The organism is Mycobacterium sp. NPDC048908, assembly GCF_043197955.1.
In the GTDB taxonomy this organism is placed as follows: Bacteria; Actinomycetota; Actinomycetes; order Mycobacteriales; family Mycobacteriaceae; genus Mycobacterium.
Genome location: NZ_JBICUE010000005.1, coordinates 398,771 through 440,343, shown reverse-complemented (window position 1 = coordinate 440,343; position 41,573 = coordinate 398,771). Strand labels below are relative to the sequence as shown.

The window sequence follows — 41,573 nt, the reverse complement described above, 5'->3', positions numbered from 1 at the left end:
CGATCATCATCCGTACCACGCTGCAGGACCTGGAAAGCCGCGCCGGTGTCGGGGTCAGCGGTGGGGGCACCGTGGTGCCGATCAGCACCCTGATCAGGCTGGCCGCGCGCGCCAACCACTACCTGGCGGTCTTCGATGGGGCCAGCGGATCGGCGTTGGACTTGTTCCGGGCCCGCCGGGTGGCGTCGGCGGCGCAGCGGATCATGCTCATCGCCCGCGACGGTGGCTGCACCAAGCCGGGCTGCCCGGTGCCCGCCTACGGCAGCCAGGTCCACCACGCCGCCCGCGATTGGGCCGATAACGGTCGCACCAACGTCGATGAGCTCGGGTTGGCCTGTGGGCCCGACAACCGCATGGTCGGCCCCGATGGCTGGGTCACCCGCATGAACGACCGTCACGAAGTCGAATGGATCCCACCGCCACACCTCGACACCGGCCAAGCCCGGGTCAACACCTACCACCACCCCGAACGACTACTGCGCCCACCCGACAACCCAACTCACGACGATCGCGAGCCCGGCGGTCCGGAACCCAACGCCGCCTGACGAGGCGATGCCGACTTAGATCTGGCCGTGCCGGGGCGGCCGCGCACCCGAGAGGCTGTAGTTCAGACAGTTGGACTCCCGGCACACTGAAATGTGTTGAAGCGGATCACGGGCCATCGTGAAATGATGCCTACTGCAACCTCGGGGCACCGGTTGGTATCAGCAGGATCGAAATGCGTCGCCTAAAGCGACTCTGCCGTCATCGCGGATTCTTTTCGCCGGCCTCGATGGCGATGGTCAACTTGTTCTCGGCCGGCGCCACCGGGCACGTCGCGAATTCGGTGAACGCGCACGGTAGGTTCGAGGCCCGGTTGAAGTCCAACGTGACCGTCCCCCCGGCGTCTGGTCCCTCGATCGACAGTGATCGGCACGCCGGGTAGGTGGTGACGCCGCTGGTGGCATCCGTGAACAGCACGTGCAATACACCGTCCGGACGGCCGAACGCGACCAACTGCGCAGCAGCACCGGCCAATTCGAAGTCGATGATGCCAACAGCGTTGTGGTGGTGCTCGAGCCCTTCTATTACCGCACCCGTCGTGACCGTCTGCGGGTGCTCATAAGCAGCGAAGGTGCCGGTGACGTGCCAGCGCTGACTCGGCGGATAGGCGGGTATGCCTCGGTAGTCCTTCAGATGGGGAGACTCGGGATCGTGTACCCGCATAGCGACCGACCCGGTTCGCCGGATGACCTCGATGCGGCGGGCGCCGTCGTCGACTAGCAACCCTGGCGCGCCCTCGACCGGTTCGAGCCGTTCCGTGCCCTCGATGCCCTCGACATACACCGCATCGGAATCGGCGCGCCATCGTCCGGGAAGGTCGCTGACCATCTCGAACTCGTCGGTGAGCCAATACAATCCGGTCAGGCTCAGCCAGCCCAGCGGGTCCCCGTAATAACGTTCACGCTCGCTGTGCCACGCATTCCAGGCGGCCTCGAACGTCGGGGCTGGAACTTCAGGAGCGGTGGTCACGTCTCGACCTAGACGGTCGAAGGCGCAAGCCGGCCACGCCGCACCAACTCACCCCACACCGCGAACGCCTCGGCGTGCTCGGCGGTCGCCGTGCCGCTGGCGAGTGCTACCAGGCCCGAGGCCAACCGGCCGATCCCGACGCCGGTTTCGTGGACCACGCGCACCAGTTCGTCGAAAGCTTCGTGATCCGAACAACCGCGCAACCCGACGAGGATTCCCGTTGCCACGTCGATGATTCGACGCGAAGTGTCGTCACCAGCGCGATACATGCTCATGGCTGCCATCGTGCGCGACCATGCCGGAGTCGGCAAGGCATCGACCCACGATGATCCTGAAGCGCTACCGACCCGTCATCGGCTCGCTACCGCCGCTACATCGGCGCGTTGGCGGGCTGGAACACTCCGGAGCTGTCGGCCTCTTCCTCGGCACGGATGACGTGCACCACGGCGTTGATCAACGCCAGGTGGGTGAACGCCTGAGGGAAGTTGCCGAGGTGCCGTCCGGTGCGCGGCTCGATCTCTTCTGCGTAGAGATGAAGCGGGCTGGCGAACGACAGCAGTCGCTCGCACAGGTGCTTGGCCCGATGGATCTCGCCGATCTCGACAAGCGCCGACACCAGCCAGAACGAGCAGATCGTGAACGTGCCTTCCTCGCCTGCCAAGCCGTCGTCGGTCTCCTCGACGCGGTAGCGCAGCACCAGGCCGTCCTCGGTCAACTCGTCGGCGATCGCCAACACCGTCGCCCGCACCCGAGGGTCGTCGGCGGGCAGGAACCGGGTCAACACGGCCAGCAGCAGCGAGGCGTCCAGCGCGTCGTCGCCGTAGCGCTGCGTCAGCACGCCACGCGAGTCCACGCCGTTGGCGAGTATGTCAGCCTTGATCTCCTCGGCGATCGCACGCCATTGCTGCGCGTAGGACTTCTCGCCCTCCAGTTCGGCCAGTTTTGATCCGCGGTCCAGCGCGACCCAGCACATGATCTTGCTCGAGGTGAAGTGCTGCGGCTCACCGCGCACCTCCCAGATGCCTCGATCCGGTTCACGCCAGTGCTTGATCGCCTCCTCGACCTGTTGCTTGAGCACCGGCCACAGGCTGTCCGAGATCTGTTCGCGCGATTTGGCATGCAGGTACACCGAATCCAGGCAGGTGCCCCAGATGTCGTGCTGCATCTGGTTGTAGGCGCCGTTGCCGACCCGCACCGGTCGGGCGTTGTCGTACCCGGACAGATGATGCAGCTCTTCCTCGACCAGGGTCCGCTCACCGCCGACGGCGTACATCACCTGAAGTGGGTGGCGTTCGCCGTTGTTGGCACCCGACACGTCGGCGATGAATGCGAAGAAGTCGTCGGCCTCGCGGTCGAGACCCAACGTGTACAGGCCCCACAACGCGAAGGTCGAATCGCGCACCCACGCGTAGCGGTAATCCCAATTTCGTTCGCCCTGAGGGGTTTCCGGCAGCGACGTGGTCGGCGCCGCCAGCAGCGCGCCGGTCGGCGAGTAGGTCAGGCCCTTCAGCGTCAGCGCGCTGCGCTGAAGATACGACCGCCACGGGTGATCGGGGAAGTCGCCGACGTTGATCCACTGTCGCCAGCACTCGCTGGTCTGCCACATCCGGTCGGTGGCCTCGTCATAAGTCTGGGGCACCGGGTGTTTGGACCAGCTCAGGGCGACGAAGATGTTGTCGCCCTCCTTCATTCGGGTGCGGGCCCGTGCCTCGCGGCCCTCGAGGCCGATCCGGAGGTTGGTGGTCAACCGCAGCGTCGGATGCGCGTCGGCGTCACGACTGGCCCGCGCGATCGCCTCGCCGTAGGCCTGGGCCGAGTACTCCCAGGTGGCGTTGATCCGGTGATAGTCGAACGACGGCTCACAGCTCATCACCAACTCGACGGTGCCGCTGACACAGCGCACCGTACGCAACAGAATGTGCTCGGCGTCCCAGTCCATCGGTGTGCGGCGGTGCGTGCGCGACCGCGTCTCGATGTCGTGCCACGGCCCCATCACCAGTGTGTCCCGCACGATCATCCAGCCGGTGTGGGTCTGCCAGGTGGTCTCCAGGATCAGGCTGCCCGGCAGGTAACGACGGGCCGCGGGCACCGAGACGCCGTACGGGCTCAGCCGGAAATGGCCTGCACCGCGGTCGAGGATGGCACCGAACACGCTGGGGGAGTCCGGTCGCGGCACACACAGCCACTCCACCGAGCCTGCCGACGAGATCAGGCAGGTGTTCTCGCAGTCGGAAAGGAACGCGTAGTCGGCGATCGGTGGGAACGGGTTCCGAAGCGACCCGATGCTGCTATACGGCACCGGCGCCGTCACGGTGAACGGGGCTTCGGCCTGGCCGCCCTGGAGGGGCTTCGACCCGTTGGCCTCAGCGTCCGGCGCGCCGTCGGCAGGCTCGGTGTGTTGCAGCGTCATTCCGACATCATCGACTGCCGGGCGCCTCGTCGTCTACTCGGTGAGGGGCGTGTCCGCGCCCGACGGGTTCAGCGGCGGGCAAACTCCGGCACGTGTTCTGGCAGCGGGCCGATCGCGATCGCGTATCCGGCCGCGGCGCGCAGCCCAGGCACGCGGGCGGCGATTCGCGCCAGCAACGGTGGCTCAGCGGTCTGACCTGGAGCAACGGCGACAGCGATGACACGGGCGTGGATGGCTCGCTGTGCCGACTGAATCAGCGCCGCTGGCAGCCACCGCCGCACCTGGATTCGAGCCAAGTGCCTGTTGTTAACCGTGCCACGCCGCAGCGGGCCGGCCAGTGCGGTGGCGGTGGCCACCGCATCGGCGACGGCCAGGTTGATCCCGACTCCACCGACCGGCGACATGGCGTGCGCCGCGTCCCCGATCAGCAGCAGGCCGTCGCAGTACCAGCGGTGCAACCGGTTGAGTTGGACGTCGAGCAGTTTCACGTCGTCGAACGACGTCAGCGACGTGATGTGGTCTGACAGCCACGGCACCAGGGCCACCACGGCGCGGTGCAGCGTCTCGATGCCCTGCGCACGCAATTGCGCGTCTCGGCCCTTGGGGATGACGTAGGCACATTGGAAGTAGTCACCGCGGTCGATCACAACCAGTGCGTGCCCCGCGCCGAGCACTCCGGCCAGGCCGTGTGGGTCGTCGGGGTTGCGCGGTAGACGGAACCACCATACGTCCATCGGGGCACCGAAACTCTTGGGCGTCAACCCCATTGCCGTGCGCAGCGTCGACGAGCGGCCATCACAGGCCACCGTCAAATCGGCGTGCAGGTCGCGGTCATCGCCTTGGCTGTCGCGGTAGCGGACCCCGATTACTCTGCCGCCATCTCGAATCGGGCCGAGCACCTCGGTGCTGCGCAGAAGCGTGAACGTCGGCTCCTTTTCCGCGGCAGCGGCAAGCAGTTCGAGGAAGTCCCACTGCGGCACCAGTGCAATGTGCTTGTGCGGGCCGGGAATTCGCGTCAGGTCGACGCCCACCTCGGTGCCCTGGATTTTCATGTTCAGTGTCTCGATGACACGGTGCGGCATCCGGGCGAACTCGTCGCCGAGGCCCAGTTCGTCGAGCAGGCGAAGGGTGCTGGCGTGGACGGTGTCGCCGCGGAAGTCGCGCAAGAAGTCGGCGTGCTTCTCCATCACGGTGACGTCGACGCCGCCGCGTGCCAGCAGCAGTCCGAGCATGATTCCGGCTGGACCACCGCCGGCGATCACGCAGGTGGTCTTGTCGGCAGGCATTGGAGCATTTTCGCATCGCATACGCTGGCCAGGTGGGCGGCTTCCTGAACTGGTGGGACGGCGTCGAGTTGTGGTTGTCCGGGCTGCCGTTCGTCGCGCAGACCGCCGTGGTGATGCCTGTTGTCCTGGCGCTCGCATACGGGATCGCCATCCTGCTCGACGGTGCGCTTGGCAACGGGATCCGGCTCATGCGGCGGGTCCGCCATCAAGACGAGGACGAGGAGTGAGAAATGCCGCGATCCCGGGTCACCTTGGTGCTGATCATTCTCGTGGTCCTGGTGATCGCAACGTGGCTGCTAACTCGTTAACCGGGCTAAGCCGAGCCTGAGCGCGCTGCCAGACTCTGTTATTCTTCGCGCCATGCGCACAGCGACCGGCAACAAGAGTGGCCACATCCTGGCCCTCATTGCCGTGGGTTTCACTGCTGTCGCAGACGTTTGTTGTTGTCGCTGACTCCATATCCGTCCGCGGTTTGGTGTCGGTAGCGGCTGTCTGGATGCCCAGGTACTGATTCTCCGCCTCGCCGTCGTGACGGAACCCCCCATTCGTCCCCGGTAAGGAAAGGTCATCAATGGTCAACATCGGCAAATCCTGGCGCTACGGTGCTGCCTTCGCCACCATCGCAACGCTGCTGGCGGGCTGTGGCGGCGGATCCAGCGATGTGGCGGGAGGCAGCCCGACGGCGCCCGCACAGACCACACTGACGCTGGTCGCGTACGCGGTGCCCGAGCCCGGCTGGAGCAAGATCATCCCCGCGTTCGCGGCCACGCCCGAAGGCAAGGGCGTAGCGGTCACCACCTCCTACGGCGCGTCGGGCGACCAGTCGCGGTCGGTGGTCGACGGCAAGCCCGCCGACATCGTGAACTTCTCGGTCGAGCCCGACGTCACACGCCTGGTCAAGGCCGACAAGGTGGGCAAGGACTGGAACGCCGACGCCACGAAGGGCATCCCGTTCGGATCTGTCGTTTCGCTGGTGGTACGCAAGGGCAACCCGAAGAACATCAAAGACTGGGACGATCTGCTGCAACCCGGGCTCGAGGTGGTCACGCCCAGCCCATTGAGCTCCGGATCCGCGAAGTGGAACCTGCTGGCGCCCTACGCCGCCAAGAGCGACGGCGGCAAGAACCCGCAGGCCGGTCTCGACTTCGTCAACAAGCTGGTCACCGAACACGTCAAGACCCGGCCCGGTTCCGGCAGGGAGGCCACCGACGTGTTCCTGCAGGGCACCGGCGACGTGCTGATCAGCTACGAGAACGAGGCGATCAACACCGAGCGGCAGGGTAAGCCGGTCGAACACCTCAACCCCCCGCAGACGTTCAAGATCGAGAACCCGGTCGCCGTGGTGACCTCCAGCACGCACCTGGACAAGGCCACCGCGCTCAAGAACTACCTGTTCACCAAGGAAGGGCAGAAGATCTGGGCGCAGGCTGGTTTCCGCCCGGTCGATCCGTCGGTCGCCGCGGACTTCGCCACCGACTTCCCCACGCCGCAGAAGTTGTGGACCATCGACGACCTGGGAGGATGGAGCGCGGTTGATCCCGCGTTGTTCGACAAGGACAACGGCAGCATCACGAAGATCTACAAGCAGGCGACTGGATGACAGCTGCGCTCAACCCCGAGACGGCCCGGCCCCAGGTCACCGAGGACGGTGGCGCGGGCCCGCCTCGGGGATTCTTCAAGAGCCGCTACGGCACCACCTCGTTGCGGGTGGGTGTCGCGACGACGTGGCTGTCGGTGATCGTCCTGCTGCCGCTCGCCGCCATCGTGTGGCAGTCGGCGGGCGGCGGTTGGGACGCGTTCTGGTCCGCGGTCACGTCGAATGCGGCCCTGGCGTCGCTGCGGGTGACGCTGACCATCTCGTTCTCCGTCGCGGTGATCAATCTGTTCTTCGGCCTGCTGGTGGCCTGGGTGCTCACCCGCGACGAGTTCATCGGCAAGAGGCTGGTCGACGCGATCATCGACCTGCCGTTCGCACTACCGACGATCGTCGCCAGCCTGGTCATGCTCGCGCTGTACGGGCCGGGCAGCCCCGTCGGCCTCCATCTGCAGCACACCAAATGGGGCGTGGGTATCGCGCTGCTGTTCGTGACGTTGCCGTTCGTGGTGCGCTCGGTGCAACCCGTGCTGCTGGAACTCGACCGCGAGGTTGAAGAGGCCGCGGCATCGTTGGGCGCGAACAACCGGACCATTTTCACCCTCGTGATCCTTCCCGCGCTGTTGCCGTCTCTGCTGTCCGGCGCGGGGCTGGCCTTCTCGAGGGCGATCGGCGAATACGGGTCGGTGGTGTTGATCGGTGGCGCGGTGCCTGGCGAGACCGAAGTGTCGTCGCAGTGGATCCGGACGCTGATCGAGAACGACGACCCCAGCGGTGCTGCGGCGATTTCCATTGTCCTGCTGGTCATTTCCTTCGTCGTGCTGTTCGTCCTGCGGAGCATCGGAGCCAGGGCCGCCAAGCGTGAGGAGCTCGCGGAGTGACGCTCTCAACGCCCATGCGCTACCTGATGCGTTACCTCGCGCTCGGGTATCTGCTTCTACTGTTGATCGTCCCGGTGGGCTTGATCCTGTGGCGCACGTTCTCGCCGGGCGTGGGTGCCTTCATCAGCAACATCACCACGCCGGCCGCCATCTCGGCATTGCAGCTGTCGCTGATCGTCGTCGCGATCGTGGTGCCACTCAACGTACTTTTCGGAGTGCCCACCGCTCTTGTGCTCGCGCGCAACAAGTTTCGAGGCAAGAGCTTGTTGCAGGCCGTGATCGATCTTCCCTTCGCGGTGTCGCCGGTGGTGGTGGGCGTGGCGTTGATCCTGTTGTGGGGCTCGGCCGGCTTGTTCGGCTTCGTGGAGAACGACCTCGGCTTCAAGATCATCTTCGGCTTTCCCGGCATTGTGCTTGCCAGCATCTTCGTCACGGTGCCGTTCGTGATCCGTGAGGTCGAACCGGTGCTGCACGAGTTGGGCACCGATCAGGAAGAGGCCGCGGCGACGCTCGGCTCGAATTGGTGGCAGACGTTCTGGCGGGTCACATTGCCGTCGGTCCGCTGGGGCTTGATGTACGGCATCGTGCTGACGATCGCCCGCACGCTCGGGGAGTACGGCGCGGTGATCATGGTCTCGTCGAACCTGCCCGGCACATCTCAGACGCTGACGCTGCTGGTGTCGGATCGGTACAACCGCGGCGCCGAGTACGGCGCCTATGCGGTGTCGACGCTGCTGATGGGCGTCGCGGTGATCGTTCTGGTGGTCCAGGTCATTCTCGACGCGCGCCGCGCAAAGACGAATAATTAACCGACGAGGAGACGGATAGCCGTGACGAATGCGATCACCGTGCGAGGTGCCAACAAGCACTACGGCGATTTCGCGGCGTTGGACAACGTCGACTTCGAGGTGCCGTCGGGCTCGTTGACCGCGCTGCTGGGACCGAGCGGCTCGGGCAAGTCGACGCTGTTGCGCGCGATCGCCGGCCTTGACCTGCCCGACACCGGCACGGTCACCATCAACGGCCGCGACGTGACGCATATCCCGCCGCAACGGCGCGGTATCGGCTTCGTCTTCCAGCACTACGCGGCGTTCAAGCACTTGACCGTGCGCGACAACGTGGCATTCGGCTTGAAGATCCGCAAGCGGCCGAAGGCCGAAATCAAGGAGAAGGTCGACAACCTGCTTGACGTGGTGGGCCTGGCCGGTTTTCAGACCCGCTATCCCAATCAGCTCTCGGGCGGGCAGCGACAGCGGATGGCGTTGGCGCGCGCGCTCGCCGTCGATCCCGAAGTGCTGCTACTGGACGAGCCGTTCGGCGCGCTGGACGCGAAGGTGCGCGAGGATCTGCGTGCGTGGCTTCGGCGACTGCATGACGAAGTGCACGTCACCACGGTGTTGGTCACGCACGACCAGTCGGAGGCGCTCGATGTCGCCGACCGGATCGCGGTGCTCAACAAGGGCCGCATCGAGCAGGTTGGTTCGCCGACAGAGGTGTACGACGCGCCTGCCAATGCGTTCGTGATGTCGTTTCTCGGTGCGGTGTCGTCGCTGAACGGATCGCTGGTCCGCCCGCACGACATCCGCGTCGGCCGCAACCCCGAGATGGCGATCGCGACCTCCGACGATTCCGTTCAGGCCACCGGTGTACTACGCGCGACCATCGACCGAATTGTCATGCTGGGCTTCGAAGTTCGCGTCGAGTTGACCAGCGCCGCCGACCACACGCCGTTCACGGCGCAGATCACCCGCGGCGATGCCGAGGCGCTCGGGCTCAAGGAAGGCGACACGGTGTACGTACGTGCAACCCGAATTCCTCCGCTGCCGGGCGGCACCGAGATTCCGCGGTCGGACCACGCCGACGAGGACGAGGCGCTGACGAAAGCCTAGCCTCGCGCATCCGATATCAAGCAGCGGCCCGCCTCTCGAGCGCCTGGTCGAACCGGTCCAGCACGGTGTCGGCCACCAGTCGGTGCGGGCCGAGCGGAGCCGACATCGAAATCCCTTGCGCCAGTGCGAATTCTGCGACCCGATCGGTGATGCGGCCGTGCGCTAGGAACCATGGCGCGATGACCAGGCGAGTCGCGCCGCGTTCACGCAGCACGTCGGCGGCTTGCGCGAGCGTTGGTTGTGGGCCCGTCGCGAACGCCGTCGTCGTGGTCCACCGAGTGTGCTGCGCCAGGTAGTCCGCGACCAGTGCGGTGCGCGCATTGGCTTGCGGCCGTGATGAACCCACCGCGGTGACAAGGACGCCGACGCCCGAGTCGAGTTGAGACACCCCGGCGTGGGTCAGTCGCTGCCGGAGCACTGCCACCAGGCGGTCATCCTCCCCGAGCACGCCGGCCTGTATGGCGTCCGTGCCTGACTCCGCGATGAGCGCCGGAATGTCGACACGCGCGTGATACGCATCGGCCAGCAGCAATGGCACGACCGCCGTGTTGCGTCCGGTCCCTGCCAACACATCCCGCAGATTGGGAAAAGTCTGCTCGCAGAACGCTACTCGCACGTCGACATCGCGTCGCATCCTGCAGATGGTGGCTGCCACCTCGTGCGCCGACTCCGCTGATCGGGGATCAGCGGAGCCGTGCGCGGTGAGGACTAGAGTGTTCACGACGCGTGCAGACCGCATTCCGTCTTCGACGTACCGGCCCACCGGCCGCTACGCGGATCGGCTCCCTCGACCGGCTTGGCCGTGCACGGAGCGCAACCGATCGACGGATAGCCCTCGAACACAAGCGGATTGACCAGCACATCGTTGGTGTCGATGTAGGCCTGCATCTCCTCGTCGGTCCACGCCGCGATCGGATTGATCTTCACCAACCCAAAAGCCTTGTCCCAGCTGATCAACGGTGCGTTGGCGCGCGTCGGTGCCTCGACACGTCGGATGCCGGTCACCCACGCGGAGTACCCGCGCAGGGCCTTGGAAAGCGGCTCTACCTTGCGCATCCGGCAGCATTCATTGGGCTCGCGGGCGAACAGGTCCTTGCCGAACAGTTCGTCCTGCTTCTCGACGCTGTTCTCCGGCGTGACGTTGACGATGTTGATGTCGTAGACCGCCTCGACGGCGTCCCGCGTGCCGACCGTCTCGACGAAGTGATAACCGGTGTCCAGGAACAGCACGTCGACCCCGGGGCGCACCTTGGCGGCCAGGTCGACCAGCACCGCGTCCTGCATGTTGGACGCCACCACGTACCCTTTTGTCGCCGAATCCCCGGCTCCGGCGACGACGCCGAAGTTCTCGTCGGTCCAACGCAACAGGTCCAGCGCGTTGGCGCCGTCCAACTCCGCTGCGCCACGCTCGGCCAGTGCCTGCAGATCAGTCTGATTCATGAGGTCGGTCATCTGTGTCCTCCGCTCTTCGCGCAAGTGCTCATCGCAAATCCGCCTCGTCTGCTCGTACAGCCCACGTAGCGAAACGCTCGCCCTGCTCGCGTTGTTTCACGAAATTGCGAACGACCCTGTCGATGTAGTCGCCCAGCTCGCTGGACAACACCTTGTGCTGACGCAGCTTGCGGCCGAATCCGCTGTCCAGTCCCAGGCTGCCGCCCAGGTGCACCTGGAACCCCTCGACGGAATTGCCGTCGCCGTCGTCGACCATCTGGCCCTTGAACCCGATGTCGGCGACCTGGATGCGGGCGCACGAGTTCGGGCAGCCGTTGATGTTGACAGTGATCGGCACGTCGAGTTGGGCGTTGATGTCCTCGAGGCGCTTCTCCAACTCCGGCACCAGCACTTGCGCACGCCCGCGGGTCTCGGCGAACGACAACTTGCAGTACTCGATGCCGGTGCAGGCCATCAGGTTCTTGCGCCAGCCCGACGGCTGCGACGGCAGGCCCAGCGCGTCAAGGCCGGCCACCAGCGCGTCGAGTTTGTCGTCAGGCACATCGAGGATGACCAGTTTCTGGTACGGCGTCAGCCGCACCCGGTCGGAGCCCGCCGCGTCGACGAGGTCGGCGACCTTCTGCAGGATCGTGCCCGACACCCGGCCCGCGATCGGCGCGACGCCGACGGCGTTCTTGCCGTTCTTCAGCTTCTGCACACCGACGTGGTCGATCGGGTGTTTGACCGGCTCGGGCGCGGGCCCGTCGATCAGCTTGCGGCCCAGGTACTCGTCCTCGACGACCTGGCGGAATTTTTCAATGCCCCAGTCCTTGATCAGGAACTTCAGCCGCGCCTTCGACCGCAGGCGGCGGTAGCCGTAGTCGCGGAACACCGAGGTGACCGCCTCCCAGACGTCAGGCACCTCGTCCAGCGGAACCCACGCGCCGAGGCGCTGCGCCAGCATCGGGTTGGTCGACAGCCCGCCGCCGACCCAGATATCCAGGCCCGGGCCGTGCTCGGGATGGTTGACGCCGATGAACGCGATGTCGTTGACCTCGTGCGCCACATCCTGCAATCCGGAGATGGCGGTCTTGTACTTGCGCGGCAGGTTCGAGAACGAGGGATTGCCGATGTATCGGCGGACGATCTCATCGACCGCCCACGACGGGTCGAGCACCTCGTCCAGCGACTCGCCGGACAACGGCCCGCCCAGCACGACACGAGGGCAGTCCCCGCACGCCTCGGTGGTCTGCAGGCCGACCGCGGCCAGCCGCTCCCAGATCTGCGGGACGTCCTCGATCCGGATCCAGTGGTACTGCACGTTCTCGCGGTCGCTGATGTCCGCGGTGTCGCGGGCGAACTCGGTGGAGATCTCGCCGATGGTCCGCAGCGCGGCCGCCGACAGTGCGCCGCCGTCACAGCGCACCCGCATCATGAAGTACTTGGCTTCCAGCAGATCGGCGTTCTCGTCGCCGGTCCAGGTGCCGTCGTAGCCTTGCTCGCGCTGGGTGTACAGGCCCATCCAGCGCATCCGGCCGCGCAGGTCCTGCTTATCGATGCTGTCGAAACCCTGCTTGGAGTAGACGTCGATGATGCGGTCGCGCACGTTCAGCGCGTCGTCATCCTTCTTGAACTGTTCGTTGGCGTTGAGCGGCTCGCGGTAGCCGAGCTTCCATTGGCCCTCGCCACGGGGGCGCTTGAGGGGCTTGGCCGTTGTCATAGGTGTGTGGCTCCTTCGTGGAGCCGGACCGCGCGTCAATCACCGGTGGCTGTCCGGTGGCGCAGATCCGGCAGCCAGCTGAAATACAGGTGGACGGGTCTACGGCATCAAGGCAGACAACAACAGGTACAAACGCGCTTGAAGTCGACATGCCGCCGCGCCACCAGCGATACGCGCTGGGGAAAGCTGCGAGCGGCGGTCACGCGCCCAATTCTGCCACGGACACCGACATATGCCCTAACCGTGGCTTGCGGGTCGGGGTGTGACCTATCACCGGTTGAGGCGGTGGCAGGCGGCGGTGTTTGACGGTGATCTGGACCGGGGGCTGATTGCGCGCGATGGTAGTGGTGTGACGGTTCCCCCGGAAAATCGCACCGCGTTGGCCGCGTCGCGGGCTGCTGAGCAGGCACAGGCCGAACTGGCTCGGCTGCGGGCGCGGGTAGACGAGCTTGAACAGAGCAACGAAGGCCTGGAGAAAGCCAACGAGGCGTTGGGAAAAGCTATCGGGCTCTTGCATGCGATGCGCGAGCACGAGCCCGACGCAGCCCCGACGACCAGCGATCCCAGCAGTTCATCGACACCGAAAACGGACTCGTCACCGAGCTGACTGCGGTGATCGGCTCGAAACGTCAGGCGTTGGCGATGATCGGTTTGTCCCGTTCGACGTGGCATTATCGCTGCAAGCCGCGCCTTGGGGTCGCTGACCCGGTGCCACAGAAGGATCGGGCTTACCCCGCACGCATCGGTGCAGCTGATCGTGCGGTGATCACGGGCAAGATCATCGCCGGCTGGCAGGCGGGCACCTCGGTGGATTATTCGTTCGCCGCCTCCTGGGATGAGGGCGTGATGCTGGCCTCACGGCGTTCCTGGTGGCGCATCGCGGCAACGATCGCCGATCAAAGCGCCCGCCCGCTCAGCCCGACTCGCTCGTCGATCAAGACACCGCGACAGGCGCCGGTATGCAAAGCTACTGGGCCCGGCCAGATTTGGAGCTGGGATATCACCGACTTGCGTAGCCCGTGGCGGGGTGTGGCGTTTAAGGCGTACTCGATCATCGACATCTACTCGCGCATGATCGTTGGCTGGCGTGTCGAGGAGCGCGAGTGCGACGACCTGGCCGTGGAGATGTTTGAGACCGCGTTCGCTAACCATGGACTGCCTGCGGTCGTTCACGCCGACTCCGGGCCGGCGATGCGTTCCACGGTTCTTAAAGACCTCCTGGCCGATCTCGACGTCGCCCAGACGCACAACCGGCCCCGTGTCAGTAATGACAATCCTTTTTCTGAATCTGAGTTCCGCACAATGAAATACCGGCCAAACTATCCGCGCACCTTCGCCGATATCAACGCCGCCCGAGCCTGGGTGGCCTCGTATGTGTCCTGGTACAACCAGCACCACCGACACAGCGGTATCGCGCTGTTCACCCCCGCCGAGGTCCATGACGGGGGCTGGAGGCAGCGATGGCAGCAACGTGACCAAGCCCAACAGGCCTACTACAACAGCCACCCCGAACGGTTCCGCAAACGACCCACCACCAAAGCCCCCAGCCCCATCGTCGGGATCAACCTACCCACCCAACCCCAACCCCAACGACTCCAAGCAGCTTGACAACGACCGCCGGGGGAATTTTGCGCTCACGGTGAGTAAAAGTCCGCCCAAGTCCTGGCGAACGTGAGCTTGCACACGACTCGGTGCGAGGTCCTCTGGGAGACTGGCCAAATGGCCGTCCGAACCGCCCCCGAACAGCTGCCGCGAGTGGCCGCTACGCCGGGTCGGCCGTTCGGCATCTACATCCATGTACCGTTCTGCGCGACGCGGTGCGGCTATTGCGACTTCAACACGTATACCCCCACTGAGCTGGGCGGTGCCAACCCGGAGGGATGGCTCGAAGCCCTCCGCATCGAGCTGGGCCTCGCCGCCTCGCGACTGGGCAGCCAACGAGTCGAGACGGTGTTCGTCGGCGGCGGGACGCCCTCGATGCTCGGCGGCGACGGGCTGTCCGCCGTGCTGGATGCGATCCGCGCGCACTTCACGGTGGCTCCTGCTGCGGAGGTGACGACGGAGGCGAATCCCGAATCCACCTCACCGCGGTTCTTCGACCAGCTGCGGACGGCGGGGTTCACCCGGCTGTCGCTGGGCATGCAGTCGGTCGCCCCGCACGTGCTGAAGGTCCTCGACCGGGTGCACTCGCCGGGACGTGCCCTCGACGCGGCACGCGAAGCGCGGGCCGCCGGCTTCGACCACGTCAACCTCGACCTCATATATGGCACACCGGGGGAGTCCGACGACGATCTGCGCCGCTCCGTCGATGCGGCGATCGATGCGGGCGTTGACCACGTGTCCGGCTACGCGTTGGTGGTCGAGGACGGTACCGCGCTCGCGCGCCGGGTGCGTCGCGGGGAGATCGCTGCGCCCGACAACGACGTGCTGGCGCAGCGCTACGAACTGCTCGACGCGCGGCTGTCGGCGGCGGGCCTGCACTGGTACGAGGTGTCCAACTGGAGCAGACCCGGCGGGGAGTGCAGGCACAACATCGGCTATTGGAACGGCGGCGAATGGTGGGGCGCGGGTCCCGGCGCGCACGGATACGTCGACGCCGTCCGATGGTGGAATGTCAAGCACCCCAATACATATGCGGACTCTCTGGCCGACGGCCAGCTGCCGGTGGCCGACTTCGAGCAGCTCGATGCAGGCACCAGGCATGTCGAGGACGTGATGCTGCGGCTGCGGCTGCGCGACGGGCTGCCGATGGCGGTGTTGGACGACGACGAACGCGCGCGCGCCGATACGGTGGTGGCCGACGGACTGGTCGAATTGCGACGCGATCGATTGGTTCTCACCGACCACGGCCGGTTGCTCGCCGACGCCGTGGTGCGCACCCTGCTTGCCTAGCTACCTCGACGACGAACCGGGAAATCCCGCGAAAATTGGTTTGAACGATTCCCCCGCGTTGGATCGTTGTGCTCAACGAAAGGCCGACCGAGAGCAAGGGATGCGCGGGGCATGAAGCATGACTGAGGATTCCGAGCAGGCGGCGCTGCTGCGGGCCGTGCACGACGAGCACGGCCCACCGCTGCTGCGCTACGTGCTGCGACTGACAAGAGGTGACATGCCGTTCGCGGAGGACGTGGTGCAGGAGTCGCTGCTGCGGCTTTGGCGCAAGCCGGAGGTGCTCCAGCAGCCGCCCGAGAACGTCCGAAAATGGTTGTACACCGTGGCCCGCAATCTGGTCATCGACGACCGGCGCAGCGCGCGCTACACCCGCGAACTACAGAGTGAATTCCTGCCGGAACAACCGTCGCCCGACGCGATCGGCCCGGCGTTCGACAAGTGGATCCTGTCCGACGCGCTGCTGTCGTTGTCGCCGGAGCATCGCAGCGCGATCGTGCGCGCCTACTATCTCGGCCAGACGGTGGCAGATATTGCGCAGCACGAGGGTATTCCGGAGGGAACGGTCAAGTCCCGGCTTCATTACGCGCTTCGTTCACTGCGAATCGCGTTGCAGGAAAGGGGGGTTGTGCGGTGAGCAACTTCGCACCCGACGACGACCTTGCCGAATGGGACGCCGCCTACGTGCTGGGCGCGCTGAGCCTCGAGGACCGACGAACGTACGAGAGCTATCTCGCCGCCAACCCGGCGCGGGCTGCTGAACTGACCGAATTCGCAGGCATGCCTGGCATTCTCAACGCGCTCAGCCGCGACGAAGCGGTCGCGCTGACCGACCTGGCCGGTGCACCGCCCGCGGAGCAGCGTTCCGACAACATCGCCTCGCTCGCGGATGCCGCCGCCAAGCGGCAGCGGCGGCAGCGGCGGACCTGGCTGACGGCGGCGGTCGCCTCGGCGGCCGCGTTGCTGATCGCAGGCGGGATCGTGGGCGCGACGGTGTTTCCGGACTCCGCGCCGACCCAGACAGTTGCGATGCAGGCGATGCAACCGACGCCGCGCGGTGGGCTCACCGCCGAACTCGCCGTCACCGAGAAGAAGTGGGGCACCCAGCTGAACTGGGCGTGCCAGTACACGAAGGATTGGTCGCGCAATGTCGGCAGCTACGACATCGTCGTGACCACCCAGGACGGCGCCCAGCAGTCAGTGGGCTCATGGAAGCCCGCGGGCGATGAGGCGACCGGCTTGTCGGCCGCGACGAGCATCCCGACTTCGAAGATCAAGACGGTCGACATTCGGGTGACGGGAACCGACGAGCCGTTGGCGGTCACGACGCTGCGGTAGGCCGGCGCCGGAGCCGCTCGACCACCGAGTCGGCCTCCGGCGTCAGCAGCCACGACCGCACGGCGATGGACTGTTCGGAGGTCAGGTACAACGTCGCACGTCTGCCGCTGTTGATCGCATCCTTGACGATTTCGACGATGGTGTCGTCGTCGGCCGGGATCGCAGATGCGTTGACCATCGTCGGGTTCCTCCCCATCACGCAGAACGGACCGCCCTGATCGAACGGTAACGGCGGCGGTGATCGGCCAGCACGCGTAGTGGACTACCTGACTTCGGGAATGCCGAGACGCGGGAGCGCCCAAATCGGGACGGCCATGCACTAGGGTAGGCAAACCTAACCTATGCCGTTGGAGGGTGATGTGACTGACCTGAGCGTCGAGACCAGCCCGGACAACCTGTCGTTCGACGTTCCGCCGGGCATCGCGCCCGCCGATCTGGTGGCCGAACTCGCCAGTGCATTGCCCGAGCGGGCCGGTGAGGACTACCTGGTCTACGAGCACGACGGGACGTGGATGCTGGCCACCGGGGCACGGGCGCTCGTCGAACTGGACAACAACGAGCTGCGGGTGGTGACCGACGGTGTGGTGCAGCGCCAGCCGTGGTCCGGACCACCTGGCGCAGTGCTTGGCGACGCGATCGATCGTCTGCTGCTGGAGACCGAGCGGGTGTTCGGCTGGGTGGCATTCGAGTTCGGCGCATACAAATTCGGGCTGCAGTCGGCCCTGCCCGCAGGCACGCCGCTTGCGCGGATCTTCTCGCCGCGCGCGCAGCTCATCGTGACGAAATCTGAAGTGGTGGTGCGCAATTGCGAGGACCGCCACATCGACGTGCTGCGGCGACTGCTGGCCGACGGAGTCCCGACCACGCCGCACGCGAGTCCCATCGACGTGCGCAACGACGCGGGCGGATACCGCGGACGCGTGGCCACCGCGATCGACGAGATCGTCGGTGGCCGCTATCAGAAGGTGATCCTGTCGCGGCGAGTCGACGTGCCGTTCGTATTGGACTTTCCGTCGAGCTATCGGGTGGGCCGAAGGCACAACACGCCTGCGCGATCCTTCCTGTTGCGGCTCGGCGGCCTCCGCGCGCTCGGCTACAGCCCCGAACTGGTCGCCGCCGTTCACCACGACGGGGTCGTGGTGACGGAACCGTTGGCGGGCACCCGCGCCTTCGGCCGCGGCGACCAAAAGGACAGGGCCGCGCGTGACGACCTGGAATCGAACTCCAAAGAGATTGTCGAACACGCGATCTCGGTGCGTAGCTCGCTGCAGGAGATCGCCGAGGTCGCCGAGCCCGGCACCGCCATGGTGAAAGACTTCATGACGGTGCGTGAGCGGGGGAGCGTGCAGCATCTGGGATCAACGGTCGGGGCACGGCTGCATCCGTCGAAGGACCGGATGGATGCGCTGGAGGCGCTGTTCCCTGCGGTGACCGCATCGGGTATTCCCAAGGCCGAGAGCGTCGACGCCATCCTGCGGCTCGACGAAGGGCGGCGTGGGTTGTATTCCGGTGCAGTGGTGATGTTTTCGGCCGACGGCGGGATGGACGCGGCGCTGGCACTGCGCTCCGCTTACGAGTCGGACGGCAAGACGTGGCTGCGCGCCGGTGCGGGCATCATCGCGGCGTCGACACCCGATCGCGAGTTCGAGGAGACCTGCGAGAAGCTGACCACGCTCGCGCCGCACCTGGTACCACGCTTGGGCTGAGCAGCGCCGGCGTTGCCACCGGCGCCCGCGGGGACTCAGGTCAGCGCGGGCGCCAACCTTCGCCACTGCTCACGTGGGAACTCGCGCTGGTCGGCGGTGAGCGCCTGGACGCAGACGTGGTCCGCGCCGGCCTGTTTGTGTTCCTCCACCCGCCTCGCGATGGCCTGTTCGTCACCCCACGCGATGATCGCGTCGAACAGCCTGTCGGTGACGGAATCGATGTCGTCGTGGGTGAAGCCGCAGCGCAGCAAGTTGTTTGCATAATTCGGCAGCGCGAGATACGCACGCAGCCAATCGGTTCCGACAGCTCTCGCCTCGTCGCGACTGTCGGCCAAAAACACGGTCTGCTCGGGCAGCAGCAGTGGCCCATCGCCGAGCACTTCGCGAGCGGCGCGGGTGTGGTCGGGCGTGACGAGATACGGATGCGCTCCGCGCGCGCGTGTTGCCGACAGCTCCAGCATCTTCGGACCGAGCGCGGCCAGTACGCGGTTGTCGACCGCAACCGGAGTCTCGGTGGCGTCGATTGCGTCGAGGAAGGCGCGCGTTGCGGCCAACGGCTTGCGGTAACGGCCGGCCTCGGTGGAGTCGATCAACGGCGCATGACTGCACCCGATACCGAGCAGAAGCCGCTCGCCGTGCGACTCGGTCACCGAGGCGTACCACGCGGCGACGTCGGATGGCTCGTGCATCCAGAGGTTCAGGATGCCGGTGGCGATGACCGCCCGCTTGGTCGTTGCGAGCAGGTGCTCGACGGCACGCAGAACCGGACCGCCGACGTCGGGAATCCACAAAGCGGTGTAACCGAGTTCGTCCAACTCCGCGGCGGCGTCGGCTACCTGATCGGCGTCGCCGTATTCCAACTGCGAACTCCAAATCCCGACACCCGACAGCTGCATGCACACATCCTTCCCAGACGACGACAGCCTCACGCTACCGTCGAGCACATGGCATTCGATCCCGGCGCCGTCTGCCGCGCGTTCTCCGAGCATCGGTTCGACGAAGCGCTGCCGCACCTCGCCAAGGACGTGCGCTGGACGATCGTCGGCTACATGGTGCTCGAGGGCGCCGGCGCGGTGCGGCACACCTGCCGGGAGACGCTGGACAGCCTGGAGGGCACCACCACCAGCTACGACCGGTGCGTGGTGGTCGCGGGCGAGGGCGCCGTCGCCGTCGACACCTTCGCCCGCTACATCCGCGCCGACGGCATGACCGCCGTCGCGAGCTGCTACGTCTACGAGTTCAGCTCGGACCAGATCACGGCGATCACCTCGTATGCCGTCGAAGTCGATCCGCAAGACGCCGGGTCGCAGCCGCCGCCACGCGGCTAGCAGGCACGACCGCTCAGCCGACCGGGTGACCGACGGCGAGTGCCTTGACGTCCTCGGCATACAACGGCGTTCCGCCGACGCCCCAGTCGCCGCTGGCCACCTCTTCGACCACCACCCACGTCACCGGGCGCATGTTCTCGCCCTCGATCTCCACCATGGCGTCGGTCACCTTGCGCACGATGTCCTGCTTTTGCGCTGCGGAGATGACTCCCTCAATGACCTTCACGTTGACGAACGCATCTTTCACTCTTTCTCCTGTGCTGCCCGGCCAACGGATTCGGTGACCGGCGCGCCACGCTATGATTTTTGTAGCGCGACGCACGGCGACCATACCCCGTGATGCTATGAAAAGTAAAGCGCCGGCTAGATCTCCACCTCGCGCGCCCACGAGTCCGCCCATGCCTGCAGCGGTTTGAACGCTGCCATCAGTGACCGCCCATGTTCGGTCAGGTGGTAGCCGTCGCCGCTGTGGTCGACGATCTTCAACTCGCGCAACTCCTTGAGGCGGGTGTTCAGTGATGCCGGATTCATCTCGGCGGCGGTCTGCAGCGCCCGGAACGTCAAGGGGTCGTCCCGCAACTCCCAGATCACGCGCAGTGCGCCGCGGCGGCCCAGGACGTCGAGTGCGACCATGATCGGCCGTCCCGACGTCGATCCTCGTGCCGATGAACCTGGCCGCGGCGACTTCATGCTTCATATTTTGAAGCATGACCCTCGCTGAGCGCTAGAAGGCGGGCGGCGCGGCGCCGACCAAGCTCGTCGGGCACGCTTGTCCTCACAATGTCGCTCCCGATGTCGCTCCTGTCGCCCCACTCAGCCGATCCCGATGAGTTGTTCACCTCCTTCGCCGCGTGGGCGGAGGCGCAGGGCACGGCGCTCTACCCGGCGCAGGAGGAAGCGCTCATCGAACTGGTCAGCGGCGCGAACGTGGTGCTCGCCACGCCGACCGGATCGGGTAAGTCATTGGTGGCCACCGGCGCGCTGTTCGCGGCGCTGGCGGCAGGGCGACGCAGCTACTACACCGCGCCGATCAAGGCACTGGTCAGCGAGAAATTCTTCGCCCTTGTCGACGTGTTCGGCGCGGCCAACGTCGGCATGCTCACCGGCGACGCCTCGGTCAACGCGGGCGCGCCGATCACCGCCTGCACCGCAGAGGTTCTGGCCAACATCGCGTTGCGTGAGGGCGCCGACGCACCCATCGGTCTGGTCGTCATGGACGAATTCCACTTCTACGGCGACCCCGATCGCGGATGGGCCTGGCAGGTGCCGCTGCTGGAACTGCCGAAGGCCCAGTTCCTGCTGATGTCAGCGACACTCGGCGATGTCACGTTCCTGCGGGAAGACCTCACCCGCCGCACTGGCCGGTCGACCGCGCTTGTCGCCAACGCCGAGCGCCCTGTCCCGTTGTTCTACTCGTACGCGACCACCCCCATGCACGAGACGATCGCCGACCTGCTGGACACCAGGCAGGCGCCCATCTACATCGTCCATTTCACCCAGGCCTCAGCGCTCGAGCGCGCACAGGCGCTGATGAGCGTCAACGTGTCCACCAAGGAAGAGAAGAACGCGATCGCCGACCTGATCGGCGGTTTCCGGTTCTCCTCGACATTCGGGTCGACGCTGTCGCGGCTGGTCCGGCACGGGATCGGCGTCCACCACGCGGGGATGTTGCCCAAATACCGGCGGCTGGTCGAACAGCTGGCTCAGGCTGGGTTGCTCAAGATCATCTGCGGCACCGACACTTTGGGCGTCGGCATCAACGTGCCGATCCGAACCGTCGTCTTCTCGGCCCTGTCCAAGTACGACGGCACCCGCACCCGGCTGCTCAACGCCCGGGAATTCCACCAGATTGCAGGTCGCGCGGGCCGGGCGGGTTATGACACCGCGGGCACCGTTGTCGTGCAGGCACCCGACCACGAGGTGGAGAACCTCAAACAGTTCGCCAAGGTCGCCGACGACCCGAAGAAGCGAAGAAAGCTGGTGCGCCGCAAGGTACCCGAGGGCATGGTGCCATGGAGCGAGGCCACCATGACGCGGCTGGTCGATGCCGCCCCCGAGCCGCTGACAAGCAACATGCGCGTATCCACGGCGATGATCCTCGACGTCGTCGACCGTCCCGGTGACCCGTTCACCGCGATGCGCAGGCTGCTCACCGACAACCACGAACCGCGCAAGCGGCAGCTTGCGCACATCCGCGAGGCGGTCGGTATCGCCCGCTCGTTGCTGCAGGCCGGCGTCGTCGAGCGACTCGAAGAACCCGAACCCGACGGGCGGCGCTACCGGCTGACCGTGGACCTCCCGCCAGACTTCGCGCTCTACCAACCGCTCTCGACGTTCGCGCTCGCCGCGGTCGACATGCTCGATCCGAACTCGGAAACCTTTGCACTTGATGTCGTTTCGGTCATCGAGGCGACGCTCGAGGATCCCCGGCCGGTGTTGGCAGCGCAGCTGAAGAAGGCGAGGGGCGAGGCCATCGCCCAGATGAAGGCGGACGGCATCGAGTACGACGAGCGCATCGAACTGCTGGACGACGTCAGTTATCCCAAGCCGCTGGAGGAACTCCTCGGCCACGCGTTCGACGTATACCTGCAGAGCAATCCGTGGGCGGCCGACGCGCAGCTTTCGCCGAAGTCGGTGGTGCGTGAGATGTGGGAGCGGGCCATGACGTTCAGGGAGTACGTCAGCGGATACGGTCTGGCCCGCTCCGAGGGTGCGGTGCTGCGCTATCTGTCCGACGCCTACAAGGCGCTGCGCTCAGGAGTGCCTGCCGGGGCGCGCACCGGTGAGCTGACCGATATTGTCGAGTGGCTCGGTGAGCTTGTCCGCCAGGTGGATTCGAGCCTCCTCGACGAATGGGAGCAACTGACGAACCCAGACCAGCCGCTGCAGACGCCGGTCGCGGTGCCTGCCCGCCCGCGCCCGCTGATTGGCAACGAACGTGCGTTCACGGCGATGGTGCGCAACGCCCTCTTCAAACGCGTGCAGTTGTTCGCGCGGCGGCGTTCGGACGAGCTGGGGCAGTTGGACGCGAACTCCGGATGGCCTGCCGAACGCTGGGCGGACGTCATCGACGCGTACTTCGCCGAGCACGACGAGGTGGGCACCGGCGCCGACGCCCGTGGGCCGGCCATGCTGATCATCGATCGCCAGGCCGGGGTGTGGCGGCTGCGGCAGATCCTCGACGACCCGGCGGGCGACCACGATTGGGGCTTCGAGGTCGAGGTGGACCTCGAGGCTTCTGACGAGGAGGGTGCCGCGGTGCTGCGCATGATCGATGCCGGACGATCCGACTAGGAGCAAGACGTTGACCCACAGCAGGGCCGGCGCGTGACGGCCACCGGGTCGCGCGTCATCGCGCGGCAGTGACCACCGTCCAGGCGCTGCCCTGCTCGCGGTCGAGGACCGTTTCCCCCTTGTTCTTGAGCGCGAAGATGTAGACCAGCAGGCTCACACCGATCACGACGGTGACGTAGCCGATGAACAAGGTGATGTGGTCGGGCTTGGCCGCCTGGTAGAGCATCGGCGCGGTGCCTCCGAACACGGAGTTCGCCACCGCGTAGCCCAATCCGACTCCCAGCGCCCGGATTTCGGCGGGAAACAGCTCGGCCTTGACGATCGCGTTCACCGACGTATAGCCGGTGAGGATGATGTAGCCGACGCAGAGCAGCGCGAATGCGACAACCGCCGAACCGGTCTTGGGCAGGTAGGTGAGCAGCACGTAGGTGTAGAAAACACCGGCGACGCCGAAGAACACCAGCAGTGGCTTGCGCCCGATCCGGTCGCTGATCAGCCCACCGACTGGCTGCAGCAGCATGAGGAAGATCAGGCCGAGCAGGTTGACCCAGGTGGCCGTCAACGAACGCTCAGAGCCGAAGCTGGACTTGACGATTGCGGGGGCGTTCACGCTGTAGGTGTAGAACGCGATGGTGCCGCCCGCGGTGATGAGGAAGACCAACAGCAGCGGCCGCCAGTGGACGGTGAACAGCGTCTTCAACGATCCCGCCGCACGGTCCTTGCCCTCGCGGATGGACTCCAGATACGACTCGCTCAGCGACTCGTCCATCGAGCGGCGGATCCACAGCACCACCAGCGCCGCGATACCGCCGACGAAGAAGCCGATCCGCCATCCCCACGCGTGCAGTGCGTCGTCATCCAGGAAGTGCAGTGCGATCAGGAGAGTGAACTGCGCGAGAACGTGGCCGCCGACGAGGGTCACGTACTGGAACGACGACAAGAAACCGCGCCGATCCGCGGTCGCCGCCTCGGACATGTACGTCGCCGACGTGCCGTACTCGCCGCCCGTGGCGAACCCCTGGACGAGCCGGGCGAGGATCAGGATCACCGCCGCCCAGTAGCCCAGGATCTCGCGCGTCGGCATCACCGCCACTAGGAACGAGCAGGCCGACATGACGGAGATGCTGAGCATCAGGGCGGCCTTGCGGCCACGGCGGTCGGCGTATCGGCCGAAGAACCACGATCCCACCGGCCGCATCAGGAAGGTGACCGCGAAGATCGCGTAGATGTACACCGTCGAGTTGGTGTCGTTTTCGTCGAAGAACTGTGCCTCGAAGTAGGAGGCGAAGACCGTGTAGACGTAGACGTCGTACCACTCGACGAGGTTGCCCGCGGAGCCCCTGATGGTGTTCAGCACTGCCCGTTGAATGCTTGTGGGAGCGCGTGTCGGACCGGTCTGGCTGCTTGCCGTCATGTCATCGCTCATTCTCGGGACGGTATCCGACATTTGCGCATGACGGGTGAACCCGCTTTCCTGTTGGGGTGCCCAATATGAATCGCCATGTGAATCGCCGTAGCGCGATGTCGCTGGCCGGCATCGCCGCGCTGGCCGCCGCGATGCCCGTCCCGACAGCCGGCGCCTCCCCGTCCAGGTCCGTGCCGCCGCCCTCCGCGCCGCCGCCGGGTGGCTATCTTTTCCGCGATGAGTTCGACGGACCTGCAGGCTCGGCCCCGGACGCGTCGAAGTGGGAAACGGCGCTGGCCCGCGAGAGCATGGAAGATCCCACCTTCTGGGAGCTGCCCGAGAACGTGGGCCAATACCGCGATGACCGGCGCAACGTCTTCATCGACGGTAAGTCCAACCTCGTCTTCCGCGCCGCCAAGGACGGCAACACCTACTACAGCGGCAAGCTCTTCGGGAAGTACCGGGGCCCTATCGGCACCACCTGGGAGGCCCGAATCAAGTTGAACTGCCTGACCCCCGGTTGCTGGCCAGCGTGGTATCTGGCCAACAACAACCCGCAGAACGGCGGCGAAGTCGACCTGATGGAGTGGTACGGCAACGGCAACTGGGCCGCGGGCACCACCGTCCACGCGTTGTTGAACGGCGGCGAACACGTCTCGCAGGGCATCACCGTCGACAGTGGCTGGCACACCTGGCGCGTCACATGGGACAACGCCGGGATGCGCTTCTGGAAGGACTACACGGACGGCGCTGCGCCGTACTTCAGCGTGCCGGCGAACTCGCTGCCGGACTGGCATTTCAACGACCCCGGTTACACACTGTTTCCGATCTTGAACCTCGCCGTTGCCGGCTCAGGCGGCGGTGATCCCGGGGCAGGGACCTACCCGGCGGACATGCTCGTCGACTACGTCCGCGTCTGGTAGGCCCGTCAGCGCTGGATCTGCTTCACGATCGCCTTCTTGTCGACCTTGCCCACCGCGGTGCTCGGCAACGCGGGCATCGGTACCACCATGTCTGGGCGCGCATGCGCCGCCACGCCGCGCTGCTCGAGGTATCTGTTCAGGTCCCGCAGCGCGATCGGCGGACCACTGAAAACAATTGCAGCGCAGATCTTTTCGCCTAGATAGTGATCAGGTATCGGGACCGCGGCCGCGGCCAAGACCGATGGGTGCGTCAGGAGGTGCGCTTCCAGGTCGAGCGCCGACACGTTCTCACCGGCGCGGACGATCACGTCCTTCACCCGGCCGGTGACTTCGAGGTAGCCGTCGGCGAACCGGCGCACGCGGTCGCCCGTGCGGTAGAAGCCATCGGGGGTGAACGACCGCTCGTTGGCGCTCGGAGCGTTGAAGTAGCCATTGAACGTGTAGGGCCCGCGCACCAACAACTCGCCCTCGTCGCCCGCGGCCACCTCGACGCCCGCCTCGTCGACGACCCTCAGTTCGTCGTGCTCCGACAGCGGCCGTCCCTGAGTGCGGTCCACGATCTCCGGCGGATCCTCGAGACGGGTGAAGTTCAGCAGGCCCTCGGCCATCCCGAACACCTGCTGCAGGCCAGGCGTCAGCTCGGTGCGGACCGCCGCCGCGTCCTCGGCGCCGAGTTTGGCGCCGCCGACCTGCAGCAGCCGTAACGTCGTCGGCCGCTGCGGCTCCCACGCGCATGCCTGCGCCCACAACTTCGCCAGCGCAGGCACCAGCGCGGTGGCGGTCACTCCGTGCCGCGCGATCGCCGCGAACGCCGACTCCGGGCTGGGGTCGGTGAGGAAAACCGTTGTGGCGCCGACGGACATCGCCCCCATCAGGCCGGGACACGCCAGCGGGAAGTTGTGCGCGGCGGGCAGCGCGGCCAGGTAGACGTCGTCTCCGTCCAGCCCGCACAGTTGGGCACTTGCCGACACGTTGTACAAGTAGTCGTCGTGTGTGCGGGGGATGAGTTTCGGCGCGCCGGTCGTGCCGCCCGATACCAACAGCAATGCCGGCGCCTCGGTGTCGACGTGAAACGATGGCGGCGGCCCGGATTCGGTGATCAAGTCGCTGACGATCTTCATCGGATGTCTGCGCACCAGTTCGTCGGCCATCGCACGGTAGTCGAAACCGGTTGCGGCGTCGGCGATAACGACCGCCGTCGGCTGGCTCACCTGCGCGAAGTGAGAAAGCTCCGCCAGTCGGTGCCCTGGCAGGCACATCACGGGGACGGCGCCCGCTCGCAACAGCCCGAACAGTGTGGCCGCGAATCGGCACGAATTGGGCAATTGCAGGAGCACCCGTTGGCCGGGTGCGATGCCGATGCGGGAAAAGCCTGCGGCGACACGGTCGGCGAGACCGTCGAGTTCCGCGTACGTGTGGCTGTTGTCGTCGTCGATCGTCGCCACCCGGTCCGGCCATGCGGTCGCGGCGTCCCGCAGCACCGAGTCCAGCGGGCGTCCCCGCCAGAGTCCCGCGGCGCGGTAGGAGGCGGCGCGCTCGCGCGGAAACGGTACGAAACCGGCGCGCGGAGTGGTCTTTGCGGTGGCCGACGTAGGGCTTTCCATGCCTCGAATATAGGGTAGCCTCCACAAACTAAGGCGAGGCTAACCAATGGAGGGCTTGTGCGTGTTGCGGCTGTCGATCCGCAGACCATCCGCGAAGAGGTCGCCGAACTTCTCGGTATCAGCCCCGACGACGTCGATCCCGACGGCGACCTCATCGGTCAAGGCCTGGACTCGATCAGGATGATGTCGCTGGCGGGACGGTGGCGTAGGCAAGGCATCGACATCGATTTCGCATCCTTGGCCGCCGAGCCGTCTGTGCGTGCATGGTCGGGCCTCGTCGCGTCCGCAGAGGTCACCGGGCAGTCGACGGAAGACTCTGGTGCACAGGGTGATTCGAACGCGCCGTTCCCATTGGCGCCGATGCAGCACGCGATGTGGGTCGGCAGGGCGAGTGACCAGCAGCTCGGCGGGGTGGCGGGCCACCTGTACGTCGAATTCGACGGCGCCGCAGTCGATCCCGGGCGACTCGTGCGGGCTGCCACCGCGCTGGCCGACCGGCACCCGATGCTGCGGGTGCAGTTTCTGCCCGACGGCACCCAGCGCATCGGCCCCACGCCGCAGCGCTATCCGGTCACCGTCGTGGACCTGAGCGGCCTCTCGGACCACGAGGTCACCGACCGGCTCGCGAACACCCGCCGGGCCAAATCGCATCAACAACTCGACGGGCACGTGTTCGAGCTCACGCTGTCGCTGTTGCCCGGCGGCAGGACGAGGTTGCATGTGGACCTCGACATGCAGGCGGCCGACGCGATGAGCTACCGCACGCTGATGTCGGACCTCGCCGCGCTCTACGGCGGGCAGCGCCTGCCTGGCCTCGGCTACACCTACCGCGACTACCGGCAGGCCGCGGCATCCGTGCCGCCCAGAGCCACCGAGACCGACCGGCAATGGTGGGCGGAGCGGATACCGGAACTGCCCGATCCGCCACGGTTGCCGCTGGTTCCGCTTGCCGAGCAGCTGAATCCGCGCCACACCACCCGACGCTGGCACTGGCTGGACCCCGACCTCCGCGACGCGCTGTTCGCCGCCGCGCGCCGTCGCGGCGTGACGCCGGCGATGGCGCTGGCCGCGTCGTTCTCGGACGCATTGGCGGGCTGGTCGGCCGACCCGCGCTTCCTTCTCAACGTCCCGATGTTCGGCCGCGAGCAACGCCATCCGGACGTCGACCACCTGGTCGGGGATTTCACCTCATCGGTCCTGCTCGATGTCGACCTCACCGCGCAGGCCACCGCGACCGCGCGGTCGCACGCCCTCCAGGACAGCTTTCGCGCTGCGGCCGCGCATGCGACGTACCCGGGTCTTTCCGTGCTCCGCGACCTCGGTCGCCACCGAGGCGCAAAGGTGCTCGCGCCGTTCGTGTTCACCAGTGCGCTCGGGCTTGGCGAACTGTTCGCCGCGCCGGTGACCGACACCTTCGGCACGCCGGTGTGGATCAACTCCCAAGGCCCGCAGGTGTTGCTCGACGCTCAGGTCACCGAGATCGACGGCGGAATCCTGGTCAACTGGGACGTTCGGGAGGACGCCTTCCGGCCGGGCGTCATCGACGCGATGTTCGACCGGCACATCGCCGAACTCCGTCGGCTGGCCTCCGACGATGCCGCCTGGGAGAGTCGCCGCGCACCGCTGGAGACCGACGAGCAACGCGCCGTTCGAGACGCCGTCAACAGCAAAACCGCTGCGCCCAGCGGCAACTCGTTGCACGACGGATTGTTCGCATCGATGACGGCACGACCTGATGCACTCGCAGTCATCAGTTCGTCCGGCCAACTGAGCTACGCCGAGTTGGGTGCAGGTGTGCGCGCCGTCGCGGCGGCGCTTTGCGCCGCAGGCATCGAACCGGGCGACACCGTGGCGGTGATGGGGCCCAAGTGTGCCGAACAGATCATCGCGCTCTGCGGCGTCCTCACCGCAGGCGCTGTCTATCTGCCGATCGGCGTCGACCATCCGGCCGACCGGGTCGCGCGCATCATCGAGACGGGAAGTGTCCGGATGGCGCTGGTGTGCGGCGACTTCCAGCCCCCGACCAACGTGCGGGCGCTCACCATCACCGACGCACTTCGGATTGGCTGGAACGACACCGGATTCGTCCCTCCCACAGTCGATCCCAACGAGTTGGCCTATGTGCTGTTCACCTCGGGTTCGACCGGTGAGCCCAAAGGCGTTGAGGTCACCCATGACGCCGCGATGAACACCATCGAATTCCTGAACGGCCATTTCGGGATCGGGCCCGACGACCGCTGCCTGGCACTGTCCCACCTGGAGTGTGACCTCTCTGTTCTCGACGTATTCGGCACCTTGACCGCAGGTGCCGCGATCGTCGTCGTCGACGAGGCACATCGCCGGGACCCCGACCACTGGGCGCAGCAGATCGCCACCCATCGCGTGACCGTGCTGAACTTCCTTCCTGGCTGGCTCGAGATGCTCGTCGAGGTCGGCGCCGGACGATTGAGCTCGGTGCGCGTGGTGCCGACCGGAGGGGACTGGGTGCGCCCCGCGTTGGTGCGCCGACTGCGAAGCCAGGCTCCCGGCGTCCGGTTGGCAGGACTTGGCGGCGCCACCGAAACCGCGGTGCACGCCACCCTGTTCGAGGCCGATGCGCTGCCTGCGAACTGGGCGGCGGTGCCGTACGGCACACCGTTCACCAATAACGCATGCCGCGTTGTCAATTCATACGGTGCGGACTGTCCCGACTGGGTGCCCGGTGAACTGTGGATCACCGGCCGCGGCATCGCACGCGGCTACCGGGGCAGGCCGGATCTGACCGCCGACCGCTTCGTCCGGTATCGGTGCCGCACCTGGTACCGCACCGGAGATCTGGTCAGATACCGGCCGGACGGCACGCTGGAATTCGTCGGCCGCGTCGATCACCGCGTCAAGATCAGCGGCTATCGCATCGAACTCGGCGATGTCGAGGCCGCGTTGCAACGTGTTCCCGGTGTCCGCGCGGCGGTGGCGGCGATCGTCGGGCCGACAGGTGAACGGGGCGGCGACATGCTGGCCGCTGTGGTCAGAGCCGACGACGCGGCGCTGACGATCGAGTCGTTGCGCAGCGGGGTCGCCGAACTCCTTCCTGCACACATGATTCCGCGCCACTTCGAGATCGTCGAGCGCATCCCGTTGACGGCAGGGGGTAAGACCGACCGTCGAGCGGTCGCGCGAACCCTTACCGACGCCGTCAGCACCGGCGATCCAGCAGGCGGCGGCCGTGCCCCGTCGACTGCACTGGAGTCCGCGCTGGCCGCGATCGTCGCCGAACTGGTTGGCGCCGCCGCCGTGGGGGCCGACGACGACTTCTTCGAACTCGGTGGTGATTCGGTGTTGGCGACCACCGCCGTCGCGCGCATCCGGGCGTGGCTGGACACACCGACGGTGATGGTCGCTGACGTCTTCGCCACCCGCACCGTCGCCGGGCTGGCCGCGAAGCTCGCCGAGCGGGAACCGGCAAGTCACCGCCTCGAGCAAGTGGCCGAGCTGTATCTGGAAGTCGCGGGCATGCGCGAAGCCGATGTGCGATCCGCGCTCGACACCTCGAGGGTTTCATGACGACGCAACTGCACTTCGCACCGTGGATCAAACGGTTCGCCGGGCGGCCAGGGGGCGCGACGGTGATCTTTCCGCACGCAGGAGGCGCGGCGGCCGCGTACCGACCGCTGGCAACTGCGATGGCGGCCAGGGGAGTTGACGCCTACGTGGTGCAGTACCCGCAACGCGCCGACCGCCTGACGCACCCGGCGCCCGACACCGTGCAGGCTCTTGCCACCGGTTTGTTCGAGGCCGGTGACTGGGGCCGCGTCGGCCCGTTGCGGCTGTTCGGCCACTGCATGGGCGCGGTGGTGGCGTTCGAATTCGCCCGGGTGGCTGAACGCCGCGGGGTAGACGTCCGCGAACTGTGGGTGTCGGCCAGCCAGGCGCCCGCGACGGTGGCGGCCTCGCCGCCACTGCCGATCACCCATCGAGAGGTGCTCGCCGACATGGTCGACCTCGGCGGCACCGACCCCCGGTTGCTCGCCGACGAGGACTTCGTCGATCTGCTGCTACGCGCCGTGCGCGCCGACTACCAGGCGTTCAACCGCTATGCGTGCGACCCGGAGGTTCGGATTCACGCCGACATTCACGTGCTCGGCGGCAGTCATGACCATCGGGTTCACCGAGACATGTTGCAGCGGTGGGAGGCCCACACCGCGAACGTCTTCACGTTGTTGATGTTCGACGGCGGCCACTTCTACATCGGGGAACACACCAGCGCCGTCGCGGAGCTCGTCAGTGGGTGACGGCGCCGATCCGATCGTCATCGTCGGCATGGCGCTGGAGGCGCCGGGAGGCGTGGACACCGCTGATGCGTACTGGGGGTTGCTCTCGCAGCAGCGGGAGGCGCTGGGCCCCTTCCCGGCCGACCGCGGGTGGTCCGTGCGCGACCTGCTGGACGGGTCGCGGCGCGACGGGTTCAAGCGCATCCACGACCTCGGCGGGTTCCTCTCCGGCGCAGCCACTTTCGATCCGGAATTCTTCGGCATCTCACCTCGCGAGGCGGTGGCAATGGACCCGCAGCAGCGGGTCGCGATGCGGGTGGCATGGCGCGCGCTGGAGAACAGCGGCATCAATCCCGATGATCTCGATGGCCACGACGTCGGCTGCTACGTCGGCGCCTCGACCACTGGATACGGTCCGGACCTGGCCGAATTCTCCAACCACTCCGGGCATTTGATCACCGGCACCGCGCTCGGCGTGATCTCCGGACGGATCGCCTACACGCTGGGCCTTGCGGGCCCCGCGATGACGATCGACGCATCGTGCGCGTCGGCCCTCGCGGCCTTCCACGTCGCGGTGCAGGGGGTGCGGGCGGGGGACTGCGACATGGCACTGGCAGGCGGCGTCTGCGTGATGGGCTCGCCGGGCTTCTTCGTCGAGTTCTCCAGACAGCACGCGCTGTCCGACGACGGCCGCTGCCGCCCGTACAGCGCACACGCCAGCGGCACGGTGTGGGCCGAGGGCGCAGCGATGTTCGTTCTGCAGCGCCGGTCCGCGGCGCTGCGCGACGGGCGTCGGGTGCTGGCGCAGGTGGGTGCCACGTGCGTCAATCAGGACGGCCGCACCACCGGGCTGACCGCGCCGAGCGGGCCCGCACAGGCCCGGCTGTTCCGAAGGGCGATGGCCACCGCGTGCGTCCGACCGGACGAGATCGGCATGGTCGAGGGGCACGGCACCGGCACAACGCTCGGTGACCGCACCGAACTGCATTCGCTGGCCGCGTCATACGGGGCCACCCAACCCGGCCGCGGCGCGCTGCTCGGATCGGTGAAGTCCAACGTCGGTCATTCGCAGGCGGCGGCGGGCGCGCTCGGACTGGCCAAGGTGCTGGTATCCGCCGAGCATGAAGCCGTCCCTGCGAGCGTGCACCTTGACCAGCCCAGTGGCGAAATCGACTGGGACAGCCAAGGCTTACGGCCCGCCACCGCGCTGACCCCGTGGCCTGCCCGCGACGGTCACCGCCTCGCCGCGGTCTCCGCATTCGGGATGAGCGGCACCAACGCCCATCTGATCGTGTCGATGCCTGCCGGGGCTGCGTGATGATCGCGTTTCCCGACGGGCGCACGCCCGTGGTCGTGAGCGCCCACGCCGAGGAGTTGATCGGCGCCGATGCGCAGGCGATACTGCGCTACCTGCACCGCGACCCTGATGTGACGGACGTCGCCGCCACGTTGCTGCGCACGCGGCGACTGCGGCGTCACCGTGCCGTGGTGCGGGCATCGGACGTCACCGAACTCGCCGACGGTTTGCGCGCACTCGCGGCAGGACACGACCATCCCTTGGTGGCCCGATCGTCGGAAACCTGCATGCCCAGAAGGGCATTCGTGTTTCCGGGCCAGGGCAGCCAGTGGCCGTCGATGGGCGCAGAGGCCTATCAGCACCTGCCGGTCTATCGCGCCGAAGTCGAAAAGTGCGCAGAGGCGTTCGGGGCACAATCACCACTGCGGTATCTGCTCTCCGCCGGTGACTTCACGCAGATACAAACCCAGGCTGCGCAGTTCACGCACGCGGTCGGGCTTGCGGCGGCGTGGAAGTCCTGCGGCATACGGCCCGACATCACGGTCGGTCACAGCCTCGGCGAGGTGGCGGCGGCGTACGTGGCCGGCGCGGTCACGCTTGCCGATGCGGCAGCGGTGGTGATCGCCCGCGCTCGGGTGGTCGACGGGTTGCCGGGGCGTTACGGCATGGCCGTGCTGGGCGTCTCAGTGGACGAGGCCGAACGGTTGGTGGCCGAGACGGGTGGCTGGCTGGAACTGTCGGTGGTCAACGCCGGTTCGTCGGTGGTGGTGTCGGGGGACCGCGAGACGATCAGCACGGTCGTCGGCACGGTGGTGAACGACGGTGGGTTCGCGCGCGAGATCGCCGTCGACTTCCCTGCACACACGAGCGCGCTGGAACCGCTTCGAGCGGACCTCGTCGGGCTGCTGCCGTGCGCGGAATTCGCCGAAGCTCCAATCCCATTCATCGGCTCGGCGACTGCCTCGGTCGTCCTCGCGGGCACCGAGTTCACCGACTACTGGTACCGAAACCTGCGCGCCACAGTGCGATTCGACCGGGCCGTGGCCGCAGCGCGCGCGCACGGCGCGACGGCGTTCGTGGAATTGTCGGCGCATCCGGCCCTGCTGTTCGCGCTCGACGACCTTCTCGGCGACGACGATGCGGTGACGGTCGGATCGGGTCGGCGCGACGACCCACTGGTCGATGTGTTGTCCGCCAGTATGGCCGCGGTGGCCGCCGGTGACCCCGGTTACCGCTGGGCCGATCTTGTCGACACACAACGGCAACCCTTACCCGGATTCCCCAATGCGCCGATGCAGGCAGTGCACCTGTGGGCTGCACCGGAGCCGCTGCCCTCCCTGACAGGGCTCACCGTGGCATTCGAAAAGTGGCTCGCTCAAACCGGATTCGCCCCACCGGTGGCGGTGCGGCACGCGGCGGTGGTGGACCTGCCGGGTCCGGCCGGTGCCCTCGGCGGCCGGTTGCGCGACGCGATCAGCGAGCGCCCCGACATGCACCTCGTCGACGCCTCCGCAGCAGACATGCTCGTCGTGGTGGCGCCACTGCTCGATCACCCCGACGCCGAACACGCTGCCCACGACCTCGCCGCCCTGTTGGGTGAGGGACTGCTCGCTTATCCCGACGCCATCGGGGCCGCCTGTCGCGACGTCTGGCTCGTCACCGTCGGCGGCGAGCACGTGCGACCCGCCGAACCCGTGGCCTTGCCCGCACAGGCCGCCTTGGCTGCCATGCACCGCAGTATCGGCTTCGAGCATCCAGATCAGACGTTCCGCCACCTGGACCTGCCGTCATGGGACATCGACGACGCCGCAGCGGTCGTGAACGCTCTGCTCGGCCAGCACACCGAGGCCGCCATCCGCGACGGGGCCTCGGGACCAACGCTCTACAGCCGGACGCTACCGGAGCAGGACGTGACCGCCGAGCCATGGCCGTTGGCGGCGGGCATGCTCGACAACGTCGTGATCACCGGTGGCAGCGGAGCGGTCGGCAGGCAGTACGCCCGCTATCTCGCCGCTCGGGGCGCGCGACGCATCGTGTTGCTCAGCCGCGGCGGCGCTGAACTCGACGCCGCAGGACTTGGCGCAACCGACGTGGTGGCCGTGCAATGCGACATCACCTCCGCCGACCAGGTGCGGACCGCGGCGCGCGGCCATGCCGAGGACGGCGCGACACTTGTCATCCACGCCGCGGGCGCTGCGACATTCGGCACGGGCGATGCGATCACCGGCGTTGCCTTCGCCGACACCGCCGCTGCCAAGATCGCGGGCCTGGCGCGCATCACCGAGTCGTGGCCGCTGCAGCCCGAAACGCGAATTCTGGTGTGCTCCTCGGTGTCCGGGGTGTGGGGTGGTCACGGTCACGCCATGTACTCGGCCGCCAACCGGATGTTGGACGTGATGGCGGGACAACTACGTGCCAAGGGGCAACGGTGCGTGGTGGCCAAGTACGGGCTGTGGGGCGCCGGAATCATCGACGGCGACGAGGTGACGCGCATCGAACGGTCCGGTCTGCTGCCGATGGCGCCCGAGGCCGCCATCGAGGCGAGCCTGCGTGATCATCCGGTCGACCCGGTGATCATCGCGGCCGACCGCGGCCGACTACAGACCTTTTTCGCCAGTCAGCATGACACTGAAACACACTCGGACACCGCAGGATCGCTCGTCGACACCGCGGCACGGGTGCGCACACAACTGGCCGAGGCGCTGAATCTCGGGGACGCCGCCACGGTCGACCTTTCCGCATCGCTACTCGATCTCGGGGTGGATTCGCTGCTGGCACTCGATCTGCGCAAGCGGCTTCGCCGCGTCACCGGCAAGTCGATACCGCTGGCCGCGCTGCTCAGCGGCATCACCGGTGAGGAGATGATCGCCCGCATCGACGCACAAGACACCACAGAGAAGGTGGACACTTCGCGTGACTGACACCATGGAGATCCGGCTCGAGCTGTTGCGACGCAGGTTGCAGGAACGCGGCCTGCGCCAGGACGGGCAACCGGCGCAGGTCGCCACCGAACTGTCAGACAGGCAGCGCCGGATGTGGTTCGTCCACACCGCGGACCCCACCGGCGCGCTGCTCAATGTCTGCGTGTCCTACCGGATCACCGGTGACATCGACGTCGCACGTCTGCATGACGCGGTGAACGCCGTCGCCAAGCGGCACAGCGTGCTGCGCACCACCTACCGCCAAGACAGCAGCGGCGAGCCGCAACCGACAATCCATGACGACCTCACCCCGCGGTGGGCCGAACACGACCTGTCCCAGCTGTCGGAGCACGCCCGCGCACTGCGCCTCGAAGTGCTGGCTCGACGAGAGTTCGCCACTCCATTCGATCTGACGGTCGATGCGCCGCTACGGATCACGATGCTCCGCACCTCGGCCACCGAGCACGTGATGCTTCTGGTGGCCCATCACATCGCATGGGACGACGGATCCTGGCGCGTGTTCTTCGCCGATCTCACCGCTGCCTACGCGGGCGAGGAACTGGCGCCGGCCGTACCATCGGTGGGCGTCGGGCCGGACACCGCCGCTGCCGATCTCGAATACTGGCGCTCGGAGCTCGCGAATCCACCTGAACCGCTTGAACTTCCGGGAGACGCCGGATCCGCCGTCCCGACCAATTGGAGAGCCCAGCGCACCACACTGCGGCTGAATACCGAGACCGTCGAGTGCGTGGCCGCGCTCGCCCGCGAAGTAGGCGCCACTCCCTACATGGTGTTGCTCGCGGCCTTCGGTGCCCTCGTGCACCGCTACACCCACGCCGACGATTTTCTGGTCGCCGCACCGGTGCTCAGTCGCGATGCAGGTGTCGACGACTGCATCGGCTACTACGGCAACACTGTCGCCCTGCGACTGCGTCCGCAGCCCGCGCAGACCTTCCGCGAATTGGTCAGCGCGACCCGCGACACCGCTGTCGGCGCCTTCGCGCACCAACGGGTCAACCTCGACAGGGTGGTCCGCGAGATCAACCCGGACCGCCGGCACGGCGTCGAACGCCTCGCCCGGCTCAGTTTCGGCGCGCGCGAAGCCGATGGCGGCGGCTTCCGCGCGCCCGGCGTGACGTGCGAGCGCGCCGGACTGCGCGGCCAGTTCAGCCAGTTGCCGCTGGGTCTGATGGTCGAGTTCGACCACCTCGGCGCACAGGTCGAGGCCGAACACCTCGCCGAGATCCTCGACGCCTCGCTGACCCGTCAACTCCTGAACCACTTCTCGGTGCTGCTCGATGCGGCTGTCACGGCTCCCCACCAGCCGCTGCGCGACCTGCCGCTGATGGGTTCTGACGACGCCGACTGGTTGCGCCGCGTCTCGGCCGGCGAAGAATTCCGTGGGCCCGCGGCTACGCTGCCCGCCGTCGTCGAAGCGCAGGCCGTCAGGACGCCCGACGCCGTGGCGGTTGTCCACGGCGACCGCCGCTACAGTTACCGCGAGATCAACGCCGCCGCGAATCGGTTCGCGCACTGGCTGATCGGTCAGGGCATCGGCACCGAGGACCGCGTCGCCGTACTTCTCGACAAGTCCCCGGATCTGGTCATCATCGCGCTCGGCATCCTCAAAGCCGGCGCCGTCTACCTGCCGATCGACCCGACGTATCCCGACGACAGGCTGGATTTCATCCTCGCCGACTCCGACCCCAAACTCATACTGCGCGAACCGGTCACGAACATGGGCGGCCGCGACGTGAATCCCACCGATGCCGACCGGGTCCGTCCGCTGCGGCCGGACAACGCGGCATACCTGATCTACACGTCGGGCTCGACCGGGCTGCCGAAAGGTGTTCCGGTGTCGCACCGGCCGGTCGTCGAGTTCTTCCAGTGGTTCCGCGACGAGTACCAGATCGACGAGTCCGAACGGCTACTCCAGGTGAGCTCGCCGAGCTTCGACGTCTCGATCGCGGAGATCTTCGGCATGCTGGCCTGTGGCGCCCGCCTGGTCATCCCGAGAGCGGACGGCCTGCGCGACATCGGGTACCTCACCGAACTACTCCATGTCGAGGGCATCACCTCGATGCACTTCGTTCCATCTCTGCTCAGCCTCTTCCTGTCGCTGCCGGGCGTACACCGGTGGCGCACGCTCAAGCGGGTGCCGATCGGCGGTGAGGCGCTGCCCGGCGAGATCGCGGACAAATTCCACGCCATCTTCGACGCGTTGTTGCACAACTTCTACGGCCCGACCGAAACGGTGATCAACGCGTCCCGCTACAAGGTCGAGGGCAAGCAGGGCCATCGGACAGTGCCGATCGGAAGGCCCAAGATCAACACCCAGATCCACTTGCTGGACGACGCGTTGCGGCCCGTGCCCGTCGGTGTCATCGGCGAAATCTACATCGGCGGTGGACATCTGGCGCGCGGCTATCACCGCAAACCCGCTTTGACGGCCGAGCGGTTCGTCGCCGACCCGTTCACCTGCGGTGGGCGGCTGTACCGATCGGGAGATCTGGCGCGCCGCAACGCTGACGGCGACATCGAGTTCGTCGGCCGCGCCGACGACCAGGTGAAAATCCGCGGATTCCGCATCGAGCTCGGCGAGGTCGCCGCCGCGATCGCGGTGGATCCCAGCGTCGGTCAGGCCGTCGTCGTGGTCACCGACCTTCCGGGCATCGGCAAGAGCCTAGTGGGCTATCTGACACCCGCGGTAGGCGCGGATTCCGTCGACGTCGAGCGCGTGCGCGCCAGGGTGGCGACCGCGCTGCCCGACTACATGACTCCGGCAGGCTACGTGGTGCTCGATGAGATACCGATCACCGCACACGGCAAGATCGACCGGGCCGCGCTGCCAACGCCAGAGATCGCGTCCCACAGGACGTTTCGTGAGCCCACGGCGGGCACTGAGCGCGCGCTCGCCGAGTTGTTCGCGGACCTGCTCGGACGTGGCGGGGTCGGCGCCGACGACTCCTTTTTCGACCTCGGTGGCCACTCGCTGCTCGCCACCAAACTGGCAACGGCCATCCGATCGCGCTGCGGGGTCGATCTCAGTGTCCGCGAGATCTTCGAACTCGGCACGGTCGCGCAACTGGCCCGGCGCATCGACGCAGCCACACCGTGCGACACCGCGCGTCCCCCGCTTGTCCGCACCGAACATCGTGGTCCGCGCCAGATGTCGGCGTCACAGTTGCGGATCTGGTTCCAGTACCGCATCGACGGGCCGAGCGCCGTCAACAACATTCCGTTCGCGGCCCGGCTCACCGGGCCCTGCGACGTCGATGCGTTGATGGCGGCCGTCTCCGACGTCGTCGACCGGCACGAGATCCTGCGCACCACCTACCGAGAAATCGACGGCGTGCCGCATCAAGTGGTCAACCCGCCCACCGGGGTACCGGTCCGGCGCGCGCGCGGTGGTGACGAGGTGTGGCTGCAAGCCGAACTCGATGGCGAGCGTTGGCACACGTTCGATCTCGAGCACGAACCGCCGGTGCGGGCCGCGGTCCTCACCACGCCAGAGCACCACGTGCTCTCGCTCGTCGTGCACCACATCGCGGCGGATCACTGGTCGGCGGGCGTGCTGTTCACCGAGTTGTTGACCGCCTACCACGCCAGACGTGCCGGCCGACCGCCTGCGCTGGCGCCGCTTCCCGTGCAATACGCCGACTATGCGGCCTGGCAAGCCGCGCAGTTGAGCGCCGACACGGGAATCGCGGCCGCACAACGCGATTACTGGAAGCAGCAGTTGAACGGCATGCCGCATGACGTCGGCCTGAGCCCAGACTTCGAACGGCCGCCCGTGCTCAGCGGAACCGGCGATTCCGTCCAGTTCACCATCGGCGCGCAGACTCGCGCCAAGCTGGTCGACCTCACCCGCGAACTCGGCGTCACCGAGTTCATGCTGTTGCAGACCGCGGTCGCCGTGCTGCTGCACAAGGCAGGCGAAGGAGATGACATTCCTCTCGGTACGCCGGTCGCCGGGCGCACCGAAGCCGAATTGGACAGCCTGATCGGCTTTTTCGTCAACATTCTGGTGCTCCGCAACGACCTGCGCGGCAATCCGACCGTGCGCGAGGCGCTCGGCCGGGCCCGCGATACGGCGCTGCAGGCCTACGCGCATCAGGATCTGCCGTTCGACTGGATGGTCGATGCGGTCAGCCCCGCGCGGACGCTGTCACGCAATCCGTTGTTCTCGGTCGTCGTGCATGTCCGCGAGGCGCTGCCCGCCGATCAGACCATCGACGGCCACACCTCCTTCACCGTTCTGGAGCCGACGTTCGACGTCGCGCACGCCGATCTGTCGCTGAATTTCTTCGCCGCAGGCGACGGGTATCGAGGTCACGTCATCTACCGCCGGGAGCTGTACCGGCGCAGCACAATCGAGCGGCTTGCGCGGTGGCTCGGACGCGTGCTCGACGCGATCGCCGACAATGCGGACCAGACGCTGCGGGAAATACAGATCGCTGACGACGACGAGAGCGGGCGGATCGCCCGGTACAGCACCGGTGTCGCGACCGTCCACGTGCTCGACGACCAACGCCAACCTGTGCCGGTGGGCGTGGTCGGCGACGTCTACTACTCGGGCGCCGCGTTCGATTCACCGATGCACCGCAGCGGCGAGCGAGCACGCTGGACTGAGGACGGCCGGCTGGAATTCGTCGGTCGCCTCGAACAGTCGGTGACGCCGAGACTCGCCGACGCCACAGGGGCCGAACCGCCGCAGACCGATACCGAGAAGACGGTGGCCGCGATGCTGGCCGAGGTGCTCGGAGCCGGTGAAGTCACCCGCTACGACGACTTCTTCGACCTCGGCGGTGACAGCATCCTCGCGGTGCAGTTGGCCGCCAGAGCCCGCGACAGGGGGCTGGCGCTGACGGCGCGGATGGTGTTCGAACATCCATCCGTTCACGACCTCGCTGCCGCGGTAGACGGAGCGGGCGGCGCGCCGGGCGATGTCGGCACTGCGGACGACCGTCACGAGCCGATGACCGCATCGGGTCTGTCGCAGGAAGAACTGGCGACCGTCACCGCGCTGTGGACGTCAGCACGCGAGGGCGCACCGTGACCGCGGCCATCGAAGATGTGATGGCGCTGAGCCCGCTGCAGCAGGGGCTGTATTCGATGGCGGTGTTGTCGGATCACGACCCCTACGTGATCGCGATGGCAGCCGACATCACCGGTCGCCTCGACGCGGGCCTGTTGCGCGATTGCGCGGCAACGATGTTGGCGCGGCACCCCAACCTGCGAGCCAGCTTCCTGCGCGGAAATCTGAACCGTCCGGTTCAGGTCGTCCCAGTCCGCGCCGACGTGCCGTGGCGACACGTCACCGCGACGGCCGATGAGGTGGCGGCCTTCGACGCCGACGAACGCGGTCGGCCGTTCGACCTCGAACGCGGGCCCGCGATCCGCTTCCTGCTGATCGAGGTGCCGCGCTCCCACTGGCGGTTCGTGGTCGTCGCGCACCACATCATCATCGATGGTTGGTCATTGCCGTTGTTCGTCGGCGAACTGATCGCGTTGTACCGCTTTTGCGGGGACACCTCGGCGCTGCCCCCACCACCGCGGCCGTACCGCGACTACATCGGCTGGCTGGCCCGGCGTGACCAGCGAACCAGTCGCGCGCTGTGGCGCGATCACCTCTCGGGAATCGACGGGCCGACGTTGCTCACGCCGGCGCTCACCGCGGGCGAGTTACCGGTCGGTCCGCCGCACCGCACCGAAGTGAAACTGGACGCCGAAGACACCGAACGGCTCGTGCAGGCCGCGCGGGCGCGCGGCGTGACGGTGAACGCACTCGTCCAATTAGCCTGGGCCACCATCCTTTCGACGATCACCGATCGCGACGACGTGATCTTCGGTGTCACCGTGTCCGGCAGGCCCGGCGAGTTGTCCGGTGTCGAG

General features: G+C 66.9%; 36 protein-coding genes (1 of these 36 cut by a window edge). 22 read left to right on the top strand and 14 right to left on the bottom strand.

Annotated features, from left to right (window positions below; translation table 11 throughout):
• Positions 1-545: DUF222 domain-containing protein (locus ACGFK1_RS16990; RefSeq protein ID WP_393431208.1), on the top strand; the 545-nt coding region annotated here is incomplete at its 5' end.
• 199 nt (positions 546-744) lie between these two features.
• On the opposite strand, the gene ACGFK1_RS16985 is transcribed toward ACGFK1_RS16990, so the two are convergent.
• From ACGFK1_RS16985 to ACGFK1_RS16970, 4 genes are all read right to left on the bottom strand, one after another.
• On the bottom strand, positions 745-1,512 hold the full coding sequence (locus tag ACGFK1_RS16985) for a DUF1684 domain-containing protein (RefSeq protein WP_393431206.1): 768 nt from the start codon (positions 1,510-1,512) through the stop codon (positions 745-747).
• A gap of 8 nt (positions 1,513-1,520) precedes the next feature.
• Positions 1,521-1,787 carry an ANTAR domain-containing protein gene (locus tag ACGFK1_RS16980; RefSeq protein ID WP_393431204.1) on the bottom strand — a complete coding sequence of 89 codons (267 nt, stop codon included), beginning with the start codon at positions 1,785-1,787 and terminating at the stop codon, positions 1,521-1,523.
• Positions 1,788-1,882: 95 nt separating this feature from the next.
• A complete protein-coding gene (locus ACGFK1_RS16975) occupies positions 1,883-3,922 on the bottom strand; it encodes a glycoside hydrolase family 15 protein (protein ID WP_393431202.1) in 2,040 nt (679 codons plus the stop codon).
• A 68-nt stretch (positions 3,923-3,990) separates the two neighbouring features.
• Positions 3,991-5,208 (bottom strand): FAD-dependent oxidoreductase, encoded by a 1,218-nt coding sequence (locus ACGFK1_RS16970; protein ID WP_393431200.1) that lies wholly within the window; start codon positions 5,206-5,208, stop codon positions 3,991-3,993.
• 32 nt (positions 5,209-5,240) lie between these two features.
• On the opposite strand from ACGFK1_RS16970, the gene ACGFK1_RS16965 reads away from it, so the two are divergent.
• The 6 genes from ACGFK1_RS16965 (at position 5,241) to ACGFK1_RS16940 (ending at position 9,572) form a co-directional block, all read left to right on the top strand.
• Positions 5,241-5,435: a hypothetical protein gene (locus tag ACGFK1_RS16965; protein ID WP_067812313.1), complete on the top strand. Its 195-nt coding sequence runs from the start codon at positions 5,241-5,243 to the stop codon at positions 5,433-5,435.
• Positions 5,436-5,568: 133 nt separating this feature from the next.
• Positions 5,569-5,661, top strand: a complete 93-nt coding sequence (locus ACGFK1_RS16960) for an Ms4533A family Cys-rich leader peptide (protein WP_393431198.1) — start codon at positions 5,569-5,571, stop codon at positions 5,659-5,661.
• Positions 5,662-5,779: 118 nt separating this feature from the next.
• Positions 5,780-6,808 (top strand): sulfate ABC transporter substrate-binding protein, encoded by a 1,029-nt coding sequence (locus tag ACGFK1_RS16955; protein WP_393431195.1) that lies wholly within the window; start codon positions 5,780-5,782, stop codon positions 6,806-6,808.
• The gene (cysT, locus tag ACGFK1_RS16950; RefSeq protein ID WP_393431192.1) at positions 6,805-7,683 is read left to right on the top strand and encodes a sulfate ABC transporter permease subunit CysT; all 879 of its coding nucleotides are present in this window, start codon (positions 6,805-6,807) and stop codon (positions 7,681-7,683) included. The genes ACGFK1_RS16955 and cysT overlap by 4 nt, the downstream gene beginning before the upstream one ends.
• A gap of 14 nt (positions 7,684-7,697) precedes the next feature.
• On the top strand, positions 7,698-8,492 hold the full coding sequence (gene cysW / locus ACGFK1_RS16945) for a sulfate ABC transporter permease subunit CysW (protein ID WP_393431275.1): 795 nt from the start codon (positions 7,698-7,700) through the stop codon (positions 8,490-8,492).
• Positions 8,493-8,513: 21 nt separating this feature from the next.
• Positions 8,514-9,572 (top strand): sulfate/molybdate ABC transporter ATP-binding protein, encoded by a 1,059-nt coding sequence (locus tag ACGFK1_RS16940; protein WP_393431189.1) that lies wholly within the window; start codon positions 8,514-8,516, stop codon positions 9,570-9,572.
• 16 nt (positions 9,573-9,588) lie between these two features.
• Here the strand turns inward: ACGFK1_RS16940 and ACGFK1_RS16935 are convergent, their stop codons facing one another.
• From ACGFK1_RS16935 to ACGFK1_RS16920, 4 genes are all read right to left on the bottom strand, one after another.
• Positions 9,589-10,311: a sirohydrochlorin chelatase gene (locus ACGFK1_RS16935; protein ID WP_393431187.1), complete on the bottom strand. Its 723-nt coding sequence runs from the start codon at positions 10,309-10,311 to the stop codon at positions 9,589-9,591.
• Positions 10,290-11,024: a phosphoadenylyl-sulfate reductase gene (locus ACGFK1_RS16930; RefSeq protein WP_393431184.1), complete on the bottom strand. Its 735-nt coding sequence runs from the start codon at positions 11,022-11,024 to the stop codon at positions 10,290-10,292. Before ACGFK1_RS16930 ends, ACGFK1_RS16935 begins: the two co-directional genes overlap by 22 nt.
• A 28-nt stretch (positions 11,025-11,052) precedes the next feature.
• Positions 11,053-12,723 (bottom strand): nitrite/sulfite reductase, encoded by a 1,671-nt coding sequence (locus ACGFK1_RS16925; protein ID WP_393431181.1) that lies wholly within the window; start codon positions 12,721-12,723, stop codon positions 11,053-11,055.
• A gap of 107 nt (positions 12,724-12,830) precedes the next feature.
• Positions 12,831-12,887 (bottom strand): Ms4527A family Cys-rich leader peptide, encoded by a 57-nt coding sequence (locus tag ACGFK1_RS16920; RefSeq protein WP_393431272.1) that lies wholly within the window; start codon positions 12,885-12,887, stop codon positions 12,831-12,833.
• Between the two features lie 185 nt (positions 12,888-13,072).
• On the opposite strand from ACGFK1_RS16920, the gene ACGFK1_RS16915 reads away from it, so the two are divergent.
• The 5 genes from ACGFK1_RS16915 (at position 13,073) to ACGFK1_RS16895 (ending at position 16,950) form a co-directional block, all read left to right on the top strand.
• Positions 13,073-13,330 carry a hypothetical protein gene (locus ACGFK1_RS16915; RefSeq protein ID WP_393431178.1) on the top strand — a complete coding sequence of 86 codons (258 nt, stop codon included), beginning with the start codon at positions 13,073-13,075 and terminating at the stop codon, positions 13,328-13,330.
• A 5-nt stretch (positions 13,331-13,335) separates the two neighbouring features.
• Positions 13,336-14,331: a transposase gene (locus ACGFK1_RS16910; protein WP_393431175.1), complete on the top strand. Its 996-nt coding sequence runs from the start codon at positions 13,336-13,338 to the stop codon at positions 14,329-14,331.
• 111 nt (positions 14,332-14,442) lie between these two features.
• On the top strand, positions 14,443-15,615 hold the full coding sequence (gene hemW, locus ACGFK1_RS16905; RefSeq protein ID WP_393431172.1) for a radical SAM family heme chaperone HemW: 1,173 nt from the start codon (positions 14,443-14,445) through the stop codon (positions 15,613-15,615).
• Between the two features lie 118 nt (positions 15,616-15,733).
• On the top strand, positions 15,734-16,249 hold the full coding sequence (locus ACGFK1_RS16900; protein ID WP_393431169.1) for a sigma-70 family RNA polymerase sigma factor: 516 nt from the start codon (positions 15,734-15,736) through the stop codon (positions 16,247-16,249).
• The gene (locus ACGFK1_RS16895) at positions 16,246-16,950 is read left to right on the top strand and encodes an anti-sigma factor family protein (protein WP_393431168.1); all 705 of its coding nucleotides are present in this window, start codon (positions 16,246-16,248) and stop codon (positions 16,948-16,950) included. Before ACGFK1_RS16900 ends, ACGFK1_RS16895 begins: the two co-directional genes overlap by 4 nt.
• Here the strand turns inward: ACGFK1_RS16895 and ACGFK1_RS16890 are convergent.
• A complete protein-coding gene (locus ACGFK1_RS16890; protein ID WP_393431165.1) occupies positions 16,934-17,128 on the bottom strand; it encodes a hypothetical protein in 195 nt (64 codons plus the stop codon). The genes ACGFK1_RS16895 and ACGFK1_RS16890 overlap by 17 nt on opposite strands.
• Before the next feature lie 181 nt (positions 17,129-17,309).
• Between ACGFK1_RS16890 and ACGFK1_RS16885 the strand changes: the two genes are divergently transcribed.
• The gene (locus ACGFK1_RS16885) at positions 17,310-18,656 is read left to right on the top strand and encodes a salicylate synthase (protein ID WP_393431162.1); all 1,347 of its coding nucleotides are present in this window, start codon (positions 17,310-17,312) and stop codon (positions 18,654-18,656) included.
• 35 nt (positions 18,657-18,691) lie between these two features.
• On the opposite strand, the gene ACGFK1_RS16880 is transcribed toward ACGFK1_RS16885, so the two are convergent.
• Complete coding sequence (locus ACGFK1_RS16880) at positions 18,692-19,552, bottom strand: LLM class F420-dependent oxidoreductase (RefSeq protein ID WP_393431159.1); 861 nt, start codon at positions 19,550-19,552, stop codon at positions 18,692-18,694.
• A 48-nt stretch (positions 19,553-19,600) separates the two neighbouring features.
• Between ACGFK1_RS16880 and ACGFK1_RS16875 the strand changes: the two genes are divergently transcribed.
• Positions 19,601-19,984: a nuclear transport factor 2 family protein gene (locus tag ACGFK1_RS16875; protein WP_393431156.1), complete on the top strand. Its 384-nt coding sequence runs from the start codon at positions 19,601-19,603 to the stop codon at positions 19,982-19,984.
• Positions 19,985-19,997: 13 nt separating this feature from the next.
• Here ACGFK1_RS16875 and ACGFK1_RS16870 read toward each other — a convergent pair whose 3' ends face one another.
• Complete coding sequence (locus ACGFK1_RS16870; protein WP_393431154.1) at positions 19,998-20,231, bottom strand: 4-oxalocrotonate tautomerase family protein; 234 nt, start codon at positions 20,229-20,231, stop codon at positions 19,998-20,000.
• A gap of 116 nt (positions 20,232-20,347) precedes the next feature.
• A complete protein-coding gene (locus ACGFK1_RS16865; RefSeq protein ID WP_393431151.1) occupies positions 20,348-20,674 on the bottom strand; it encodes a winged helix-turn-helix transcriptional regulator in 327 nt (108 codons plus the stop codon).
• 102 nt (positions 20,675-20,776) lie between these two features.
• Between ACGFK1_RS16865 and ACGFK1_RS16860 the strand changes: the two genes are divergently transcribed.
• On the top strand, positions 20,777-23,278 hold the full coding sequence (locus ACGFK1_RS16860) for a DEAD/DEAH box helicase (RefSeq protein WP_393431148.1): 2,502 nt from the start codon (positions 20,777-20,779) through the stop codon (positions 23,276-23,278).
• A gap of 55 nt (positions 23,279-23,333) precedes the next feature.
• On the opposite strand, the gene ACGFK1_RS16855 is transcribed toward ACGFK1_RS16860, so the two are convergent.
• Positions 23,334-24,704, bottom strand: coding sequence for an MFS transporter (locus ACGFK1_RS16855; RefSeq protein ID WP_393431145.1), 1,371 nt, complete (start codon positions 24,702-24,704; stop codon positions 23,334-23,336).
• A 65-nt stretch (positions 24,705-24,769) separates the two neighbouring features.
• Here ACGFK1_RS16855 and ACGFK1_RS16850 point away from each other — a divergent pair, with 65 nt between their 5' ends.
• Positions 24,770-25,606 (top strand): family 16 glycosylhydrolase, encoded by an 837-nt coding sequence (locus ACGFK1_RS16850; RefSeq protein WP_393431142.1) that lies wholly within the window; start codon positions 24,770-24,772, stop codon positions 25,604-25,606.
• 5 nt (positions 25,607-25,611) lie between these two features.
• Here the strand turns inward: ACGFK1_RS16850 and ACGFK1_RS16845 are convergent, their stop codons facing one another.
• Positions 25,612-27,210 carry a (2,3-dihydroxybenzoyl)adenylate synthase gene (locus ACGFK1_RS16845; protein WP_393431140.1) on the bottom strand — a complete coding sequence of 533 codons (1,599 nt, stop codon included), beginning with the start codon at positions 27,208-27,210 and terminating at the stop codon, positions 25,612-25,614.
• Between the two features lie 57 nt (positions 27,211-27,267).
• On the opposite strand from ACGFK1_RS16845, the gene ACGFK1_RS16840 reads away from it, so the two are divergent.
• The 6 genes in view from ACGFK1_RS16840 to ACGFK1_RS16815 are tightly spaced (at most 20 nt apart) and all read left to right on the top strand, a layout consistent with a single transcriptional unit that may run on beyond the window.
• Entirely contained in the window at positions 27,268-30,753 is a 3,486-nt protein-coding gene (locus ACGFK1_RS16840) for an amino acid adenylation domain-containing protein (protein WP_393431137.1), read from the top strand.
• Positions 30,750-31,481: a thioesterase II family protein gene (locus ACGFK1_RS16835; RefSeq protein WP_393431134.1), complete on the top strand. Its 732-nt coding sequence runs from the start codon at positions 30,750-30,752 to the stop codon at positions 31,479-31,481. The genes ACGFK1_RS16840 and ACGFK1_RS16835 overlap by 4 nt, the downstream gene beginning before the upstream one ends.
• Positions 31,474-32,778, top strand: coding sequence for a polyketide synthase (locus ACGFK1_RS16830; RefSeq protein WP_393431131.1), 1,305 nt, complete (start codon positions 31,474-31,476; stop codon positions 32,776-32,778). The genes ACGFK1_RS16835 and ACGFK1_RS16830 overlap by 8 nt, the downstream gene beginning before the upstream one ends.
• The gene (mbtD, locus tag ACGFK1_RS16825) at positions 32,778-35,678 is read left to right on the top strand and encodes a mycobactin polyketide synthase MbtD (RefSeq protein WP_393431128.1); all 2,901 of its coding nucleotides are present in this window, start codon (positions 32,778-32,780) and stop codon (positions 35,676-35,678) included. Before ACGFK1_RS16830 ends, mbtD begins: the two co-directional genes overlap by 1 nt.
• Positions 35,679-35,682: 4 nt before the next feature.
• Entirely contained in the window at positions 35,683-40,737 is a 5,055-nt protein-coding gene (locus tag ACGFK1_RS16820; protein WP_393431270.1) for an amino acid adenylation domain-containing protein, read from the top strand.
• 20 nt (positions 40,738-40,757) lie between these two features.
• A protein-coding gene (locus ACGFK1_RS16815) for an amino acid adenylation domain-containing protein (protein WP_393431267.1) crosses the window boundary here: on the top strand, positions 40,758-41,573 show its start. It continues 3,465 nt past the right edge of the window; 816 of the gene's 4,281 nt are visible here — the first part of the coding sequence; it begins with the start codon at positions 40,758-40,760; its stop codon lies off the right edge, out of view.

Excerpts from the sequence above, each read along its gene's own strand:
- mbtD (WP_393431128.1), top strand. The coding sequence starts at position 32,778 with ATGATCGCGTTTCCCGACGGGCGCACGCCCGTGGTCGTGAGCGCCCAC.
- ACGFK1_RS16890 (WP_393431165.1), bottom strand. The coding sequence starts at position 17,128 with ATGGTCAACGCATCTGCGATCCCGGCCGACGACGACACCATCGTCGAA.
- ACGFK1_RS16880 (WP_393431159.1), bottom strand. The coding sequence starts at position 19,552 with ATGCAGCTGTCGGGTGTCGGGATTTGGAGTTCGCAGTTGGAATACGGC.
- ACGFK1_RS16820 (WP_393431270.1), top strand. The coding sequence starts at position 35,683 with ATGGAGATCCGGCTCGAGCTGTTGCGACGCAGGTTGCAGGAACGCGGC.
- hemW (WP_393431172.1), top strand. The coding sequence starts at position 14,443 with ATGGCCGTCCGAACCGCCCCCGAACAGCTGCCGCGAGTGGCCGCTACG.
- ACGFK1_RS16930 (WP_393431184.1), bottom strand. The coding sequence starts at position 11,024 with ATGACCGACCTCATGAATCAGACTGATCTGCAGGCACTGGCCGAGCGT.
- ACGFK1_RS16975 (WP_393431202.1), bottom strand. The coding sequence starts at position 3,922 with ATGACGCTGCAACACACCGAGCCTGCCGACGGCGCGCCGGACGCTGAG.
- ACGFK1_RS16865 (WP_393431151.1), bottom strand. The coding sequence starts at position 20,674 with ATGAAGTCGCCGCGGCCAGGTTCATCGGCACGAGGATCGACGTCGGGA.
- cysW (WP_393431275.1), top strand. The coding sequence starts at position 7,698 with ATGCGCTACCTGATGCGTTACCTCGCGCTCGGGTATCTGCTTCTACTG.
- ACGFK1_RS16980 (WP_393431204.1), bottom strand. The coding sequence starts at position 1,787 with ATGAGCATGTATCGCGCTGGTGACGACACTTCGCGTCGAATCATCGAC.
- cysT (WP_393431192.1), top strand. The coding sequence starts at position 6,805 with ATGACAGCTGCGCTCAACCCCGAGACGGCCCGGCCCCAGGTCACCGAG.
- ACGFK1_RS16855 (WP_393431145.1), bottom strand. The coding sequence starts at position 24,704 with ATGAGCGATGACATGACGGCAAGCAGCCAGACCGGTCCGACACGCGCT.
- ACGFK1_RS16835 (WP_393431134.1), top strand. The coding sequence starts at position 30,750 with ATGACGACGCAACTGCACTTCGCACCGTGGATCAAACGGTTCGCCGGG.
- ACGFK1_RS16935 (WP_393431187.1), bottom strand. The coding sequence starts at position 10,311 with ATGCGGTCTGCACGCGTCGTGAACACTCTAGTCCTCACCGCGCACGGC.
- ACGFK1_RS16850 (WP_393431142.1), top strand. The coding sequence starts at position 24,770 with ATGAATCGCCATGTGAATCGCCGTAGCGCGATGTCGCTGGCCGGCATC.
- ACGFK1_RS16900 (WP_393431169.1), top strand. The coding sequence starts at position 15,734 with ATGACTGAGGATTCCGAGCAGGCGGCGCTGCTGCGGGCCGTGCACGAC.
- ACGFK1_RS16925 (WP_393431181.1), bottom strand. The coding sequence starts at position 12,723 with ATGACAACGGCCAAGCCCCTCAAGCGCCCCCGTGGCGAGGGCCAATGG.
- ACGFK1_RS16955 (WP_393431195.1), top strand. The coding sequence starts at position 5,780 with ATGGTCAACATCGGCAAATCCTGGCGCTACGGTGCTGCCTTCGCCACC.
- ACGFK1_RS16845 (WP_393431140.1), bottom strand. The coding sequence starts at position 27,210 with ATGGAAAGCCCTACGTCGGCCACCGCAAAGACCACTCCGCGCGCCGGT.
- ACGFK1_RS16970 (WP_393431200.1), bottom strand. The coding sequence starts at position 5,208 with ATGCCTGCCGACAAGACCACCTGCGTGATCGCCGGCGGTGGTCCAGCC.
- ACGFK1_RS16875 (WP_393431156.1), top strand. The coding sequence starts at position 19,601 with ATGGCATTCGATCCCGGCGCCGTCTGCCGCGCGTTCTCCGAGCATCGG.
- ACGFK1_RS16960 (WP_393431198.1), top strand. The coding sequence starts at position 5,569 with ATGCGCACAGCGACCGGCAACAAGAGTGGCCACATCCTGGCCCTCATT.
- ACGFK1_RS16860 (WP_393431148.1), top strand. The coding sequence starts at position 20,777 with ATGTCGCTCCTGTCGCCCCACTCAGCCGATCCCGATGAGTTGTTCACC.